Source organism: Rhizobium sp. AQ_MP (assembly GCF_014237835.1).
Taxonomy (GTDB): domain Bacteria; phylum Pseudomonadota; class Alphaproteobacteria; order Rhizobiales; family Rhizobiaceae; genus Allorhizobium.
The window spans coordinates 1-55,755 of record NZ_JACJVI010000010.1 but is presented as its reverse complement, the minus strand read 5'-3'; the positions used below and the strand labels follow the sequence as shown (position 1 = coordinate 55,755).

The 55,755-nt window shown below is 62.0% G+C and carries 53 protein-coding genes and 1 tRNA gene (1 of these 54 only partly in view); 25 read left to right on the top strand and 29 right to left on the bottom strand.

What is annotated here, in order from left to right:
* Positions 1-150, bottom strand: partial view of a transcription elongation factor GreA gene (gene greA, locus H6M51_RS15430; RefSeq protein ID WP_185810707.1) — the 5' end (the start) only. Its footprint begins 327 nt before the window's first position; only the first 150 of its 477 coding nucleotides appear in the window; the start codon lies at positions 148-150; the stop codon falls past the left edge of the window.
* Positions 151-417: 267 nt separating this feature from the next.
* Here greA and H6M51_RS15425 point away from each other — a divergent pair, with 267 nt between their 5' ends.
* Entirely contained in the window at positions 418-1,647 is a 1,230-nt protein-coding gene (locus H6M51_RS15425) for a putative DNA modification/repair radical SAM protein (protein WP_185810706.1), read from the top strand.
* Entirely contained in the window at positions 1,647-3,107 is a 1,461-nt protein-coding gene (locus tag H6M51_RS15420; protein ID WP_185810705.1) for a UdgX family uracil-DNA binding protein, read from the top strand. The genes H6M51_RS15425 and H6M51_RS15420 overlap by 1 nt, the downstream gene beginning before the upstream one ends.
* Positions 3,108-3,128: 21 nt before the next feature.
* Here H6M51_RS15420 and H6M51_RS15415 read toward each other — a convergent pair whose 3' ends face one another.
* Both H6M51_RS15415 and H6M51_RS15410 read right to left on the bottom strand, forming a co-directional pair.
* Positions 3,129-4,673: an MFS transporter gene (locus H6M51_RS15415; protein WP_185810704.1), complete on the bottom strand. Its 1,545-nt coding sequence runs from the start codon at positions 4,671-4,673 to the stop codon at positions 3,129-3,131.
* Between the two features lie 100 nt (positions 4,674-4,773).
* Positions 4,774-5,202 carry an SRPBCC domain-containing protein gene (locus tag H6M51_RS15410; protein ID WP_185810703.1) on the bottom strand — a complete coding sequence of 143 codons (429 nt, stop codon included), beginning with the start codon at positions 5,200-5,202 and terminating at the stop codon, positions 4,774-4,776.
* Between the two features lie 112 nt (positions 5,203-5,314).
* Here H6M51_RS15410 and H6M51_RS15405 point away from each other — a divergent pair, with 112 nt between their 5' ends.
* Complete coding sequence (locus H6M51_RS15405; protein ID WP_185810702.1) at positions 5,315-6,172, top strand: DMT family transporter; 858 nt, start codon at positions 5,315-5,317, stop codon at positions 6,170-6,172.
* A 2-nt stretch (positions 6,173-6,174) separates the two neighbouring features.
* On the opposite strand, the gene H6M51_RS15400 is transcribed toward H6M51_RS15405, so the two are convergent.
* The 4 genes from H6M51_RS15400 to H6M51_RS15385 form a co-directional block, all read right to left on the bottom strand.
* Positions 6,175-6,360: a hypothetical protein gene (locus H6M51_RS15400; protein ID WP_185810701.1), complete on the bottom strand. Its 186-nt coding sequence runs from the start codon at positions 6,358-6,360 to the stop codon at positions 6,175-6,177.
* 124 nt (positions 6,361-6,484) lie between these two features.
* Positions 6,485-6,679, bottom strand: a complete 195-nt coding sequence (locus H6M51_RS15395) for a DUF2283 domain-containing protein (protein WP_185810700.1) — start codon at positions 6,677-6,679, stop codon at positions 6,485-6,487.
* A 169-nt stretch (positions 6,680-6,848) separates the two neighbouring features.
* On the bottom strand, positions 6,849-10,331 hold the full coding sequence (carB, locus tag H6M51_RS15390) for a carbamoyl-phosphate synthase large subunit (RefSeq protein WP_185810699.1): 3,483 nt from the start codon (positions 10,329-10,331) through the stop codon (positions 6,849-6,851).
* A gap of 214 nt (positions 10,332-10,545) precedes the next feature.
* Positions 10,546-11,493, bottom strand: coding sequence for a phosphatase PAP2 family protein (locus tag H6M51_RS15385; protein WP_185810698.1), 948 nt, complete (start codon positions 11,491-11,493; stop codon positions 10,546-10,548).
* A 156-nt stretch (positions 11,494-11,649) separates the two neighbouring features.
* Here H6M51_RS15385 and H6M51_RS15380 point away from each other — a divergent pair, with 156 nt between their 5' ends.
* On the top strand, positions 11,650-12,375 hold the full coding sequence (locus tag H6M51_RS15380; RefSeq protein WP_185810697.1) for a DUF1868 domain-containing protein: 726 nt from the start codon (positions 11,650-11,652) through the stop codon (positions 12,373-12,375).
* Between the two features lie 68 nt (positions 12,376-12,443).
* Here the strand turns inward: H6M51_RS15380 and H6M51_RS15375 are convergent, their stop codons facing one another.
* On the bottom strand, positions 12,444-14,819 hold the full coding sequence (locus tag H6M51_RS15375) for a methyl-accepting chemotaxis protein (RefSeq protein ID WP_185810696.1): 2,376 nt from the start codon (positions 14,817-14,819) through the stop codon (positions 12,444-12,446).
* A 207-nt stretch (positions 14,820-15,026) separates the two neighbouring features.
* Between H6M51_RS15375 and H6M51_RS15370 the strand changes: the two genes are divergently transcribed.
* On the top strand, positions 15,027-16,511 hold the full coding sequence (locus tag H6M51_RS15370; RefSeq protein WP_185810695.1) for an amidase: 1,485 nt from the start codon (positions 15,027-15,029) through the stop codon (positions 16,509-16,511).
* Positions 16,512-16,521: 10 nt separating this feature from the next.
* Here the strand turns inward: H6M51_RS15370 and H6M51_RS15365 are convergent, their stop codons facing one another.
* Positions 16,522-17,547: a zinc-dependent alcohol dehydrogenase family protein gene (locus H6M51_RS15365; protein WP_185810694.1), complete on the bottom strand. Its 1,026-nt coding sequence runs from the start codon at positions 17,545-17,547 to the stop codon at positions 16,522-16,524.
* A 174-nt stretch (positions 17,548-17,721) separates the two neighbouring features.
* Between H6M51_RS15365 and H6M51_RS15360 the strand changes: the two genes are divergently transcribed.
* The gene (locus H6M51_RS15360) at positions 17,722-18,390 is read left to right on the top strand and encodes a glutathione S-transferase family protein (protein WP_185810693.1); all 669 of its coding nucleotides are present in this window, start codon (positions 17,722-17,724) and stop codon (positions 18,388-18,390) included.
* 6 nt (positions 18,391-18,396) lie between these two features.
* Here the strand turns inward: H6M51_RS15360 and H6M51_RS24965 are convergent, their stop codons facing one another.
* On the bottom strand, positions 18,397-19,209 hold the full coding sequence (locus H6M51_RS24965) for a LytTR family DNA-binding domain-containing protein (RefSeq protein ID WP_185810692.1): 813 nt from the start codon (positions 19,207-19,209) through the stop codon (positions 18,397-18,399).
* Positions 19,210-19,314: 105 nt separating this feature from the next.
* On the opposite strand from H6M51_RS24965, the gene H6M51_RS15350 reads away from it, so the two are divergent.
* Both H6M51_RS15350 and H6M51_RS15345 read left to right on the top strand, forming a co-directional pair.
* The gene (locus tag H6M51_RS15350; RefSeq protein ID WP_185810691.1) at positions 19,315-19,812 is read left to right on the top strand and encodes a DUF2306 domain-containing protein; all 498 of its coding nucleotides are present in this window, start codon (positions 19,315-19,317) and stop codon (positions 19,810-19,812) included.
* An 89-nt stretch (positions 19,813-19,901) separates the two neighbouring features.
* Positions 19,902-20,828 carry a neutral zinc metallopeptidase gene (locus H6M51_RS15345; protein ID WP_185810690.1) on the top strand — a complete coding sequence of 309 codons (927 nt, stop codon included), beginning with the start codon at positions 19,902-19,904 and terminating at the stop codon, positions 20,826-20,828.
* A gap of 13 nt (positions 20,829-20,841) precedes the next feature.
* Here H6M51_RS15345 and H6M51_RS15340 read toward each other — a convergent pair whose 3' ends face one another.
* Positions 20,842-21,321, bottom strand: coding sequence for a DUF2938 domain-containing protein (locus H6M51_RS15340; RefSeq protein WP_185810689.1), 480 nt, complete (start codon positions 21,319-21,321; stop codon positions 20,842-20,844).
* 243 nt (positions 21,322-21,564) lie between these two features.
* Between H6M51_RS15340 and H6M51_RS15335 the strand changes: the two genes are divergently transcribed.
* A complete protein-coding gene (locus H6M51_RS15335) occupies positions 21,565-22,977 on the top strand; it encodes an MATE family efflux transporter (RefSeq protein ID WP_185810688.1) in 1,413 nt (470 codons plus the stop codon).
* Between the two features lie 38 nt (positions 22,978-23,015).
* Here H6M51_RS15335 and carA read toward each other — a convergent pair whose 3' ends face one another.
* Complete coding sequence (carA, locus tag H6M51_RS15330; protein ID WP_185810687.1) at positions 23,016-24,221, bottom strand: glutamine-hydrolyzing carbamoyl-phosphate synthase small subunit; 1,206 nt, start codon at positions 24,219-24,221, stop codon at positions 23,016-23,018.
* A 316-nt stretch (positions 24,222-24,537) separates the two neighbouring features.
* Between carA and H6M51_RS15325 the strand changes: the two genes are divergently transcribed.
* Positions 24,538-24,990 (top strand): GatB/YqeY domain-containing protein, encoded by a 453-nt coding sequence (locus H6M51_RS15325; RefSeq protein WP_185810686.1) that lies wholly within the window; start codon positions 24,538-24,540, stop codon positions 24,988-24,990.
* Positions 24,991-25,046: 56 nt separating this feature from the next.
* On the opposite strand, the gene H6M51_RS15320 is transcribed toward H6M51_RS15325, so the two are convergent.
* Positions 25,047-25,376, bottom strand: coding sequence for a BrnA antitoxin family protein (locus tag H6M51_RS15320; protein WP_185810685.1), 330 nt, complete (start codon positions 25,374-25,376; stop codon positions 25,047-25,049).
* A complete protein-coding gene (locus H6M51_RS15315) occupies positions 25,342-25,632 on the bottom strand; it encodes a BrnT family toxin (protein WP_185810684.1) in 291 nt (96 codons plus the stop codon). The genes H6M51_RS15320 and H6M51_RS15315 overlap by 35 nt, the downstream gene beginning before the upstream one ends.
* 222 nt (positions 25,633-25,854) lie before the next feature.
* Here H6M51_RS15315 and dnaG point away from each other — a divergent pair, with 222 nt between their 5' ends.
* The 3 genes from dnaG (at position 25,855) to rpoD (ending at position 31,686) form a co-directional block, all read left to right on the top strand.
* Positions 25,855-27,852 (top strand): DNA primase, encoded by a 1,998-nt coding sequence (gene dnaG / locus H6M51_RS15310; protein ID WP_185810683.1) that lies wholly within the window; start codon positions 25,855-25,857, stop codon positions 27,850-27,852.
* Positions 27,853-27,930: 78 nt separating this feature from the next.
* Positions 27,931-29,280: an adenylate/guanylate cyclase domain-containing protein gene (locus tag H6M51_RS15305; RefSeq protein ID WP_185810682.1), complete on the top strand. Its 1,350-nt coding sequence runs from the start codon at positions 27,931-27,933 to the stop codon at positions 29,278-29,280.
* Between the two features lie 342 nt (positions 29,281-29,622).
* Positions 29,623-31,686, top strand: coding sequence for an RNA polymerase sigma factor RpoD (gene rpoD, locus H6M51_RS15300; RefSeq protein WP_185810681.1), 2,064 nt, complete (start codon positions 29,623-29,625; stop codon positions 31,684-31,686).
* A 60-nt stretch (positions 31,687-31,746) separates the two neighbouring features.
* On the opposite strand, the gene H6M51_RS15295 is transcribed toward rpoD, so the two are convergent.
* Complete coding sequence (locus tag H6M51_RS15295) at positions 31,747-32,172, bottom strand: type II toxin-antitoxin system VapC family toxin (protein ID WP_210314841.1); 426 nt, start codon at positions 32,170-32,172, stop codon at positions 31,747-31,749.
* Positions 32,172-32,405, bottom strand: coding sequence for a type II toxin-antitoxin system Phd/YefM family antitoxin (locus H6M51_RS15290; RefSeq protein ID WP_185810679.1), 234 nt, complete (start codon positions 32,403-32,405; stop codon positions 32,172-32,174). Before H6M51_RS15290 ends, H6M51_RS15295 begins: the two co-directional genes overlap by 1 nt.
* Before the next feature lie 149 nt (positions 32,406-32,554).
* On the opposite strand from H6M51_RS15290, the gene H6M51_RS15285 reads away from it, so the two are divergent.
* On the top strand, positions 32,555-33,592 hold the full coding sequence (locus tag H6M51_RS15285) for a DUF930 domain-containing protein (RefSeq protein ID WP_185810678.1): 1,038 nt from the start codon (positions 32,555-32,557) through the stop codon (positions 33,590-33,592).
* Positions 33,593-33,604: 12 nt separating this feature from the next.
* Here the strand turns inward: H6M51_RS15285 and H6M51_RS15280 are convergent, their stop codons facing one another.
* Both H6M51_RS15280 and H6M51_RS15275 read right to left on the bottom strand, forming a co-directional pair.
* Positions 33,605-34,753 carry an amidohydrolase gene (locus tag H6M51_RS15280; protein ID WP_185810677.1) on the bottom strand — a complete coding sequence of 383 codons (1,149 nt, stop codon included), beginning with the start codon at positions 34,751-34,753 and terminating at the stop codon, positions 33,605-33,607.
* 90 nt (positions 34,754-34,843) lie between these two features.
* The gene (locus tag H6M51_RS15275) at positions 34,844-35,443 is read right to left on the bottom strand and encodes a LysE/ArgO family amino acid transporter (RefSeq protein WP_185810676.1); all 600 of its coding nucleotides are present in this window, start codon (positions 35,441-35,443) and stop codon (positions 34,844-34,846) included.
* Between the two features lie 89 nt (positions 35,444-35,532).
* On the opposite strand from H6M51_RS15275, the gene H6M51_RS15270 reads away from it, so the two are divergent.
* The gene (locus H6M51_RS15270) at positions 35,533-36,435 is read left to right on the top strand and encodes a LysR family transcriptional regulator ArgP (protein WP_185810675.1); all 903 of its coding nucleotides are present in this window, start codon (positions 35,533-35,535) and stop codon (positions 36,433-36,435) included.
* 75 nt (positions 36,436-36,510) lie between these two features.
* On the top strand, positions 36,511-36,891 hold the full coding sequence (locus tag H6M51_RS15265; protein WP_185810674.1) for a nuclear transport factor 2 family protein: 381 nt from the start codon (positions 36,511-36,513) through the stop codon (positions 36,889-36,891).
* An 11-nt stretch (positions 36,892-36,902) separates the two neighbouring features.
* On the opposite strand, the gene H6M51_RS15260 is transcribed toward H6M51_RS15265, so the two are convergent.
* Entirely contained in the window at positions 36,903-37,364 is a 462-nt protein-coding gene (locus H6M51_RS15260; protein ID WP_185810673.1) for a heme-degrading domain-containing protein, read from the bottom strand.
* A 103-nt stretch (positions 37,365-37,467) separates the two neighbouring features.
* On the opposite strand from H6M51_RS15260, the gene H6M51_RS15255 reads away from it, so the two are divergent.
* The 6 genes from H6M51_RS15255 to H6M51_RS15230 all read left to right on the top strand — a co-directional run bounded on the left by H6M51_RS15255 (position 37,468) and on the right by H6M51_RS15230 (position 39,951).
* Complete coding sequence (locus tag H6M51_RS15255) at positions 37,468-37,884, top strand: secondary thiamine-phosphate synthase enzyme YjbQ (RefSeq protein WP_185810672.1); 417 nt, start codon at positions 37,468-37,470, stop codon at positions 37,882-37,884.
* A gap of 154 nt (positions 37,885-38,038) precedes the next feature.
* On the top strand, positions 38,039-38,407 hold the full coding sequence (locus H6M51_RS15250; RefSeq protein WP_407073591.1) for a hypothetical protein: 369 nt from the start codon (positions 38,039-38,041) through the stop codon (positions 38,405-38,407).
* Between the two features lie 265 nt (positions 38,408-38,672).
* Entirely contained in the window at positions 38,673-38,819 is a 147-nt protein-coding gene (locus tag H6M51_RS15245; protein ID WP_185810671.1) for a hypothetical protein, read from the top strand.
* Positions 38,816-39,118, top strand: coding sequence for a hypothetical protein (locus H6M51_RS15240; RefSeq protein ID WP_185810670.1), 303 nt, complete (start codon positions 38,816-38,818; stop codon positions 39,116-39,118). Before H6M51_RS15245 ends, H6M51_RS15240 begins: the two co-directional genes overlap by 4 nt.
* A 27-nt stretch (positions 39,119-39,145) precedes the next feature.
* Positions 39,146-39,466 carry an ATPase inhibitor subunit zeta gene (locus tag H6M51_RS15235; protein ID WP_185810669.1) on the top strand — a complete coding sequence of 107 codons (321 nt, stop codon included), beginning with the start codon at positions 39,146-39,148 and terminating at the stop codon, positions 39,464-39,466.
* Between the two features lie 113 nt (positions 39,467-39,579).
* Positions 39,580-39,951, top strand: coding sequence for a hypothetical protein (locus H6M51_RS15230; protein ID WP_185810668.1), 372 nt, complete (start codon positions 39,580-39,582; stop codon positions 39,949-39,951).
* Positions 39,952-39,971: 20 nt separating this feature from the next.
* On the opposite strand, the gene H6M51_RS15225 is transcribed toward H6M51_RS15230, so the two are convergent.
* Positions 39,972-40,047 (bottom strand) — tRNA-Ile (locus H6M51_RS15225).
* 193 nt (positions 40,048-40,240) lie between these two features.
* Here H6M51_RS15225 and H6M51_RS15220 point away from each other — a divergent pair.
* Positions 40,241-40,984 (top strand): SIMPL domain-containing protein, encoded by a 744-nt coding sequence (locus tag H6M51_RS15220; protein WP_185810667.1) that lies wholly within the window; start codon positions 40,241-40,243, stop codon positions 40,982-40,984.
* A 74-nt stretch (positions 40,985-41,058) separates the two neighbouring features.
* Here the strand turns inward: H6M51_RS15220 and H6M51_RS15215 are convergent, their stop codons facing one another.
* Positions 41,059-42,315, bottom strand: coding sequence for an AGE family epimerase/isomerase (locus H6M51_RS15215; RefSeq protein ID WP_185810666.1), 1,257 nt, complete (start codon positions 42,313-42,315; stop codon positions 41,059-41,061).
* A gap of 158 nt (positions 42,316-42,473) precedes the next feature.
* On the opposite strand from H6M51_RS15215, the gene metH reads away from it, so the two are divergent.
* Positions 42,474-46,229, top strand: a complete 3,756-nt coding sequence (metH, locus tag H6M51_RS15210; RefSeq protein WP_185810665.1) for a methionine synthase — start codon at positions 42,474-42,476, stop codon at positions 46,227-46,229.
* Between the two features lie 249 nt (positions 46,230-46,478).
* Here the strand turns inward: metH and H6M51_RS15205 are convergent, their stop codons facing one another.
* The 8 genes from H6M51_RS15205 to H6M51_RS15170 form a co-directional block, all read right to left on the bottom strand.
* A complete protein-coding gene (locus H6M51_RS15205; RefSeq protein WP_185810664.1) occupies positions 46,479-47,348 on the bottom strand; it encodes a hypothetical protein in 870 nt (289 codons plus the stop codon).
* Positions 47,349-47,414: 66 nt separating this feature from the next.
* Positions 47,415-48,572 carry a PotD/PotF family extracellular solute-binding protein gene (locus H6M51_RS15200; RefSeq protein ID WP_185810663.1) on the bottom strand — a complete coding sequence of 386 codons (1,158 nt, stop codon included), beginning with the start codon at positions 48,570-48,572 and terminating at the stop codon, positions 47,415-47,417.
* 101 nt (positions 48,573-48,673) lie between these two features.
* On the bottom strand, positions 48,674-49,717 hold the full coding sequence (locus H6M51_RS15195; RefSeq protein ID WP_185810662.1) for a zinc-dependent alcohol dehydrogenase family protein: 1,044 nt from the start codon (positions 49,715-49,717) through the stop codon (positions 48,674-48,676).
* A 73-nt stretch (positions 49,718-49,790) separates the two neighbouring features.
* On the bottom strand, positions 49,791-50,843 hold the full coding sequence (locus H6M51_RS15190; protein ID WP_185810661.1) for an ABC transporter ATP-binding protein: 1,053 nt from the start codon (positions 50,841-50,843) through the stop codon (positions 49,791-49,793).
* A 12-nt stretch (positions 50,844-50,855) separates the two neighbouring features.
* On the bottom strand, positions 50,856-51,638 hold the full coding sequence (locus H6M51_RS15185) for an iron ABC transporter permease (protein WP_185810660.1): 783 nt from the start codon (positions 51,636-51,638) through the stop codon (positions 50,856-50,858).
* The gene (locus H6M51_RS15180) at positions 51,635-52,525 is read right to left on the bottom strand and encodes an ABC transporter permease subunit (protein ID WP_185810659.1); all 891 of its coding nucleotides are present in this window, start codon (positions 52,523-52,525) and stop codon (positions 51,635-51,637) included. The genes H6M51_RS15185 and H6M51_RS15180 overlap by 4 nt, the downstream gene beginning before the upstream one ends.
* A gap of 98 nt (positions 52,526-52,623) precedes the next feature.
* Entirely contained in the window at positions 52,624-53,700 is a 1,077-nt protein-coding gene (locus tag H6M51_RS15175; RefSeq protein ID WP_185810842.1) for an ABC transporter substrate-binding protein, read from the bottom strand.
* A gap of 174 nt (positions 53,701-53,874) precedes the next feature.
* Complete coding sequence (locus tag H6M51_RS15170; protein ID WP_407073590.1) at positions 53,875-54,744, bottom strand: MurR/RpiR family transcriptional regulator; 870 nt, start codon at positions 54,742-54,744, stop codon at positions 53,875-53,877.
* Between the two features lie 183 nt (positions 54,745-54,927).
* On the opposite strand from H6M51_RS15170, the gene H6M51_RS15165 reads away from it, so the two are divergent.
* Complete coding sequence (locus tag H6M51_RS15165) at positions 54,928-55,698, top strand: N-formylglutamate amidohydrolase (RefSeq protein ID WP_185810657.1); 771 nt, start codon at positions 54,928-54,930, stop codon at positions 55,696-55,698.
* Positions 55,699-55,755 lie beyond the last annotated feature (57 nt).

Genomic DNA, 55,755 nt, shown 5'->3' with positions numbered 1-55,755 from the left:
GTGATATTCCGCATTTTCGGAAAGGTCGCCATGAGCGCGCGCCTCGGCAATCGCCTCGATGATGCGCGGACGCTCTTCCTGCTGACGCCAGCGCAGCTCTTCGCTGAGCTTCTCGAAACCGTTCTGCGTCATCGGTACCTTGTCTACCATTTCCTCTTCCTTCGTCTTCATGGCCGCGAGCGCGGGCACAAAAGAAAACAGGTTCCGAAGCAAAGCTGCGGAACCAGTCACAAATCAAGCTGATGAGGACTATAGCAGAATGGTCGGCGAAATTTCCAGAGTTTTCGTCAGCCACTCCCCAGGCTGCGTTTCAGCGGGAAAAATTCCAGTAAAAACAATGAAGCGCGGACCTGATGGACGGAATGCCGCAGTCGATTTCCTTGACGATCGTCATGAGAACGTTTAGAGAACATTCTCATGAAGAAGTCGCTCAAAGAACGCCTCGCCATTCTCTCGGATGCTGCCAAATATGATGCGTCCTGTGCATCCAGCGGTACGACCAAGCGGGACTCGTCGGCCTCCGGTGGCCTTGGCTCGACAGAGGGATCGGGCATCTGTCATGCCTATGCGCCGGATGGTCGCTGCATCTCGCTTCTGAAGATCCTGCTTACCAATTTCTGCATCTATGACTGTGCCTATTGCATCAACCGCTCCTCCAGCAATGTCGAGCGGGCCCGGTTCACGCCGGACGAGGTGGTGTGGCTGACGATCGAATTCTACCGACGCAATTATATCGAGGGCCTGTTCCTCTCGTCCGGGATCATCAAGTCCTCGGATGATACGATGGCCGAGATGGTCAAGATCGCCCGTGATCTCAGGACCAAGCATGATTTTCGCGGCTATATTCATCTGAAGACGATCCCCGAGGCGTCCGCGCATCTGGTGGAGGAGGCGGGGCTTTATGCCGACCGCCTGTCCATCAATATCGAGCTGCCGACCGACCACGGGCTGGAGCGTTATGCGCCGGAGAAACGGCCGGTCAACATTCGCCGCTCGATGGCTGATCTAAGGCTCAAGATCGACGAGGCCCGCGAGCCGACGCTGACCGGCCGGCGCAAGAAGTTCGTCCCCGGCGGGCAGAGCACCCAGATGATCGTCGGCGCCGATGGCGCTGACGACGCGACGATCCTGGGTTCCAGCGCGCGGCTCTACAGCAGCTATGGGCTGAAGCGCGTCTACTACTCGGCTTTCAGCCCGATCCCGGACAGTTCGCGCAATCTGCCGCTGATCAAGCCGCCGCTGATGCGCGAGCACCGCCTCTATCAGGCCGACTGGCTCTACCGCTTCTATGGCTTCTCGGTGGAAGAAATCGCCTCGATCGGGCAGGACGGCATGCTCGATCTTGAACTTGATCCGAAGCTTGCCTGGGCACTTGCCAATCGCGACCGCTTTCCCGTCGATATCAACAAGGCGGATCGCGAGACCTTGCTGCGCGTGCCGGGCTTTGGAACCAAGACCGTCAACGGGCTTCTCTCGGCTCGCCGTCATCGCCGTGTGCGGCTGGAGGATCTGACCCGCATCGGCGTGTCGCTCAAGAAGGTGCGGCCCTTTATCGTTGCCGAGGGCTGGTCGCCCAACCGCAGCCTGGACCGGTCGGATCTGCGGGCGGTGTTTGCGCCGCCGGCCGAGCAGCTGTCCTTGTTCTGATGCGGACCGTCACGCTGGAAGGGCGAGGAGCGTTCGACGAGTGGCGCGATGCCGCGCGGGCGCTTCTGGGGGATGGGGTCGTACCGGAGCAGGTGCGCTGGCAGCTCTCGGGCGCGGCGGGCGATCTCTTCGGGTCGGACGCCGGGGCGCCGGTGCCTCGTGAGCGGGCCCTGGAGATCGCCGTGTCCAAGGCATTCATCGAGGCAGCTGAGGCGGCGATCTGTCATTCCGAGCCGGACCGTTTTTCGCTGCTCTACCGTATTCTCTGGCGGCTGCAGACGGAGCGCAGCCTTCTGCAGGTGCGATCGGATCCCGATGTCGCCGACCTCGTTCGCCTGATCAAGAATGTGCGCCGCGATAGCCACAAGATGAAGGCCTTTGTACGGTTTCGCGAAGTCGCGGCCATGCAGACAAAACGGCGGCGTTTCGTGGCCTGGTTCGAGCCCGAGCATTTCATCGTCGCGCGCACCGCCGGCTTCTTCCAGCGGCGCTTCACCGACATGGACTGGCTGATCGCGACGCCAAAGGGCTCGGCCGCCTGGAATGGGCAGGAGTTGAAGACCTCCCGCGAGCCCGCGGCCAGGCCGGAAGCGGAAGACGAGACCGACGAGCTGTGGCGGACCTATTTTGCCAATATCTTCAACCCGGCGCGCGTGAAGATCCGGGCGATGCAGTCGGAAATGCCGAAGAAGTATTGGAAGAACATGCCGGAGGCCTCGCTCATTCCGGACCTGATTGCCGGTGCCGAGCGACGGGTGCAGGAGATGGCCGCGCGCGAGGCAAGCCAGCCGCCGGCGTTTCACGAGCGGCTACAGGCGCAGTGGCGCGGGCGGGAGGAGGAAGGCTCGTCGACCGACTTGCCGCCGCTTGTACGGCTTCGACAGGAGGCCGCCAGTTGCACACGCTGTCCGCTGCATTGCCATGCGACGCAGACGGTGTTCGGCGAGGGACCTGATGATGCCGAGATCATGTTCGTCGGCGAGCAGCCCGGTGATACCGAGGATCTTGCGGGACGGCCGTTTATCGGTCCGGCGGGGCAGGTGTTCGACGAGGCTGTTGAGGCTGCTGGAATCGACCGGTCGCAGGTCTATGTCACCAATGCGGTCAAGCATTTCAAATATGAGCGGCGCGGCAAGCGGCGCATCCATATGCGTCCGGACGCCGGTGAGGTCGCCCGTTGCCGCTGGTGGGTTTCAAAGGAAATCGAGGTCGTCCAGCCGCGGATCGTCGTTGCGCTCGGGGCGACCGCCTATCTGTCGCTCACCGGTGAGAGCCGACCGATCGCCGAGGTGCGCGGCATGCCGATCCCCATGCAGGACAACCGCATGCTGCTCGTCACGACGCATCCCTCGGCGATCCTCAGGATGCCGGACCCGGATCTGAAGGCGCGCAGCCTGGCGGCGTTCCGGTCAGACCTCGGGGACGCAAAGCGGTTGTTCGACACGCTGCACTTGCGCTGATCCGCTTTCCATTCCTGACAGTCAATGGCCGCCGATGCGGCTTTCGTCCAGATCCGTCCGCTCGTAGACCCGCGCGGCAACGGCGGCGAGCAGGAGCAGGGTCACGGTGGCCAGTGCACAGCAGAGGGCAAAGCCAGAGGCGTAGCTGGCCTTGGCCACCTCGATCCATGGCGCAGCTTCATTGCCAGTGTTGCGCGCGACTTCGAGGGCGGTTCCGAGTGCCGAGGTGACGGACGTCTGGTCGGTGGCGGAAAGGCCGGTCAGGTCGGCATCCTGCATGCCGAACCGGTAGAAGAGCGTGCCAAGGCTGCCGAGGACCGCGACGCCAAGCGCACCGCCGAACTCGGCGCTGGTTTCGGAGATGGCGGACGCCGAGCCCGCGCGTTCCGGCGGCGCCGTGCCGACGATGAGGCCTGTGGTCGTCAGGATCACCGGCACGAAGCCGAGGCCCATGACCATGCTGGCGCCAAGCACGCCGATCAGGCTCTCGTTCCAGGCGGCAATCGCCATCAGGCCGGTGCCGAGTGCGTTGACGACCAGTCCCAGCAGCACGGTGCGGACAGGGCCGAGACGGTTCGTCACGCGCCAGGCCTGGAAGGACATGACGGTGAAGACGAGCGAGGAGGGGATGGACCAGAGGGCGGCCTTCAGCGGCGTCAGGCCGATCACCAGCTGCAGGAAGAGGTTCTGGAACAGGAAAAGGCCGAAGATGAAGAAAACGCCGGCCAGGTTGACCATCAGTGAGGCGGTGAAGGCCGGGATCCTGAACAGGGCGAGATCGATCATCGGGTGTTCGAGCACCTTCTGGCGCCGGACGAAGACGGTGCCCACGGCAAGGCCGAAGAGGATCGGTACAAGCTGCATCAATTCGAAGCCTTCGGCGGCCATTTTCTTGAAGCCGTAGACAATCGGCAGCACGGTGAGCAGGGACAGCGCGACGCTCAGGAGATCGAGGCGGCCGGCGTTTTCATCCTTGTATTCGGGGAGCAGGAAAGGCGCGCTGGCAAGAAGGCCTGCCATGATCGGGACATTGATCAGGAAGACCGATCCCCAATGGAAGTATTGCAGCAACAGCCCGCCGATGAGTGGGCCGATCAGGCCGCCCAGCGCAAAGGCGGTGCCCCAGATGCTGATTGCGCGGTTGCGTTCGCTTTCGTCACGGAAGAGGTTGACGACGAGCGAGAGCGTCGAAGGCGCGATCGTGGCACCTGCAATGCCGAGCAGGGCTCGGGCGACGATCAGCATCGAGGCGGTGTTGGCAAAGGCGGCAAAGACGGAAGCCGCACCGAAGAAGAACGCGCCGATCAGGAGTACCTTGCGACGGCCGATCCGGTCGCCCAGCGTTCCCATGGTGACCAGGAAGCCTGCGACCATGAAGCCATAGATGTCGTTGATCCACAGAAGCTGGGTGGCCGACGGATCAAGATCCGCGACGATCGCCGGCATGGCCAGAAACAGGACCGAAAGGTCCATGGAATAGATCAGACAGGCAATCGACAGGATCAGAAGACCGATCCACTCGCGGCGGGTGGCCTTGCCGGAAACGGCCTCAACAGTCACGGACATCTGGAAATCTCTCAAATCAAACCGCCGCAGAGTGCCGTAGCCCCGGGCTTTCGACAAATGTCAAATATTGATGGAACATTTCAGTCCCGTTGATTGACGATTAGACGCCCAGTTCCGCCGCGAGTCGATCGAAGTTCTGCTCGTTGGCCAGCGCGATGAAGCGCTCGATCTCACGGTTTTCCGGCGTGTCGTCAAACTGCATGTGCCAGGTCATGCGGGTTCCTTCGCGCTGCGTAGCCAGCGTCACCTCTAGCGTGAACATATGCATCGGCTCGTGGTGCAGGGCGAGGATGCGGGACGGCGGTTCGATCGCCTGAAAGGTCCAGCGATTGAAGAAATCGGCGCCGTCGGAATTTGTCATGGTCACGAGCCAGTCGCCGCCTGGCTGAAAATTGAAATGGGTGATGTCGTTGGTGAAGCCCTGCGGTCCCCACCAGCGGGCAAGGGTCGCCGGATTGGCAAAGGCGGCGAAGAGTGTTTCTGCCGGTGCGTTGAAGACGCGTTCGGTCACGATGTGCAGCTTTTCCATGGAAACCTCCGGAGTTTCGCGGCTTGCCAAGCCAAGAGGCTTCGCGTTTAACACGCGTCAGACCCCGCCGGATAGTCTTGCGACACGGCGCCGTCCGGGAGGTTTTTTGAGGTTGCATTCGACATTTGTACTCACTGGCGTCGCCATGCTGGCCTTTGCCGCCAATTCGCTTCTGGCACGTGAAGCGCTGGGTGCGGTATCGATCGAGGCTGCGGGCTATACCGCAGTGCGGATCGTATCCGGCGCGCTGGTCCTCTATGCCCTGATGCGGCGTGGGCAGCTTCAGTCTGCATCAGCCGCCAAACGGCTGCCGGGCGATTGGTGGGCCGCTGCGGCGCTGTTTGTCTATGCGATCGCGTTCTCGGCGGCCTATCTTTCGCTTGGCGCGGCCACGGGAGCGCTGATCCTCTTTTCTTCGGTCCAGGCGAGTATGCTGGCCTTCGGACTTCTCAAAGGTGATCGGCCGAGCCTGCGGGAGGTGATCGGTTTTGCGATCGCTTTTGGCGCCTTCGTCTATCTCATCCTGCCCGGCGTGGGACGACCGGATCTCGTCGGCAGCCTGCTGATGATCGGATCGGGCGCCGCCTGGGCCGCTTATACGCTGCGCGGTCGAGGGTCGCGGGACCCGATCGGCGAGACGGCAGGCAATTTTGTCCGGGCTTCCGTCTTCTGCCTGCCGCTGGCGATTTTCGCGCTCCTTTACGAGTCGGCGACGTTTGCTGGCGTTCTCCTGGCGCTAGGCTCAGGTATCGTGGCTTCCGGCCTTGGATATTCCGTCTGGTATAGAGCCCTGCGCGGGCTTAGCACCTTCCAGGCAGCCCTCATTCAGCTCTCCGTCCCGGTGATTGCGGCACTGGGTGCCATCCTCTTCCTCAATGAGAGGCTGACCCTGCATTTTGTGGTCGCGGCGACCTGCGTCATCGGCGGTATAGCGTTTGCTATTCTCGCCAAGCAGAAGCGCCAGGTTTGAATTCACCCGAAGAGCTCAATGAGCCCGGATATGATCGTGGCTCCACCGATCGGGGCGATCAGAAGCAGGATGATGTTCAAACCGACGATCCAGGCCAGCGCCTTTTGCTGGCGCGGCGTCAACTGCTCTGGCCCCCGGTTCGCCGGCGGCTCTGGCGGTGGCGTGTAGTTCTTGAGATCGAGAAACATGACGGGAAGCCTGCCTCCGGTGCCTGACCACTAGCATCGACCGGATGATAGATAGGCAGCGGCCAAGCTTTTCCAGCGCTGACTTTGTCCTTGAAGAAGAGATTACCCGGGCGTTGTCATTCGCTCAGGCAGCATCATCGAGTGCCGCCGCTGGCAGATTGGTGCGTGCATTGAGCACTTCAAGACCAACGATTCGACCATCGCGGTCATAATCAAACACGATGCCTTCAGAGACCTCTTTGCTCTCCAGGACCGGCTCCGTGGAAAAACGAATATAGGCAGCATTGGCAGCTGCATCATATTCCAGTCTGGGCTTCATCTCGGCATCCGTGCGCTGCGATTGATAGAAGCCGCCAGGATAGGCGATCTTTGCCTAAGTCACAAAAAACTCCGCGCAAAACGCAAGATCGCCGCATCCACGAATGCGGCGATCTTGTCGTTTCAATGCTTCGTCAAGCTGCTCAGAAAGCGGCTTACCTATCTCCGCCTCAGAAGTAGCTCTGAAGCGGGCGAACTTCCAGCTGGCCGCCCTTCAGCGCCCGGATGGCTTCGGCAGCGGCAAGCGCTCCGGCCATGGTCGTGTAATAGGGTACCTTCTGCATCAGGGCAGCGCGGCGGAGCGATTTGGAGTCCGAGATCGCCTTGTTGCCGTCGGTCGTGTTGATGACCAGCTGGACCTGACGGTTGCGGATCGCGTCTTCGATATGCGGACGGCCTTCCAGAACCTTGTTGATCTTCACGGCCGGAATGTCGTTTTCGGCGAGGAAGCGCTGGGTGCCGCCGGTTGCCAGAACCTTGAAGCCGATCTGGGTGAGGATCAGGATTGCCGGCAGGACGCGGGCCTTGTCCTCGTCGCGGACGGAGACGAAGACCGTTCCGTCACGCGGCAGTTCGACGCCAGCGCCAAGCTGGCTCTTGGCAAAGGCCAGCGCAAAGTCTGTGTCGAGGCCGATGACTTCGCCGGTCGAGCGCATTTCCGGACCGAGCAGCGTGTCGACGCCGGGGAAGCGGGCAAACGGGAAGACGGCTTCCTTGACGGCGATGTGGTTCAGGTTGCGCGGGTCCGGCTTCTTGCCATAGGCAGCGATCGCTTGGTCGAGCTTCTCGCCGGTCATGACGCGGGCTGCGATCTTGGCGATCGGCGCGCCGATGGTCTTGGCGACAAAGGGCACCGTGCGCGAGGCGCGCGGGTTGACTTCGAGCACGTAGATCACGTCATCCTTGATAGCATACTGGACGTTCATCAGGCCGCCGACATTGAGCGCCTTGGCAAGCGCCGTCGTCTGGCGTTCCAGTTCGTCGACGATGTCCTTGGAGAGCGAACGGGTCGGTAGCGAGCAGGCACTATCGCCCGAGTGAATGCCGGCTTCCTCGATATGCTCCATGATGCCGGAGACGAAGACGTTTTCGCCGTCGCAGAGTGCGTCGACATCGACTTCGATGGCGTTGGTCAGGTAGCTGTCGAAAAGCAGCGGGTTCTTGCCGAGCAGCGTGTTGATCTGGCCGGTCTTGTCGTTCGGGTAGCGCTGCTTGATGTCCTCGGGCACGAGTTCCGGCACGGTGTCGAGCAGGTAATTCTGCAGCATGCCCTCGTTGTGGATGATCTGCATGGCGCGGCCACCCAGGACATAGGACGGGCGCACGACCAGCGGGAAGCCGATTTCGCCGGCAACAAGGCGGGCCTGCTCGACCGAATAGGCGATGCCGTTGTTCGGCTGCGTCAGGTCGAGCTTCATCAGGAGCTTCTGGAACCGGTCGCGGTCTTCGGCCAGGTCGATCATGTCGGGGGCGGTGCCGAGGATCGGGATGCCGTTCTTCTCGAGCGCTTCGGCGAGCTTCAGCGGGGTCTGGCCGCCGAACTGGACGATGACGCCGACGACTTCACCCTTTTCCTGCTCCGCGCGCAGGATTTCGATCACGTCTTCGGCCGTCAGCGGCTCGAAATAGAGACGGTCGGAGGTGTCGTAGTCGGTCGAGACGGTTTCCGGGTTGCAGTTGACCATGATCGCCTCATAGCCGGCATCCTTCAGCGCGAAGGCGGCATGGCAGCAGCAATAGTCGAACTCGATGCCCTGGCCGATCCGGTTCGGACCGCCACCGAGGATCACGACCTTCTTGCGGTCGGAGACCTGTGCTTCCGAACGCTGCGCACCGACGAAGGGCGTCTCATAGGTCGAGTACATGTAGGCCGTCGGAGAGGCGAATTCGGCCGCGCAGGTGTCGATGCGCTTGAAGACCGGGCGCACGCCGAGACCGTTGCGAAGTTCCGCGACTTCCTTCGGGCGCTTGCCGGAGAGCGAGGCCAGACGTGCGTCGGAGAAACCCATGGCCTTCAGCATGCGCAGGTTTGCGGCGTCGGCGGGCAGACCGTGCTCGCGGATGCGGGCTTCCATGTCGATGATCGCCTTGAACTGGGCGATGAACCACGGATCGATCTTGCAGCCTTCGTGGACTTCTTCCGGCGACATGCCGAGGCGCAGGGCCTGGGCAACCATGCGCAGGCGGTCCGGGGTCGGGGTGCCGATGGCCGCACGGATCGCGTTCTTGTCGTCGCCCTGGCCGAGGCCGGGGATCTCGATCTCGTCGAGGCCGGTGAGGCCGGTTTCGAGACCACGCAGCGCCTTCTGCAGCGATTCTGCAAATGTGCGGCCGATCGCCATGACTTCGCCGACCGACTTCATGGCGGTGGTCAGTGTCGGCTCGGCGCCGGGGAACTTTTCGAAGGCAAAACGCGGGATCTTGGTGACGACGTAGTCGATCGACGGTTCGAACGAGGCAGGCGTCGCGCCGCCGGTGATGTCGTTTTCGAGTTCGTCGAGCGTGTAGCCGATGGCGAGCTTGGCGGCGATCTTGGCGATCGGGAAGCCGGTGGCCTTCGATGCCAGAGCGGAAGAGCGCGAGACGCGCGGGTTCATCTCGATGACGACGAGGCGTCCGTCCTTCGGATTGACGGCGAACTGCACGTTCGAGCCGCCGGTCTCAACGCCGATCTCGCGCAGAACCGCGATCGAGGCGTTGCGCATGATCTGGTATTCCTTGTCCGTCAGCGTCAGCGCCGGGGCAACCGTGATGCTATCACCGGTATGGACGCCCATCGGATCGATGTTTTCGATCGAGCAGACGATGATGCAGTTGTCCGCCTTGTCGCGGACGACCTCCATTTCATACTCCTTCCAGCCGAGCACCGATTCTTCGATCAGGACTTCGGTGGTGGGCGAAGCGTCGAGGCCGGAATTGATGATTTCGTAGAATTCCGAGCGGTTGTAGGCAATGCCGCCGCCGGTGCCGCCGAGCGTAAAGGACGGGCGGATGATGGCAGGCAGGCCGACATGGTCAAGCGCCTGGGCGGCAATCGCCATGGCGTGGGCCATGTAACGCTGCTTGCGGTCGGTCTCGCCGAGGTTCCACTGGTTTTCCAGCTCGTCGAGCGCCTTGTCGAGCGCGTCGCCGGAGAGCTTGGCGCGCAGTTCCGCGCGGGCGGCCTCATGCGTCTTGCGGTCGGCGTCCTTGATTTCGGTCGCATTGGCGAGCATCGACTTCGGGGTCTCGAGGCCGATACGGGCCATGGCTTCGCGGAAGAGGGCGCGGTCTTCGGCCATGTCGATGGCAGCCGGCTTCGCGCCGATCATCTCGACATTGTAGCGGTCGAGCACGCCCATTCGTTTCAGGGAGAGCGCGGTGTTCAGCGCCGTCTGGCCGCCCATGGTGGGGAGCAGCGCGTCGGGGCGTTCCTTGGCGATGATCTTGGCAACGACTTCCGGCGTAATCGGCTCGACGTAAGTGGCGTCGGCCAGGCCCGGATCGGTCATGATCGTGGCCGGGTTGGAATTGACCAGGATGACCCGGTAGCCTTCTTCCTTCAGCGCCTTACAGGCCTGGGTGCCTGAATAGTCGAATTCGCATGCCTGACCGATGACGATCGGCCCCGCGCCGATGATGAGGATGGACTTGATATCTTGGCGCTTGGGCATGGCTCTATCCGTTCTTGCGCCTGCGCGAAAAACCGGCCTGGGTGAGGGAGGTCACCGGCCGGGCGCAGGAAGATGGTCTTTTCAGGCTAGAAGCGGCTTATAGGGAAATGTTGGCCGGGAAGGAACCCCATAATTGCACCGTCCGACAGGAAAGTTGGGGAGGGTTCTAAGAGGGCTTGGCGGTCCGGTGACAAGCACCTTCATTGCCAGATCGTCATGTGACCTGATCTGCCGGTTGGACCCTGCTCTGCTGTTGCATGATCGGCGCGCTGATCCCGGCCAGTCTTCTTGCCAGCCAGAGTGCCGCGACTGCAAGGATCGCTCCGGCGATCACATCGACGAGGTAGTGGCCGCCATGCGTCAGCGTCGAAACCGCCATGCCTATGTTCAGGACGACCATCGGATACCGCAACCAGGGTATGGTCAACATGCTGACGGCGCAGATGACTGCCGTTGCCGTGTGGACAGATGGAAACGTCAGAATGCCCTGGGCATTGTCCAGCGAGAATAGGAAGCGGGTTTCGTCTCGGACGGCGTGGAACTGTTCAAGAAATGCGAAACCAAACTGCGGGTTGATTGCCTGCAAGGTCGTTCCATCGATCCCATAGGTCACATTGGCGGCGACCGCGGGGAACCAGATCGATATCAAGCATGCAGCGAAACAGACCAGCGCGTAGCTGAGCACCAGGCCGTACGCTCTTGCTGCCTGCCCGCACAGGACGAGGACAAGGGGCAGCAGGACCAGCTGAAACGCGAAGGACGCATAAGACTGCATGAGGAGCCATGCGAGCCAAGGATGACTGTCGACCCACCGGATGAATGCAGCACCATTGAAACCCAAAGCCTGGTCTGCGGCGACCAGGAGTTCATCCGCGAGCGGCAGACTGAGTGACGTTGCCAGATAAGACGCAATCAGTCCGATGACCGAGAGTACTACGCCGATGGACAGGATTTCCATGACCAGGGACCACCGGGTGAAGCCACGCTTTGCGCATATGATCGCGGTGAGGATCAGGATGCCGAGGCTCGTTGCGGTCGGGCGGACCGAGCCATGATCCAACGTGATCTTGGATAGGGATAAGAGCACCGCAATCGCAAGGCTGCTCGTCAACATGACGAGCAGCAGCCATCCACGAAGGTTCGCTGTCTCGCGCGTTAACATCCCCTGCCTCCGTGGCTCCAACTGCATACAGTGTGTGCGGAGAAAATCTTAAGATTGCGTTGGTGGCCTCTCGTGTGTCAGCGGAACGATGCCGTCGTCACATCAGGTTCATGACCGATTGGTACCTGACGGCGCGATCAATCGAGGTTACCGAATTTGCGCGCCGATCTTTCCTCGCTTCCCGCCTACCTTCATTTTGCTTCACTTCGCCACAACCCTGGCCCGATCCCGCATCTTGGTCAGCGCTACGACCGCACAGGTGCGTTCCTGAGGGAGCACGGCAACACTGTGGTCTGCCATCTTGTGGAAGGCTCGGAGACGGAGGCGGTGATCCGTGATGCGCGGGATCGCTTCCGGGGGATGGTTGGCGCTGAGAAGCTTGCGTTTACCGCCGAGAGCAGCCTGCATATGACCCTCTTTCAGGGGATCATCGAGACGCGGCGGGCGCTGCCGTATTGGCCGGCGGATGTGCCGGTGGAAACGCCGGTCGATGACATGACGGCGATCTTCATGGATCGGCTGGCGGGTTTTGCGCCGGGCGAAATCTTCGCAGTGGAGGTAACGCATGCGACGCCCAACGGGTTGACGCTCGCCGGTGTCAGCGAGCGTGATCGGGCGGTCCTCAGGGATTGGCGTGATCGGCTGGCCGATCTGCTCGGCTACCGGCATCCGGATCACGAAACCTACGTCTTCCACATCACCTTTGCCTATATGATCGAACGATTCGACGACGCGACCATGTCCGAATGGGTGCCGTTCCTTAAAGACATCGTCGATACCATCCGTCGCCGTCAGCCTGTGATCGAGCTCAGGGCGCCTGCCTTCTGCAGCTTCGAGGATATGAACCATTTCGAGGAACTGCTGATCTTCCAGAAGGCGTGACGCAGGTCTGAGAAAACGAAATGGCGGGCCAAGGCCCGCCATAGTTTTTTCGTGCAGAGCTGCGCTGATCAGAACTCTTCCCATTCGGCGCCGCTTGGCGCGGGCTTGGCGCCCATGGCGGAAGCGAGCTTGCCTGCCAATGCGCGGGCCGGAGATGCGACCGGACGCTGGACGTCGCTGACCGGTGCGGGACGTGCAGGTGTTGCGGGACGAGCCGAAGTCTGGGTCGCGCTTGCGGTGGAACGTGCCGAGTGAACGGGCGCTGCAGCATGAGGTCTTCCGCCGAGATTGAACTGGGCGAGGCGGGCCGATAGCGCCTGGACTTCCGAGACGAGGGTGTGGGAAGCGGCGTTGGTTTCTTCGACCATGGCGGCGTTCTTCTGCGTGCCCTGATCCATGATGTTCACGGCCGCATTGATTTCATGCAGGCCGGTCGATTGCTCGCGCGCCGCGTCGACGATCGCGTGGACGTTAGTATTGATCTGCTGCACCTCGGCGACGATCGCCGACAGCGCTTCGCCGGTCTGGTCGACGAGTGAAACACCATGTTTGACCTGTTCGCCGGACGCGGTGATCAGCGCCTTGATTTCCTTGGCGGCATTGGCGGAACGCTGGGCAAGTTCCCGGACTTCCTGAGCGACCACGGCAAAGCCCTTGCCGGCTTCGCCGGCACGCGCGGCTTCGACGCCGGCATTGAGTGCCAGCAGGTTTGTCTGGAAGGCGATCTCGTCGATCACGCCGATGATGTTGGAGATCGACTGCGAGGACTGCTCGATCGCGCTCATCGCATCGATGGCCGAGCGCACGACTTCGCCGGAACGCTCAGCGCTTTCCTTGGTGCGGCTGACCTGCTGGCCGGCTTCTTCGGCGCGCTGGGTCGATTCCTTGACGGAGCGGGTGATCTGCGAGAGGGCGGCGGATGTCTGTTCGACCGACGCGGCCTGCTGTTCGGTGCGGCGGGCGAGATCATCGGCAGCCGAGCGGATCTCGTTCGAGCCGTTCTCGATCGTCGTGGCGTTGTCGCGGAAAGAGATCATCGCAGCGCGGAGCTTCTCGATCGAGTCGTTGAAGTTGCCGCGAATTTCGTCGAGCTGGGGCGAGAAGGGCTTTTCGAGCCGGACCGTCATGTCGCCGTCCGACAGGCGGGCAAGGCCAGCGCGCAATTCGTCGACGACGAAGCGGATCTCTTCTTCCCGCGCCTTGTGGCCCTTCGAGCGCTCGACGCGATCGATCTCTTCCTGTTCGTAGCGGGCTTCGGCTGCCTTTTCGAGTTCGACCTTCTTGCGGTTGCTGTCGAGCAGCACGGCGAGCGAGCGGGAGAGGTCACCGAGTTCGTCGGATCGGTTCTGGTCGGTCAGCTCGACATCCAGGCGACCGGAGGCGATCTCGGTGGTCTGGCCGATCACGCGGCTGATGCGGCCGATGAAGCGGCGTGCGAGAAGCCAGCCAACCACGATCAGAATGACAGTTGCGCCAGCAATGACCAGGGCCGACGTCCAGACGGTCTCGGACACAGCGCCAAGCACGGTGGCACTCGGCACGGCCACCACGACATTCCAGACGGCACCCGGGAAGGGTTCGATCGGCACGGCAATCGCCATGCGCTCGATGCCGTCCTTGTCGATCATGGTGCCGACGGAGCGGGGTGACTTGATGAGGCCCTCCCATGCGGCCGCGTCGAGGCCGCTGTCCTTCAGGCCCTTGCCCATGACCGCCTTGTCGGGATGGCTGACAAAGGCATTGGCAGAGGAGAGAAGCGCCACATAGCCATCTCCAAGCGGTCGCTTGGCGGCGAGGTCGGCTGCGGTTTTGTCGAGCTCGATGTCGGCCCCTGCGTCACCGACAACCTTGTCGCCAATCCGGATCGGAACCGAGATCGTCGTCATCAGGACGTCCTTGCCATCGACAGGATAGACATAGGGCTCAACGAGGACGGGTTTGCCCGTCTGAACAGGCAAAAGATAATAGTCGCCGGCGCCGGGCTTGTCGTAGTCGACAAGTACATCAACGGAGATCGAACCGCCGGCTCGGTAAACGTAGGGCATGAAGCGGCCCGTCGCATCGTGGGCTGGCTTGCCCACGAATTCTGCATCCTTTCCGTCGAAGGCGTTCGGCTCCCAACCGGTGTGCAGTCCGATCGACGATGGATAGCTTTCCAGTGTCTGTTTGAGGAGCGCGATGACGTTGTCGCGGTTGGCGATTTCGCTTTCTTTCATCGACTTGATTGCCACGCCAAGGCTCGCGACCATCTGGTAGGCGCTGCGCAGATCCTGCTCTATGTCCGCGGCTGCGTCCGAGGCTGCCGTCTGCATCTTGTCAATGCCGGCGCCGCGGATCGTGCCGTGGCTGATGCCAACCACCGTGGCAGCAACGCCGATGGTCGTCACGACGCCGAGAGCGACTGTCGCGAAGATGTTTCGGCTGGTTGCAGATTTGAAGATCATGGGCCGTTCCCTCATTAGCCTATGGATGCGAAGCGGCGAGCAAGCGCCAGCATGCCGGAGACACTCCGGCGTTTGGGATCGACTTTAGAGCCCTATGGTTAAGTAGGTGTTTATATTCAGGTGAGCTGTTCTTTCCGCAGCTGCTTGATCGACCGGCCGATTGACCGGAAGGTTGGGGAAGACGAGCGAGTCGATCGGGGGAATTGGATGTTCATGGATTACGCGGAGCATGACGGATTGGCGCTGGCTGACCTCATCCGGCGCAGGGAGGTTTCGGCCTCCGAAGTGCTGGAGGCAGCTGTTGCCCGGATCGAAGCGGTCAATCCGCAGATCAATGCGGTCATCCGCCCGCTCTTCGATCGGGCGCGCCAAAAGATAGGCAAGGGGCTGCCTGAAGGCCCTTTTTCCGGCGTTCCCTTCCTGATCAAGGATCTTCTGGCGCAGATCGACGGTGTGCCGACCGGGAATGGCAACCGCCTCTGGGCGACACGCGTGGCGCATGGCAACAGCGAATTGGTGAGCCGATGGGAGCGGGCGGGCCTTGTGATTGCCGGTCGGACCAATACGCCCGAGTTCGGACTGACGCCCTATACCGAGCCGGAGGCCAACGGGCCGACGCGCAATCCCTGGGATCGCACGCGTACGCCGGGCGGCTCGTCTGGAGGTTCTGCGGCAGCGGTCGCGGCGGGCATGGTGCCGATTGCATCCGGTGGAGATGGCGGCGGCTCGATCCGCATTCCGGCTTCGGCCTGCGGCGTCTTCGGGATGAAGCCGACGCGCGGGCGCACGCCGGCCGGTCCCTTTATCGGGGAGGCCTGGTCGGGGTTTGCGGGCGAGCATGTGCTGACACGGTCGGTGCGCGACAGCGCGGCTGTTCTGGACGCCACGCATGGAGCCGATCGTGGCTCGCCGCATCCGCTGCCGCCGCACGAGGGCAGCTTTCTGGCGGCTGTCCACCGAGCGCCCGGGCGGTTGAGGATCGCGGTATCGCGACAGCCGATGCTCGGGAAGGCCGTCGCGCCCGAGGTCGCGGCAGCCTTCGATACAACGGTAAAGCTGCTTGCCGAACTGGGACATGAGGTGATCGAGGCCGCTCCGCCGGTCGAGCGTGAGGCGTTTTCCATGGCCTTCCTCACGGCGCTGGCGGGAGAACTCAGGGCCGATATCGACTTCACAGCGAAGACCTTCGGCGTGAAGATCAGGCCCGGCGATTACGATGCCTCGTCTTTCGGCATGGGTCTTTTGGGCGAGGGTTTCACCGCAGCTGATCTGGTCACGGCGCATCGCTACCTGACGCTCTCTGCCCGCTCGATCCTCGGCTTCTTCGAGGAAATCGACGTGCTGATGACACCCGTGCTCTCGACCTTGCCGGTCAAGATCGGGGCCTTGCAGCCGAGTGCCGTCGAGAAGAAACTGCTGACGGTTCTGGGCTATGTCGGCGGCGGCAGGCTGCTCAAGAAACTCGGCATTGCCGAGCAGCTTGCCGCGCAGACGTTCGAATTCATTCCGTGGACACCTGTCTTCAACGTCACCGGCCAGCCGGCCATGTCGGTGCCGATCGGCTGGTCGACCGAGGGCATGCCGATCGGCATGCAGTTCGTCGGCCGATTTGCCGATGAAGACACGCTGTTTTCATTGGCGGGCCAGCTTGAACAGGCGCGCCCGTGGAAGGACAGGCGCCCGCCGCTCTGACAGGTCTTGCTCAGAGGCCGGGGACGACGAGCACCTTCACTTCGCCCGGCTGCGGCGGGTTGCGCACGACGTCTGGGGCCTCGTCCAGCGAGACCCGGCGCGAGATCAGTTTGCCGACTTCGATCTTTCCCGAGGCGATCAGGTCGGCTGCGCGGCGATGGGTAAAGGGATTGAGGAAGGAAGTGACCAGCTTGACCTCGCGGAAGAGCAGGTCGAAGGGCTCGATTGCGACCTTTTCGCCTTGAGCCATAACGCCGAGAATGACGGCGGTCCCGCCCGGACGGACGAGCTTGGTTGCCTGAACCACGGTTTCCCCGACGCCGGCGCATTCGAGCACGACGTCCACACCGCCTGGAACCAGACCTGTCTCTCCCGATATCTGCGCAAGCACGTCTCCAAGGGCTGGATCGACACTGTGTGTCGCGCCAAGGTCTTCCGCAAGCCTGCGGCGTGCGGCCTGGCGTGTGACGAGGATGACCGTCGTTGCGCCGGCAAGCCTGGCAAGCTGCACGGTCAACAAACCGATCACGCCGCCGCCAAGCACGACCACGGATGAACCCGTCTTGATGTCGGCGAGATCGATGCCGTGGATACAGCAGGCGAGCGGTTCACAGAATGCGCCATGCATCGGGTCGAGATTGGCCGGCAGAAGGAAGGCCTGTTTGTGGGGAATGACCACATAATCGGCGAACCCGCCATCCCGATGGATGCCGATGGCCCTCAGATTCCTGCAGAGATTGACCCGCCCGTTGACACATTGGCTGCAGCGGCCGCAGGCGATGTTCGGGTCTCCGGTGACGCGGTCACCGACGTTGAAACCCGTCACTGCGCTGCCGACCTGTTCGACGATCCCGCTGAATTCGTGGCCGAGCGTGACGGGCGGGGTGCAGGGAAACTCGCCGTGGTAGAGATGTCTGTCGGTACCGCAGACGCCGCAGGCCTCGACGCGCACCAGGAGATCATCTGTTCCGGCCGCCGGTTTCTCAACCTCCCGGGTGAACAGTTTGCCCGTCGCCTCCAGCCGCATTGCCTTCATCTGTTACTCCTCCCAAAGTATTGCGGTCAAACTTGCATGCAGGCGCTGGGCTGCCAAGTGGTTCGCGCGTGCAGACCACCGCTTTCCCCGTCGATTAAGTTGCAGGGCGCGGGTCGACGGCGGTGCGTGCTGCCGCTAGACAGTTCCAGCAACGACAATGGAAGGCAGTCTCCAATGATCACCGTGCACTATCTCGACAACTCGCGCGCCCATCGCATTCTCTGGCTGCTTGAGGAGCTCGGGCTGGACTACCAGGTGAAGATCTATCATCGCACCAAGGACTATCAGGCGCCGAAGGAACTGAAGGCGGTGCATCGGCTCGGCAAATCCCCCGTCATCGAGGATGGGGGACGTGTCGTGGCCGAAAGCGGCGCGATCATGGAATATCTCATCGAAACCTATGGCGGGGAGGGCTTGAGGCCTGCCGCAGGGACCGAGGAGCGGCTGCGCTATCGCTACTGGATGCATTATGCGGAGGGCTCGGCCATGCCGCTCCTGGTGATGAAGCTGATCTTTTCGCGCATCCCGGGGCAGGTGCCGTTCTTCATCCGGCCGGTGGCCCAGATGATCAGTCAGGGTGTCTCGCGCAAACTGCTCGATCCGCAGCTTTCGGACCATCTCGACATGTGGATCGATGAGGTCGCCAAGGACGGCTGGTTCGCGGGCCGGGATTTCTCGGCGGCCGATATTGCCATGAGTTTTCCGGTCGAAGCCGGCATGACGCGCATTGCCCAAGGCAAGGATCTGAGCGTTCTGCGGGCCTGGACGGAGCGGATCCGCGCGCGGCCGGCCTATCAGCGGGCGCTGACGCGTGGCGGGGACTACGGTTACGCCAAGACCTAAGAGGCTTCAGCGGTTGCCAAAGCGGCGGCGGACGGCCTCGGCAAAGCTGCGGCTGACGGGGATCTCGGCACCGGACTTAAGGCGCAGGATCATGCGGCTGCCGCTCTTTTCGAGCTTTGCCACATGGTCCGCTGCCACCCAATGGGAGCGGTGGGTCTGCAGGCCATCGGTCGCGCCGATTTCGCGCAAAGCATCGGAAAAGCGAAGCAGAATGAGCTGCCGGCCCCGCGAGGTGGTGACGACGGTGTAGTGATCCTCCACGCTCAAGTGGAGCAAAGCACCGCGTATCTCGGGCTTGAGGCGGGCGATCAACGGCGGCTGTCCCGAGAGGTTGATTGCTGGTTTCGGATCCGTCGACACGGCTTGGCCATCTTGAGGTTCAGCCACTCCGTTCGACATCGTCAGATGGGTGAGCAGGCTGAAGAGAACCGAAAGCGGCAGGCAGACAAGCAGCTGCTGACCATAGGACGCGAGGGTCGGCGTCGCGCCGATCCACGACCAGCGGACCAGTTCCACCACTGACGCGACGAAGGGCGCGGCGATCAGGGCGTTGATCGTCAGGAGCAGCGGCGTGCTCACCAGGCGCCCTGCGAGCCAGATCTCCGCGAGCGTGATGATCAGGATCGCGACGGTCCAGGCCGCACCATGCAGCAGCGTCCAGAAGGCCGCCCGCTCGGCAAGGCCCATGTCGTGCATTGTGCCCGAGGGGCCGACGGCGACAAAGACCGCAACCACGATGGCGAATGTTGCCCAGAGACGCGGCGAGCGCATCAGCGATGTCCATTCACGAAGCGCAGACTGCAAGACGGTGCTGTTCACGTATTTCTCTCGACATCGACGGCAAGGCGTTTGCCATGCGGACCGCCTGGCGCGATCAGCACGACATCATCCATTGAAACCGTGCACCCGTTCAAGGCAAGTCCCATGTCGTTTTCTCTCCTCCTGAAGGCCGCACCCGCCATCCAGATTCATGTCGCCACCGCTTTCCTCGCCCTGTTGCTTGGAGCCTATCTGCTGATCGCGCCCAAGGGGACGAAGACCCACAGGATGCTTGGGCGGATCTGGATCGGCGTCATGGTGGTGACGTCACTCTCAAGCTTCTTCATTCATTCGCTGCGCCTCTACTTTGGTTTCAGTCCCATCCACATCCTTTCGGTGATGACGCTGATCGGCAGCTGGCAGGCGGTGGTTGCCGCGCGGGCCGGTCGTATTGCCGAGCATCGACGGCATGTTGGCAATCTCTATTCGCTGGCGCTGCTGACGGCCGGCGCCTTCACGCTTCTGCCCGGTCGGCTGATGCACAAGCTGCTGTTTGGCGAAGGGCAGGGGCAGGTCCACCTTCTGGCGATCGGAATGCTGCTCGTCGTCGTCGCGCTGTTTCAGTGGTGGTTGAGGCAGGGAGGCCAACGGCACAAGGCATGATGGCTTGTGAATATGCATCATTGCTGGTGTTGCGGAACAGTTCGGCTATCTTCTCATTGTCAGGGGCAGATGTGAGAGGGAACAACAGCATGGAATGGCGAGGTCGTCGACAATCCGACAATATCGAGGATCGGCGTGGGCAATCCTCTGGAGGGGGCCTGGGCCGCAATCCCTTCGGCCGTTCCGGCATCCAGATCCCGATGGGTGGACGGCGTGGTGGGGGCTTAAGCTTCGGAACGATCATCTTCCTCGTCGTCATCTATTTCGTGCTCAAGGCCATGGGCATCGACATGCTGCAGGTCTTGGGTGAGGGAAATGTCGGCGGCGCCGGCTCGAGCTATGAGCAGCAGATCGGCGAGCGACCGTCGGGCCAGGCTAGCGATGAGACCACGGCCTTTGTCCGCACCGTGCTCGCCGAAACGGAGACCACTTGGAACGCGATCTTCTCGGCGTCCGGCGAACGATACCGGGAGCCGACGCTGGTGCTTTTCGCGGGCTCGACCTCTTCGCCCTGCGGGCAGGCTTCCTCCGCCACAGGCCCGTTCTATTGCCCCGCCGACAGCAAGGTCTATCTCGACACCGAGTTCTTCGATCAGCTTGAGCGGCAATTCGATGCGGCCGGTGACTTCGCTCAGGCCTATGTGATTGCCCACGAGGTCGGGCATCACGTCCAGAATCTGACGGGCGTGCTCCCGGAGTTCAACCGGCAGCGTCGTTCCATGGGGCAGAGGGAAGCAAACCAGTTGTCGGTGCGCGTCGAATTGCAGGCGGATTGTTATGCCGGCATCTGGGCCAAGTCGGCGGACAAGGAGGGCATCCTCTCCGACGGCGATCTCGAGGAGGCGCTGAATGCCAAGCAGCAGATCGGCGATGACACGCTGCAAAAGCGCAGCCAGGGCTATGTCGTGCCCGATGCCTTCAATCACGGAACGTCGGCGCAGCGGATGAAATGGTTCAAGCGTGGCTATGAAAGCGGCGATGTCGGCGCCTGCGATACGTTCTCGGGCGCCATCTGACGGGGTGCTTCGGTTATGCGATGAGGAGCGCCGTGGCCCAGAGGCCGAGGCCGAAGACGGTATGTGCCGCAAGATTGAGGGCCCGGACCTTGTTCGGGTTTGGCGTTTTTGACGCTGCCCAGCCGAGCCCAAGCCCCGGCTGCAGCAGGAACCAGCCCGCGGCGACGGTGACGAGCCCCCAGACCCAGGCCGGGAGCAGGGTGGGGGACGCCAACCAGGCCGGGCCGACCATCAGGGTGAGCATGATGCCATAGGCGATCCCGACGGCGTAATGGGCGATCCAGCCGAGCGCAAGTTCCTGGCCGTAGGGTTCGGCATCGGCGATGCTTTGGTGAAAGATCCGCCCGTTCTTCAGGTGATAGAACCAGCGGCCGACGGGTGCCCAATTGGGCTTGGGCTGCCTGAAGACGGCTGTCAGCACGACGGCCCAGAGGTCCATGGCAAGCGTTGCGCCGGCGCCGATCAGCGCCCCCTTCCACATCAAGTCCAGCATCCGTTTCTCGTCTCCTGCGGTATGAGGCCTGACCTTAGACCGGGAGCAACAACCGCGAAAAGGACTGTTCGGCCCCGTAGCGACTTCTCCCTGCCACTTATTTCATCAATTTTGGTGAAGTTTCGACCAAAAATTCTGCACTTTGGTGATTTCGTCTTGTCTGATGGCTCGTCCGCACTTATCCATCTGCGACATGCCGCTTGCCAGTTCTTGGAAGCGGCTTTTTTCGTTGAGATTTAAGTCATGCATGCTGATGCTGTTACGTTTGAGACCCGCACAGCCGCCCCCCAGGGCGCCGGAAGCTGGTCGTGGCATATTCGCGCGACGCTGTCGCTTGGCATACCGCTGATCGGCGCGCAGCTCGCACAGCTCGGCATCCACACGACGGATGTGATCATCGTAGGTCAGCTTGGTGCGGTTTCGCTCGCGGCGATGGTGCTCGCGGGGAATTTTTTCTTTACGATCTTCATCTTCGGATCCGGGTTCTCGATGGCCGTGATGCCGATGGTGGCCCAGGCCTATGGCAGAGGCGACGTGGTTTCCGTGCGCCGGTCTATCCGAATGGGTATGTGGGTCGCGATCCTCTACCTGCTCCTGACCATGCCGCTTTTCTTTAATGCCGAGGCCATCCTGCTTGCTTTCGGTCAGAAGCCCGAAGTGGCAAAGCTTGCGGCAGATTATGTCTTCATCACTCAGCTCGGTCTTCTGCCGGCACTGCTGTTTGCCGTTCTGCGTGCGCTTGTCAGCGCAACCGGCAGGGCACGGATCGTGCTTTGGATCACGGTTGGGATCCTGATCCTCAACGCCATTCTGGCCTATGCTCTGGTGCTGGGGCATTTCGGATTGCCGGCACTTGGCATGACGGGTGCCGCGATCGTCGCCGTCATCGTCCAGTGGGTCAGCCTGATTGCGATGGTGATCTATATCCAGACGCGCGAGGAGACGCGTCGCTACGAGCTCTTCGTCCGGTTCTGGCGTCCCGACTGGCATGCTTTCCGTGAGGTGGTCATGCTCGGCCTGCCGATCAGCGTTACGGTTCTGGCGGAGGTGAGCCTCTTCAGTGCGGCTGCCCTGCTGATGGGACGGCTCGGAACGATTGAGCTCGCCGCGCATGGCATCGCGATGCAGCTGTCGTCGATTGCGTTCATGCTGCCGCTTGGCCTATCCCAGGCAGCGACCGTGAGAGTTGGCTTGGCCCATGGGAGCAAGAACTATCCGCAACTGGTGCGGGCCTCGATCACGGTTGTTTCGATCGCCGCACTGATTTCATTTGCCGGCGGCCTCCTGTTCCTGATCATGCCAGGGCCGCTCGCCTCGCTGTTCCTGAACGAGAACACGCCGGATGCCGCAGCTGTGCTTGCCTATGCCGGGCCGCTTGTCATCATCGCGGGTTTGTTCCAGCTCGTTGACGGGCTGCAGGCGATCGTTGCCGGGCTTCTGCGCGGGCTGAAGGATGCACGGGTGCCGATGATTCTGGCGCTCGTTTCCTACTGGCCGATCGGCTTTTTCCTCGCCTGGCTGATGGCGTTCCCGCTCGGCGTCGGCGGCATCGGTATCTGGTATGGCTTCTGCGTGGGATTGGTCAGTGCGGCCGTCATGCTGAGCCTTCGGTTTTACCTGAAAGTCAGGCGGGAAATGCAAACGGCCCGGGTTTGATCCCGGGCCGTGTCATTCCATCATTTGTCTGACTGATTTCAGCGCTCGGCCAATGCCGGCTCGCCCTTGGTCTCGCGCACCATGTTGATGAAGCGACGGAAGAGGTAGTGGCTGTCCTGCGGACCGGGCGAGGCCTCCGGATGGTGCTGGACAGAGAAGACCGGCTTGCCCTTGAGGCGCAGGCCGCAGTTGGTGCCGTCGAACAGGGAAACGTGAGTCTCTTCAACGCTTTCCGGCAGCGACTTGGAGTCGACTGCGAAGCCGTGGTTCATCGAGACGATCTCCACCTTGCCGGTGGTGAAGTCCTTCACCGGGTGGTTTGCGCCGTGATGGCCCTGATGCATCTTCTCGGTCTTGCCGCCAAGCGCGAGGCCCAGCATCTGGTGACCGAGGCAGATGCCGAAGACCGGCTTGTCGCTCTTGACCAGGTTCTGGATGACGGGAACGGCATATTCGCCCGTTGCTGCCGGGTCTCCCGGGCCGTTCGACAGGAAGACGCCGTCAGGGTTGAGTGCGAGGATGTCCTCGGCCGAGGTGGTCGCGGGAACGACTGTCACCTTGCAGTCGAGGCCGGCGAAGAGGCGCAGGATGTTGCGCTTCACGCCGAAGTCGACGCAGACGATGTGGTACTTGGCGTCCGCCGGGCCGAGCGTCGTGTGGCCTCCGGTCCAGGACCAGGCCTTCTCGCTCCACACGGATGACTGGCCCGAGGTTGCGACCTTGGCGAGGTCGAGGCCGACGAGGCCGCTCCAGGCCTTGGCTTCCGCCTTCAGCGCTTCGATATCGAACACGCCGTTCGGGTCATGGGCGATCACTGCGTTCGGCGCGCCGTTTTCGCGGATCCAGGCGGTCAGCGCCCGGGTGTCGACGCCGGAGAGGCCGATGATGCCGCGGCTCTTCAGCCAGGCGTCGAGATGGCTTGCGGCACGATAATTTGAAGGCTCCGTGATGTCCGCCTTGAAGATGGTGCCGACGGCTCCGTGGCGGGCGGCAGGCGTCAGATCTTCAATGTCTTCATCATTGGTGCCGACATTGCCGATATGGGGGAAGGTGAAGGTGACGATCTGGCCGAGATAGGACGGATCGGTCAGGATTTCCTCGTATCCGGTGAGCGCCGTGTTGAAACAGACCTCGGCCTGCACCTTGCCGGTCGCGCCAATGCCGTGGCCCTCGATGACTGTGCCGTCGGCGAGAACGAGGAGGGCAGTTGGCTTGCGGGTCGTCCAGGGGGCTGTCGCGGTCATGGTCGTTCCTTGTTCGCCCGCATGCCCGCCCCTTGTCGGACCGGTTTTGCGGGACCATCTATGTTGCAGATCGGGGACGCGCGAAGTCGCGCGTTTTCAGCCCTGATGACAATTTGCGTGCAGGTGCCGAGCAATAGACGGATCGTTGTGAGAGGTCAATTGCCGAGTTGTTTACGCGCCGGATTTCTCCCAAGCCATTTCAATGGTTTGCTCAATTCGTTTGCACTGCAGCAGATGTCTGGCTATGAGAACCACTCAACGAACACGGAAAAGCCACAATCGTTCACGGTGAACGGGCTCTTCCACGGAGAAGAAAATGATACGCGACACGCTCGCCAACTCGCTGAAAGAGGCCCTGAAGGCCAAGGATGTCCGCCGGACATCGACCGTTCGTCTAATCCAGACGGCGATCAAAGACCGTGACATTGCCCATCGCGGCGCTGGCAAAGATCCCGTCACCGATGACGAAATCATGCAGATCCTGATGAAGATGATCAAGCAGCGGGACGAGTCGGCCAAGATCTACGCCGACAATGATCGTCCGGAGCTTGCGGCTCAGGAGCGCGAGGAAATCGTCATCATCAAGTCCTTCATGCCCGAGCAGCTCTCGGACGAGAAGGTGCGCGAGCTCTGCGCTGCGGTGATCAACGAAACCGGGGCACAGGGTCTGCGCGACATGGGCAAATGCATCAATGCTCTCAAGGAGCGTTATGCGGGCCAGATGGACTTCGCCAAGGCCTCGGGCGTGGTCAAGGACCTGTTGAAGTAACGGCCTGTTCCGGCGCCCCGCTCATTCGACGCCGCCTCCGGGCGGCGTCTTGCGTTTCAGGGCTTGGAGCGCTTCTGCTCATCGACGAAATGGCGCAGGACCGCATTGATGCGCGTCTGGTAGCCTTTGCCGGTCGCCTGAAAGAAGTCGATGATATCAGGGTCCAGACGGATCGAGATCGCCTTCTTCCGGTCGGGGATCACCATCTTCGCTTTGGACCAGTCGATGTCCATGAAGTCCTTCCAGTCGGGATCGTCGCGCATGGCGCGCTCGATATCCTTGTCCGTCATTGCATCGACGCGGGCCCAGTCAGTCTGACTCTCGCCCCGGGCGATCATCTCTTCGATTTCTTTAATCGTATAACTGACGATATTTTCTTTGCTCATCGTCTCGTGCCGCCCTCGCGGAAATTATTCGGCAGATCTCGCCGCGCATTGTGAACACTACGGCGATTAGTTTGGCGTTCATGGGGCAGATCGCAAGAGTGCGAAACTCACCACCTCTGTTTGACGCCAAGTCAAGCCTGGGTCCCTCTTTGAGACACCGTGCTGCGTCAATGAAGTCTATCCCGTGCTTTTGAACGTTGGAACGACGCTTTTCGGCGTCCCAGTCAAATCGATCCAGTTCGTTTCCGGTGTTCATGAAGACCAATCCATGTGTTCGTGCGTATCGCGTAGTTCATCGGCTCTCCATCACGACCGCATTTGGTCTTCCCACTGATCAGTTTGCTCTGATCGGATTACAGATGTATATACAGACAGGCCATCTAGGTCAACCGCTGTGAATAACGGGCACTCCGCGCGAAAGCCTTGGCGCTCTTCGAGCGCGGCGCCTATATGAGGGGTCAGCTTCCCAGGGATACAGATGCGTTTTTCCAGCGACTTCCTCGACGAGATCCGTGACCGCGTGCCGATTTCGGCCGTTGTCGGTCGACGCGTGACCTGGGATCGCAAGAAGACGAACGTGTCACGCCAGGACTATTGGGCCTGCTGCCCGTTCCATGGCGAGAAAAGCCCGAGCTTTCATTGCGAGGACCGCAAGGGGCGATATCACTGCTTCGGTTGCGGCGTTTCCGGTGATCATTTCCGCTTCCTGACGGATCTCGAGGGGCTGAGCTTCATGGAGGCGGTGCAGCAGGTGGCCGATATGGCCGGTATCGCCATGCCGCAGCCTGACCCTCAGGCGGAGCGGCGCGAGAAGGAGCGCACCAGTCTGCAGGACGTCATGGAAATGGCGACGCAGTTCTTTCAGGACCAGTTGCAGACGGCCAATGGCGCGCGGGCCCGGGCTTACCTGCGCGAGCGCGGGCTTTCGGGCCGCACGATCGAGACCTTCCGGCTGGGCTATGCGCCCGAGAGCCGCAACGCGCTGAAGGAGTATCTCGCCTCTAAAGGGGTGCCGAAGGAGCAGATCGAGGCCTGCGGGCTTGTGGTGCACGGGCCGGACATTCCCGTCTCCTATGACCGCTTTCGCGATCGCATCATGTTCCCGATCCTCTCGTCACGCGACAAGGTGATCGCCTTTGGCGGGCGCGCCATGGCGGCGGATGCGATGGCGAAGTATCTCAATTCCAACGAGACGGAGCTCTTTCACAAGGGCAATGTGCTCTATAATTTCTCCCGTGCTCGCCGCGCGATGCAGGGCGCCGATGGCGCCGACACGCTGATTGCGGTCGAAGGTTACATGGACGTGATCGCACTGTATCAGGCGGGGATCGAGAACGCGGTGGCGCCGCTTGGTACGGCGCTGACCGAAAACCAGCTGCAACTGATGTGGAAGACGACGCCGGTGCCGGTGTTGTGCTTCGACGGTGATGGAGCGGGGCAGCGGGCGGCGTTTCGCGCGGTCGATCTCGCTCTGCCGCACATCAAGCCGGGACAGTCGCTCCGGTTCGCGATGCTGCCCGATGGCAAGGATCCGGATGATCTTGTGAAGCGTGACGGCCGCCAGCCCTTCGACCGTTTGCTGTCTGAGGCCAGACCGCTTGCCGAGATGGTCTGGATGCGCGAGACGCAAGCCGGCGGCTTCGACACGCCGGAAAAGCGCGCCGAGCTCGAGGCGAAGCTCAAGCAGGTCGTCAACGTGATTGCCGACGAGAACGTGCGCCGCCACTATCAGCAGGATGTACGCGACAGGCTTTATGCATTTTTTCAGGGCAGCCAGCCGGGGCGCGGGGAGCGTGGCAGCTTCCAGGGCGGTGGCCGGAGTGCGGGGCAGGGAGCGCGCAATGGCGGGCGTCCACCGGGGCCTGTGGCGTCGAGCCGCGGCGCCATCTCGGACCGGCTCGCGCGGTCAGGTCTCGTCCGCGGTGCGCTCGACCAGCCAACGTTGCGGGAAAGCGTGCTGGCGCTGACGATCGTCAATCATCCGCAATTGCTCGAAGACGAGTATGACGAGATTGCTGCGATCGATTACGAGCATGCCGGACTGCAGAAACTCTGGTCGTCGCTTCTGACCGCCGTTGCCGAGGCCGGACCGACGCTGAGCCGCGAGATCCTCATCCAGAAGCTGGAAGCCCATGGTCATGGCACGCTGTTGCGGGGTCTCGACCAGCAGATCCGCAATGCCAGGCTCTGGATCGCCACAGAGATTGCCGCGCCTGAGGATGCCCGCGAAGGTTATCGGCAGGCGCTGGCCCTCTACAAGCGGGCAAGGGCGCTCAAGCGCCAGCGCATGGAGCTGGAGCGGGAGATCGCCGAGGCGACGGAGACCGACGATGCCAGCCGGATCGAGCAGGTGATCAGCGCCCTGCACGAGGTTCAGCTTGAAGTAGCCCGTATGGAGAACCAGGAAGCGATCATCGACGGCTTCGGTGTGATGTCCGGCCGGGTCAAGGGACCGGCTACCGGGCATGGCCAGTGAAATCGTTTGCATAAATCTGTTGCGCTGACGCGACAAATAGGGGATTCAGCTGTTATTGCACTGTTAGCGGAAGCAAGAGTGTCGCAGCACGAATTCGACTTCATAGCCCGCAACGGGCGTAGACTGCGATCATTCTGGCGTCTGCCGAATGCAGTCTGGTGGGTGGCCCGGATCGGGACTGCCGGCTATCCGCCGCGAATTCGGCGAAGGCTCGCGGTGACCAATGTCATCGCGGCCATGGTCAGTCTGATGACGATCCCCTACATCGTCATGTTCATTGCCTATGACGGGTATGGCTTGCTGCCGGCCATTATCGCGTTCGCGCCCCAGGTGATCTTCTATGCTCTGACCCCTTATTTTCATCGCTACGGAGAGATCTCGGCGGGGCTCTATCTCTGTGCGATCTGGCTGATTTTCGGCATCAGCTTCTGCATGTTCTTCGGGCGAGACTCCGGGCTGCAGTTTTATTTCCTGCCTGGAGCGGCCGCTTCGTTGCTGGTCTTCGGTGCGGAGCGGCTGCTTCTTTCGGCCTTCGTGACGGTCGTGGGTCTGATCGCATTTCTCGCGACCGAGATTCTCTTCGTGGCCCCGCTCGACTTCATCAAGGTGGATCAGGTCTTTCTGAACACACTCTACTACCTCACCGTGCCATTTGCATTCCTGCTGATCTTCACCACCTCCTTCTTCGCCTTCAAGGAAGCTGCGCAGGCGGAAATGGCACTGGAGTCGGAGCACGAGTTTTCGGAGCGCCTGTTGCAGAACATCCTGCCAAAGGCGGTTGCGAGCCGGCTTCGCGATCATCGCACACAGCTTGTTGCCGACCAGATCCCGTCTGCAACGATCCTCTTTGCCGATATCGTCGACTTCACACCACGGGCGGCGCGCTGGCAGCCGCAGCAGGTGATTGCCTTCCTGGGACGCGTTTTCATGCAGTTTGATGCGCTCGCCAGCGCTCATGGGCTGGAAAAGATCAAGACGATCGGCGACGCCTATATGGTGGCTGGAGGTTTGCCGGAGCCCAAACCGGATCACGAGGCGTCCGTTGCACTGATGGCGCTCGATCTGCTTGCCTGCTGCCGCCGCATTTCGGAACAGGTGGGCGAGGCGGTCGAGGTGCGCATTGGCCTCGATACCGGCCCGGTCGTCGCGGGTGTCATCGGGCCAAACAAGCTTCTCTACGATGTCTGGGGTGACACGGTGAATACCGCCGCCCATATGGAATCGCATGGTGTCGCTGGTCGCATACAGGTCGCAGACTGCCTCAAGCAACGGCTTGAAAACCGTTTCGAGTTCGAGCTTCGCGGCGAGATCGAGGTTAAGGGCAAGGGCCGCATGCGAACCTGGTTCTTGACGGGTGTCAAGCCGGAGGCCGCTGCGGCCCCGTCGGAGATGGAGAGCAAGCCTTTGCCTCTTGTTTCCCAGTCGTGATGACCTACATCTGCGAAGATCGGTGATAAAGACGCCGCAGAACGGCTTGTTTTGTTGATTTTCCCTGTCCGGCCCGCAGAAAGGCTTGACGTCAGGAAAAATTGTGGGAATCACCAATCTAAGCACACAAGGGTGAAGTGGGTTCGGACGGATCTCTGGTATGATGACCGGTCATGCAGACAAACGAATTTTCGGCGCTGCGACCGCAATGCCCATAGTTAATCAGGAATTAAGCAACACTCCGTTAGGTCAGTGACAGCTATCCGCCCGGATGAGTGGTCCGTCTCCCATTCCTCCGGCGGCAAGCAGCATGATCAGACGTCAGGGAAAGCGACAAGATAAATGGCATCGAAAGTCAAAGAAAACGAAGAAGCCGACGGCGAACGCGACGGCGCGACGGACGGTCCGCTTCTCGATCTTTCCGATGACGCGGTCAAAAAGATGATCAAAGCCGCCAAGAAGCGCGGCTATGTGACCATGGATGAGCTGAACTCGGTTCTTCCCTCTGAGGAGGTGACCTCCGAGCAGATCGAAGACACCATGGCCATGCTTTCCGACATGGGCATCAACGTCATCGAAGACGAAGACGTGGATGAGGCCCAGGGCGGGGACGACGAGGCCGAAGACGACGGCGACAGCGAGGGCGGCGAACTGGCCCCGACCGCGGGTACCGCCGTTGCGACTGCCAAGAAGAAAGAGCCGACGGACCGTACCGACGATCCGGTGCGCATGTATCTGCGCGAAATGGGCTCCGTCGAGCTTCTGTCGCGCGAAGGCGAAATTGCCATCGCCAAGCGAATCGAGGCTGGCCGCGAGACGATGATCTCGGGCCTCTGTGAGAGCCCGCTCACCTTCCAGGCGCTGATCATCTGGCGCGACGAGCTGAACGAAGGCACGACGCTTCTGCGCGAGATCATCGATCTCGAAACGACCTATTCCGGTCCGGAAGCCAAGGCTGCCCCGCAGTTCCAGAGCCCTGAAAAGATCGAGGCCGACCGCAAGGCAGCCGAAGAGAAGGAAAAGGAGCGCGCCAAGCGCCGTCCGCAGGCCGCCTCCGGCGACGATGACGACATCACCGCCATTGGCGGCGAGGGCATGCCGCCGGAAGAAGAGGAAGAGGACGAGGACGAATCGAACCTGTCGCTGGCCGCGATGGAATCCGAACTGCGTCCGCAGGTCATGGAGACCCTCGACCTCATCGCCGACACTTACAAGAAGCTGCGCAAGCTGCAGGACCAGCAGGTGGAGGCCCGTCTCGCCTGTGCCGGCACGCTGTCGTCCGGCCAGGAGCGTCGCTACAAGGAGCTCAAGGATCAGCTGATCACGGCGGTCAAGTCGCTGTCGCTCAACCAGAACCGCATCGACAGCCTTGTCGAGCAGCTCTACGACATCTCCAAGCGCCTGATGCAGAACGAGGGCCGCCTGCTGCGTCTCGCCGAAAGCTACGGCGTGAAGCGCGAGGCCTTCCTCGAGCAGTATCAGGGTGCCGAACTTGATCCGAACTGGATGAAGTCGATCGCCAATCTTTCCGGCCGTGGCTGGAAGGAGTTTGCGAAGGAAGAGAACCAGACGATTCGCGATATCCGTGGCGAAATCCAGAATCTCGCCACCGAAACCGGTATCTCGATCGCCGAATTCCGTCGCATCGTGTCGATGGTGCAGAAGGGCGAACGCGAAGCGCGCATCGCGAAGAAGGAAATGGTCGAGGCGAACCTGCGTCTCGTCATCTCGATCGCCAAGAAGTACACGAACCGTGGCCTGCAGTTCCTCGACCTCATCCAGGAAGGCAATATCGGCCTGATGAAGGCGGTCGACAAGTTCGAGTATCGCCGCGGCTACAAGTTCTCGACCTATGCGACCTGGTGGATTCGGCAGGCGATCACCCGCTCGATCGCCGACCAGGCCCGCACGATCCGTATTCCGGTGCACATGATCGAGACGATCAACAAGATCGTCCGCACATCGCGCCAGATGCTGCACGAAATCGGTCGCGAGCCGACGCCGGAAGAACTGGCCGAAAAGCTCGCCATGCCGCTCGAAAAGGTCCGCAAGGTCCTGAAGATCGCCAAGGAGCCGATCTCGCTCGAAACCCCCGTGGGTGACGAAGAGGATTCGCATCTCGGCGACTTCATCGAAGACAAGAACGCGCTGCTGCCGATCGACGCTGCCATCCAGGCCAACCTTCGCGAGACGACCACCCGCGTTCTCGCCTCGCTGACACCGCGTGAAGAGCGCGTGCTGCGCATGCGCTTCGGCATCGGCATGAACACCGACCACACGCTCGAAGAAGTCGGCCAGCAGTTCTCGGTCACCCGCGAGCGTATCCGCCAGATCGAGGCCAAGGCACTGCGCAAGCTGAAGCATCCGAGCCGCAGCCGCAAGCTGCGCTCGTTCCTCGACAGCTGATCAGGCGAGAGAGTTCTGAAATGCCAAACCCGTCGGAGCCATCCGGCGGGTTTTTTCGTTTCATTCGATGGAGGTTACGGGATGGACGATTGTGCTGCAGGCCTGAGACATCGTCTTGTCCAGGGTGGCGATTGGCAGGCCGGCGTTCACGGAAATTGCGATGTGCAGACTGTCGCCGGCCCGCAAGCCGAGTTCGGTTCGGTCGCATAGACGGGCGGCGGTTTGATAATCCGAAGGTGTCACGTTGAGCGTCACCAGAGACCGCGAGACGAGCCGATTGAAGGCAGCCAGGATCTGGGCTTTCTCATCTAGATTGATCTGCCCGGTGCGTTGTTTCAGCGACAAGGCTGAGGAGAATTCCGTGATGGTCCACCCACTGATATGCAGCGAGCCTGTTTCCTGCGTTCGCAGCCACAATGATACTCGATCTGCCGATGGTTCTCGCGTCAGCCATGCGACAAGCAGAGAAGTATCCAGATAGACCATCAATAGCGGACTTCTTCACGCAGGCGGCGTGTGCCATCCGGTTCTGTCGCCGGCACTTGGCGGAGCACACTCTCCAGCCAGTCGAAATCGATGGGATCGCGGGGCTCCTCTGCAGGAACGAGCCGGGCCACCGGTTTGCCGTGACGCTCGATGTCGATGGTTTCGCCCTGTTCCGCCTTGGCGACCAGTTCACTCAGGTGGGCCTTTGCGGTCGCAATGTTGACGGTGGTCATTCAGTGTCTTCCGACTGACGGCTATGACTAGAATTATGGTCATCTTAGTCCTATCTGGATTGAAGGAAAAGGTGCGTCTTTGCAATTGCCGGGTCATTAGGCGCGCTAGTGCCTCCCTTTTTGCCGCAATCGTCGCTATGGATCACACCATGACGGATACGAGGAAGACTGGCTGGCGGCGCTTCGGTGGAGGGCTCGCCCTCTCGCTGTTGCTGCATGGGCTTGCAGTGGCCCTCTTTCTGCTGAGTTTCGACAGCCCAGGTGAGCTGTCGCCAGAAGATCAGGCCGTCGAGGTAACACTGGTCGCTCCGCCACCCAAACCTGAACCTGAACCTGAAGCTGAACCGCAGCCGCCCGAACCGCCGGAGCCGCCGGCAAAGCCGGCCGAGGCGGAGCCACCACCACCGCCGACATCGGAGCAGCCGGCGGAGCCGCCCCCGGTCCCGGAACCGGAGGCGCCCGCGCCTGCGGAACAGGCCACCGAGCCGGAGTTGCCGGATGCTGCCTCGGCACCGATTCCCGTGCTGCGACCGGTGGTCCGCTTTGGCGAGCGGGACAGCGGGCCGGAGATTGCGCGGGGGACGGAAGCCGAGCGTCCTGCCGAGGAAAAGCCGCGCCCCGCCCAGGAGGCCGAACAGGTAGCCGAGGCTGCCCCGACGCTCGCTCAGCCGGACATCGACCTGCCCGAAGCACCGCCGAACCAGGGTGCGTTGCCGGAGGCGGCCAAAGAAACCCAGGCGGGGAAGGCAGAGGCAGAGGCTCCTGCCGTGGATGGGCCGACGGACCCGGCGGTTGTCACGGCGATTGCCGAGGCACGGCTCGAACCGCGTGAGGTTCGGGAACTGTTTTCAGCGGCCATATCGGGCGATCAGGCGGCCATGACCGCGATGGCCGGTCTGACACGTCAAGAACGCGGCGACCAGCTTTGCGGAACCGAACTCAGCCAGCAGTTGCGGAACGGAACGCCCGGATACATCCCCTATCTGCTGCCGATTCTCAGGCTCAAAGAGGGCAATGTCGTGGATGTCCCGCTTGCGGCCTTTCGAGACGTCAACGGATCGTGGATCAACATCGCCGTCCGCTGCGAAGTGAATGATGATGCGACCGTGGTGGTGTCCTTCTCGCTTTCGGTCGGCAAGGCGGTTCCAAAGTCCGAATGGGCCGAGCGCGGCTTCCCGGACAGCTGATCGCTCAGCCCGTCATCCCAGGGCCTGACGAATCACCGCCATGAACACCCGCGCACCGATGGCGGTCAGGTCATCAGGATAGTCGTAGTCGGGATTGTGCAGGGCAGGGTGCGTCTCGCCGGCGCCGAGAAAGAACATCGCCGAGGGGCAGATGGCGCGCAGGCGGCCGAAATCCTCCGAGGCCCTCATCGGCAGATTTCCCTCGCTGAACCGCAGCCCTTCGACGGTCAGGGCCTGTTCCAGGTGAGCGACGGCTTCGGCTGCATTCTCGCAATGAAAAAAGACGTCGTGATAGCTGATGGACTGTTTCAGGCCGGCCTGAGACGCGGCGCCGGTCACCAGGCGTTCCGCCCTTTCGCAGAGTTCGGCCATCCTGTCGTCGATCAGCGTACGCAGGGTCACCCAGATCTCGGCATCGCCGGGGGCAATGCCGAAGGCCGGTTCTCCGAGCCAGGCATGCGTGACGGTTGCCAGGGTGAAGTCGGTCGAAGGCGGAGCGCCATGGGAGAGCGCAGTCAGCGATGGCATCAGCGTCGACATGGCTGCCATGGGCGAGTTCCCGGTTTCGGGCTGAGAGGCATGCGCCGTCTTGCCGGATAGCCTGATCTTCATGCCGCGCGACGCGCAGTTCACCGGGCCGCTCTTCAGTGCGACGGTGCCGAAGGCAAGGCCCGGCATGTTGTGTAGCGAATAGGCAAAATCCGGCCTGATCTCGGAAAAGCGCGGGTCCGCGAGCACGGCTTCTGCCCCACTGCCGTCTTCCTCTGCCGGCTGCCAGAGCAAGACGACTCGGCCCCTGGTCACAGGCTCTCGGGATAGTCCCGTCGCGAGAGCGAGGAGGATGGTCGAGTGGCCGTCATGGCCGCAGAGATGGCCCTTGCCGGAGATGGTCGAGCGGTGGGGCGATTCTGACTTTTCCTCGATCGGCAGGGCATCCAGTTCGGCGCGGAAGAGGAGGGTCGGCCCCGGTTCCTTTGCTTCGAAGATGGCCGCAACACCGTGGCCGCCAAGGTCTGTCAGAATTTTCGAGGGACCAAGAGAACGCAGCGCCTCGACGACGCGACGTGCCGTCTCCCGTTCCTCGCCCGAGACCTCGGGATGGCGATGCAGTTCATGGCGGAAGGCCTGCAGCTCGATGATGTCGCGGTTGGTCAGAAACATGCATTTCTCCTCATCTCCCCAAGATGGCATATATCACGGCGGCCCCAGACCCAAGGGCTGCAGGCCGTAGAGGTGTAGGCGGGGTGTGAGTCAGACCAGCAGCTTGATGGCGATCGCGGCCATGACGACGGCAATCACCCCATCGAGCACGCGCCAGGCGATCGCCCTGGCAAACAGGGGGGCGAGCAGACGGGCGCCGTAGCCCAGGGCAAAGAAGAAACAGAAGGATGCGGTCATGGCGCCGAGGGCAAAGGCGATCTCGTGACCGGCATAGCGGGTCGATATGGATCCCAGCAGCACGACGGTGTCGAGATAGACATGCGGGTTGAGCCAGGTGAAGGCGAGACATGTCAGGAAGGCAACACGCAGGCTCCCGGTATCCGCACCGTCTGCCCTGAGACTGTTGCCGCCGGTCCAGGCCGAGTGGAGGCTGCGTAGTGCATAGGCCATCAGAAAGGCCGCGCCCCCGTAGCGCATGACCGGTTCGAGCCAGTCGAGGCGCGAAAGGACCGTGGCAAAGCCGGCGACCCCGAGCGCAATCAGGATTGCATCTGAAATGGCGCAGGTCAGCACCAGCGGCAGAACATGCTCGCGCCTGAGGCCCTGGCGCAGGATGAAGGCGTTCTGTGCGCCGATGGCGACGATCAGGCTCAGTCCGAGAAGAAATCCGGCGGTGGCGGCGGTGTACATATGGGGCACTCCAGGTGAATGCCGCTTTGACTAAGTCCAGAACGTTAATTAGGAAAGGTAATAAATCTGATTGGAGATAAGCCACTCTAATGTTTGATCCTGCCCAGCTTGCCGCCCTTTCGGCTGTTCTCAGAACCGGCAGCTTTGATCGGGCTGCGCAACTCCTGCATGTCACACAATCGGCGGTTTCCCAGCGTTTGCGGCAGCTCGAGGAGCAGGTCGGCACATCGCTTGTCGTCCGGTCGCAGCCGTGCCGGGCCACCGAGGCGGGGGAACGGCTCTTCCGTCATGCGGAGGAGGTACGGCTGCTGGAGCAGGGCGTGCGCCGGGATCTCGGGTTGACGTCGACGGGCGTCGAGGAAAGCGGCGGCTGGCCAAGCCTGAGGATTGCCGTCAATGCCGACAGTCTGGCGACGTGGTTCCTGCCGGCCATGGCTGAGGTCGGCGGCGTCTTGTTCGACCTTGTGATCGACGATCAGGATCATAGTGCGGACTGGCTGAAGCGCGGCGAGGTCCGGGCGGCCGTCAGCGGGTCGGCCAAGCCGGTCCAGGGATGTGATTGCCGCCCGCTCGGTGCGCTCCGCTATCTGGCAACCGCGAGTCCCGACTTCATCCTCCGCTGGTTCGGCGACGAACCGGTGACGGCCGGGCGCCTGGCACAGGTGCCGGTCATCACCTTCAATGCCAAGGATCGTCTGCAGACTCGCTGGGCCGAGCAGACGCTCGGTGTCCCGACGACCGGCCCGTCCCATTGGCTGCCCTCAAGCCATGCCTTTGTCGACGCGGCCGTCGCCGGTCTCGGTTGGGGCATGAACCCGGAAAAGCTTGCGGAAGCTGCGCTCGCCGATGGGCGGCTGCAGGAGCTGGTTGCGGGAAAACCGCTCGATGTGCCCCTCTACTGGCATGTCAGCCGCTCGGTGGTGGATGCGTTGAGGCCCTTGACCGATGCCGTCATCAAGGCCGCCCGTGACGCACTTCGCCCCCTTGGATGATCCACCCTCTGCGATGGCCGCATCTTGTCGCGGACGATTGCTTGCCTATGTTGAAAACAAAGAGGGAGAAGATCCATGTCTTTGGAAGATCAGACACTTGCCGCACTCGACGCCTTCAACCGTCATGACTTCGACGCTCTGCTGCCGATGTTCGAGGACGAGGCGGTGCTGGATCTGCCGGACGGTATCCGGGTGATCGGCCATGCCTCCTTCCGGGATACGCTCGCCGCCTATGTGCTGCGACACGGCATCTCGATATCCGACCACGTCGTGATGATCGACAAGGCTGGTTTTCGCGTGGCGGTCGAATGCACGCTCAATGGCTCAGATCGTCGTGATGCCGATGGTGGGGATGCGGGAGACGAGGGGCCTTACGCGCTGCCCGCAGTCATCGTGTTCGAGCGCGAGGAGGCGCTTTTCTCGCGCCTTAGCCTCTATGCCGGAACGCGCCCCTGAGCGGCAGCGAATCAGTGCGTGCCGAGATAGGCTTCGAGAACCGTGACGATCATCGCGTGGTCTTCCTCCGATTTCAGACCGGAGACGGTGATTGCGGCGATGACGCCGGTGCCTTCGACCCGCACGGGGAAGCTGCCGCCATGATCGGCATAGTCCAGCGGGTCGAGACCGATTTCCGGCGAGACGCTGCGGCCACGGGCGCGATTGAGTTCTCCGACCCTCAGTGAGGCCTTGTGCATGCGCAGGGTGACATTGCTCTTGCGGCGTGCCCAATGATCATTGTCGGGCGAGGCGCCGGGCAGGGCGACGTGAAAGAGCGTACGGTCCGAGGTCCTGATATCGATGACCACGGGTGCCTTCTGCGAGAGTGCCAGATCAACCAGCCGCTGGCCGACCTCGAGCGCGACGCGTTCATCGAAGCTCTTGAAGACGAGCAGGGTTTCCTGTCTCTCGATGGTTTCGATCAGGCTCATCGCTTGTGGTCCTCCCTTGGCTGGCCGGAGACTACAGAGGCCTGTCCGGATAGGCTAGGGCTATGGAGGCGTTCTCCCCGGCGAAGCATGAAAGGTGTTGTTGATGGCGATGCTGCGACTGACGATCTCCACCCGGGGGCAGGGGCTCTACGAGTTTACCGAGGCCGTCCGCTCATTTATACGGAATGGGAGCGTCGAAGAGGGCGTGATGACGGTCTTCGTGCGTCATACCTCCTGCTCTCTCCTCATCCAGGAAAATGCCGATCCCTCTGTGCAGGCAGACCTGAAGGCCTTCTTCCATCGCCTCGTGCCGCCGACCTCGGATCCCTCCATGCAGTGGATCAGCCATCGTGACGAGGGACCGGACGACATGCCCGCCCACATCAAGGCAGCGCTGTTGCCCGTATCCCTGTCGGTTCCCTTTACCGGGCGCCGGCTCCTGCTCGGAACCTGGCAGGGAATTTATCTCTTCGAGCACCGCGACAGCCCGCATCACCGGGAAGTCGTCCTGCATGTCTGAGTCATGACCGCGGTTTATTCGGCAAAGTGAATATTGCCTGAATGGTCGATTCGGCCTGCATTCAGCCGGAGGATCCTAGTCTCTTCTCAATCGCCGGTGACGGCGGGATGGAAACAAAGGCGCCAGGAAACGCGCCGGTTCGAGGAGAGAGACAATGATCGGCATGCTTCGCAAAATCGGTCTTGCAGCCATGGTTTCGGTTATGGCGACGGCCGGCCTTGCCGGCAGCGCATCCGCCGACAGCTTCGGTTGGGGTGTCTATATCGAAGGTCCGCGCCATGGCGGTGCTGGGTGGGATCGGCCCGGCCATCGTCCCGGTTGGGATCGCCCCGGTGGGGATCGGCCGCATCGCGGTGAATGCCGTCCGCACCACGCCGTGGAAAAGGCGCGCTGGAACGGCTTGCGCCGTGCCTTCGTCGCGGACGTGACGCCGCGTCGTGTGGTTGTAGCCGGCGTCCGCCATGGCGGTCGCGACCGGATGGTCTTTGCCAATGTTCGCGGCTGCCCGGTCATCCGCTACTGACACCTTGGCTGCGGCGCTGACCGGCTTTCGTCCGCACGCTTGAGCCTTGATCGCCCGTCGCCCGGGCCATGCAACACGGGGCCAAACAAGACCCCGGCTGCATGGCCCGCATTTTTCATATCGCTCTTTGCCGATGCCTTGAAGCCGCCAGAATCGCTCCCCATATGGCGATCAACCCGCTGGTCCGGGCCCCTCTGGCAAGAGCCGCCGGCGCTCTTGCGATGTCGGACCGTTTCGACACCGCTGCCGGTCCAAGGACCAGTTGATGAAACGCCACCATTCCATCCTGATATCGCCCGGTCGCTTCCCGGGCCATGACGCTGCGGGCTTTGCGCCCGGAATGCCCAAGCCCCGCATCAACATTCGACGCAGCGACGCGGTCGATCGCGCGCGGCAGGAGGTGATCCGATGATCGGGGAGTGGATCGCAGCGCTGTTCGCCGCCTTTGTCGTCGAGCCCATCGAAGCCGATGTTCGACAGCGACTGGAAGAGATGCAGGCTCCCGTGCAGGTCGTCTCGCAGGCAGGAGATTGCCTTGGCACCACCGGACCTGCGCTGCTCGACAGGGCGAGTGGTGATCTCTGGTGGGCTGGAACCACAGCCATATCCGTCGCGACCGGCCTGACAAGCCCGGCCGAACTGCTCGATGCGAACAACCCCGCCTGTGCGCCGATTGCGAGCTACCTTGTTTCGGCAGAAACGGAAGCCTGATTGATGATCAACGAGGAAGATCAACCCATGCCCCTGACCATTGTCCAGACCGGAGCCTCTTCGCCCCATCCGCATGAGGAGGACGGGCTCGGCAGCATCCGTGCGCGCCGCAACCTTCTCGCCGGCTACTGGGCAGGCTCGCTGATCGGCTTTGCCGGCGATGATCTCGGCCGCTACGCCCGCGACCTGCATGCCGTCGACCATGTGGTTGCCGGTGACGGCGATGTGATCGCCCGTCTGTCGCGCGATCTTGCCACGGCCGGCCACAAGTTTACCAAGGCGGATATCGAGGCGGCGCTTCGCCGTTTCCATGCCCAGGCGCTGAAGGACACTGGCTGCACCGAATAAGCAGCCGGAACTCTTCCTCCATTTAGTCAGAGCTCCGATCTTGCGTTGTGTCTGGCGCAAGACGCGCTACACTCCATGGGTCACCATGGACAGGCTTTGGGAGGAGCAAATCGATGAGACGCATGTGGCCGGAGGAGTTCAACTCGTTGCTCGATGGTGCAGAGGAGGTCACTCTGACCAGTCCCGCACGCACCCGTGAAGACGGCTCGCCCAGCGAAGCCATCCGTCGCCAAGCCCTGAAGGTACGCCTGACCCAGGCCGATTTCGAGCGCATCTGGCCCCTTGCCGAAGCACGCTACCGCCTGCAGGGCGCCCATGCCGGCAAGGCGATTACGCTGATCGTCAACAATCCGCATTACAGCCCCTGGCACCCGGCCGACGGCGGCACGGAGGAGAGCGTTGCCGACAGCGGCCGCAGCTATTCCACCCGCTATGTGGTTGCGCATTTCCTGCTCGACGATGTCCGCGAGACGGTGGATGCGTGAACGCGGATTGATATGGGGAGTGGTGGGCCCGGAGGGACTCGAACCCCCAACCAAGCGGTTATGAGCCGCCGGCTCTAACCATTGAGCTACAGGCCCAGCCCGGCGCGATGCCGTCGGGCGGGCAATGGTTTCCCCGCACCGGTCACGGGCTCTAACGCAATTTCCGATAGGGGACAAGTCTCTGCCGCATTGGCTTCACAATCACACGTCATCACAGAAGCCGGAAGGGCATTGCGCCGGGTGAGACGAAGAGGTCCGCCGGCGCTGCGGGACACAAGGAAACACTTTCATGCTGAAATTCACACGCGGCCTCCTCGTTGCAACGGCGCTTTCGGGTTCCGTGCTCACGGCCGGTTTTATTGCGCCGGCGCTGGCTGCCGAGACGGAGCGCCGCGAGGCGACGATCATCGTGTCGGGCGAGGGCGAGGCGACCGTTGCGCCCGATATGGCCGTCATTTCGCTGGCCGTTGTTCGTGATGCCGAGACGGCTGCCGAGGCACTGTCTGCCAACAGTGCGGCCATGAGCGAGGTGCTCGCTGCTCTCAAGGAACAGGGGATTGCCGAGAAGGACCTGCAGACCACGGATTTCTCCATCCAGCCGAAATACAAGCAGGAAACCCGAACCGATGGCACCTATGAGGCGCCCGTGATCGTCGGCTATACGGTGAGCAACGGGCTGACCGTCCGGGTCCGCGACCTTTCCCAGCTCGGCTCGATCATCGACCAGTCGGTCAAGCTCGGCGTCAACCAGGGTGGTGGAATCTCGTTCACCAACGACGATCCGGAAGCGACTATCGAGGCTGCGCGCAAGCAGGCCGTGGAAAAGGCCGCTGCCAAGGCCAAGACGCTGACGGACGCCGCCGGCGTCAAGCTCGGCCGGGTGGTCGAGATCTCCGAGAATTTCGCCCGTCCGATGCCGCAAGTCTATGCGGCAGCGCCGATGGCGAAGATGGCGGATGAGTCGGTGCCGATCGCATCCGGCGAAAACCTCTATTCGGTGACCGTCAACATCACCTATGCGATCGAGCAGTAAGCGCCGATTGCAATCCTGAAATAGAGAAAGGGCCGGTCTTCCGGCCCTTTTGCATTTGCTGATTTTGTCGATGCTTAGACGTCGAGCGGGTGCTCCGCGATCATCTTCGTCAGGCTGCCATTGGCCGGGAAGAGCGGGATGAGGCAGGCCTGGAGCGCGTGGTAGATATCGCCCTTGCCGGGGAAGAGGCTGTTCGACGGCTTGCCGTCCTCGGTCAGTTCCTCGAACCAGCCGCCGTGTTCCCGGTCGAGATTGTTGTTCGCGATATAGTTCCAGATCTTGCGGTAGCTTTCCTCGTGGAAGTCGCTTTCCTGGTGCTGGTTGAGGAAATGGGCGGCGGCTGCGCCTTCGCAAAGCGGCCACCAGAGTTTCGAGCGCTTGTCGGGGGCGTTTGCCCAGTCGAGCGTGTAGAAGAAGCCGCCCTTGTGCTTGTCCCAGCCGAGCGCCATCGACTGGAAGAAGAGGCCGCGCGCGGCTTCCGGCATCCAGTCGTGGCTCTTTCCGCCGAGCACCCAGAGCTGCAGGATGAGGCGGGCCCATTCAAGCCAGTGGCCGGGCGTGGTGCCGGCCGGGCGGAACATTTCGTTCGGATGGTAGTAATTCCGGTCTACGCCCCAATTCTCATCGAAATGCTCGGCGACACGGAAGGCTTCTTCGCGGGCGCGGCGGTTGATGATCAGGTCGGCGATGCGCTCGGCCTTGGTGAGGTAATGCCGCTCGCCTGATACCTCGAAAGCGGCCATCAGGCTTTCGGTCAGGTGCATGTTGGAGTTCTGGCCGCGATAGCCGGGGACCGGCTGCCATTCGGCAGAGAATTCCTCGGCGATCGCGCCGTGGCTCTCTTCCCAGAACTTCTCTTCGATCACCTCTGTGATGTCGGCCAGCATGGCGTCTGCCAGCGGATGGCCGGCGCATTTGGCCGAAGAGGCTGCCAGCAGGACGAAGGCGTGGCCATAACCTTGTTTCGAGTCGTCGGCAGCGCCGGTATCATTCGCCTGCCAGAAATAGCCGCCGTTTTTCTCATCGCGATGGCGCTCCCAGAGGTAACGCATGCCGTGATCGACGATATCGGCAGAGCCCGGGCGGCCGAGCAGGTGGCCGATGGCATAGCAATGCACCATGCGGGCGCTGGCATGAATGCCGCGGGCGGGGTTGTCGAGGCTGAGCGGCTTGCCGTCGCGCGACAGATCGTAGAAGCCGCCCTTCGGGTTTATCGCCGGGCCTTGGAAGAAATCGAACAGGTCGTCGGCCTGTGCCAGCAGCCATTTGCGATGATAGGGGCGGGTGCTCCAGGGGCTTAATGGCGATTGCTGTGATTGATTTTCCGACATTTCTTCCTCCCTGGCTGCATCGTTGCAGCTTCTATAGCCGATCGGCTTCCTCGCTGCCACCGCCTGTCTCCGGCGACGCACAGCTGCATCGCATGTTGACATAAACATGTCTTTATGTGATTTGGCGGATGTCGCAGACACAATAGGAGACTTCGCAGATGCTCGATTCACTGTTCGGCCGTGACGGTGCTGCCCGGGACGGAGCGGAGATCCTGAAAGCGCTGCAACAGGCGGCGCGCGAACGTATCCTGATCCTCGACGGCGCCATGGGCACCGAAATCCAGGGGCTCGGGCTTACCGAAGAGGATTTCCGCGGCGAGCGTTTCCTCGGCTGCGCCTGTCATCAGCAGGGCAATAACGACCTTCTGATCCTCACCCAGCCCAACGCCATCGAGGACATCCATTTCCGCTATGCGATGGCGGGGGCGGATATTCTCGAGACCAATACCTTTTCGTCGACCCGCATCGCCCAGGCGGATTACGAGATGGAAGGGGCGGTCTATGACCTCAACCGCCATGGCGCCGAACTCGTGCGCCGGGCAGCCTGGCGGGCGGAGCGCGAGGATGGCAAGCGCCGTTTCGTGGCGGGTGCCATCGGACCGACCAACCGAACGGCCTCCATCTCGCCAGATGTCAACAATCCGGGCTACCGCGCCGTCTCCTTCGACGATCTGCGTCTTGCCTATGGCGAGCAGATCGACGGCTTGATCGATGGCGGCGCCGACATCATCCTGATCGAGACGATCTTCGATACGCTGAATGCCAAGGCGGCGATCTTGGCCTGCGAAGAGCGTTTCCTCGCCAAGGGTATTCGCCTGCCGGTGATGATCTCTGGCACCATCACCGACCTTTCCGGCCGTACGCTGTCGGGCCAGACGCCGACGGCGTTCTGGAATTCCGTCCGCCATGCCAAGCCCTTTGCGGTGGGCCTCAACTGCGCGCTCGGGGCAGATGCCATGCGCCCGCATCTGCAGGAATTGTCCGGTGTCGCCGACACCTTCATCTCGGCCTATCCGAATGCCGGCCTGCCGAACGAATTCGGTCGCTATGACCAGAGCCCGGAAGAGATGGCATCACTTGTTGCCGGTTTTGCCGAAGAGGGGATCGTCAACGTTGTCGGCGGCTGCTGCGGCTCGACGCCCGCGCATATCGCGGCCATTGCCGAGGCCGTGAAGGGCAAAGCGTCGCGTCAGCCTGTGGAGCATCGGCCCTTCATGTCCCTGTCGGGGCTCGAGCCGTTCGAACTCACCAAGGACATTCCCTTCGTCAATGTCGGCGAACGCACCAATGTCACCGGCTCGGCCAAGTTCCGCAAGCTGATCACGGCGGGCGATTACACGGCAGCACTCGCCGTTGCCCGCGACCAGGTGGAGAACGGCGCGCAGATCATCGACATCAACATGGACGAGGGCCTGATCGATTCCGAAAAGGCCATGGTCGAATTTCTGAACCTGATCGCTGCCGAGCCCGACATCGCCAAGGTGCCGGTCATGATCGACTCGTCGAAGTTTCCGATCATCGAAGCCGGCCTCAAATGCGTGCAGGGCAAGGCCGTGGTGAACTCGATCTCGCTGAAGGAAGGCGAGGAGAATTTCATCGCGCAGGCGAAGCTCATCCGCAATTATGGTGCAGCAGTCGTCGTCATGGCCTTTGACGAGAAGGGCCAGGCGGATACCTATGAGCGCAAGGTGGAGATCTGCCGCCGTGCCTATCGCATCCTGACGGAAGAGGCGGGCTTTGCGCCTGAAGACATCATCTTCGATCCCAATATCTTTGCGGTCGCGACGGGCATCGAGGAACACGACAATTACGGCGTCGACTTCATCGAGGCGACACGGACGATCCGGCAAGAAATGCCCCTGGTGCATGTCTCCGGCGGTGTCTCGAACCTCTCCTTCTCCTTCCGCGGCAACGAGCCGGTGCGGGAAGCCATGCACGCGGTCTTCCTCTACCACGCCATCCAGGCAGGCATGGACATGGGCATCGTCAATGCGGGGCAGTTGGCGGTCTATGAGAGCATCGATCCGGATCTGCGCGAGGCCTGCGAAGACGTGGTGCTGAACCGCCGCAAGGACGGTACCGAGCGGCTGCTGGAGATCGCCGAGCGCTATCGCGGCACCGGCGAGGCCAAGACCCGGACGCAGGACATGAGCTGGCGCGAATGGCCGGTCGAAAAGCGGCTCGAACATGCGCTGGTCAATGGGATCACCGAATTCATCGATGTTGATACGGAAGAGGCGCGGCAACAGGCCGAGCGGCCTCTGCATGTCATCGAGGGGCCGCTGATGGCCGGGATGAATGTCGTCGGCGACCTCTTCGGGGCGGGCAAGATGTTCCTGCCGCAGGTGGTGAAATCGGCGCGGGTGATGAAGCAGGCGGTGGCCGTGCTGCTGCCCTATATGGAAGAGGAAAAGCGGGCGAACGGCGGCACCGGCGAGCGGCAGGCGGCTGGCAAGGTGCTGATGGCGACCGTCAAGGGCGATGTGCACGACATCGGCAAGAACATCGTCGGTGTCGTGCTGGCCTGCAACAATTACGAGATCATCGATCTCGGCGTCATGGTGCCGGCCACCAAGATCCTCGAAGTGGCGAAAGCGGAGAATGTCGATGTCATCGGCCTGTCCGGCCTGATCACGCCGTCATTGGACGAGATGGTGCATGTGGCCTCCGAAATGCAGCGTCAGGGTTTTAACATTCCGCTCCTGATCGGCGGCGCGACGACGAGCCGGGTGCATACCGCTGTGAAGATCCATCCGCAGTACAGAGCGGGGCAGGCTGTCTATGTCACCGATGCCAGCCGCGCCGTCGGCGTCGTCTCGTCCTTGCTCGCGGAGGATGGCAACGAGACCTATGTCGATGGCATCCGCGCCGAATATGCCAAGGTCGCCGAAGCCCATGCGCGGGCGGAAGCAGAGAAGCAGCGCCTGCCGCTAGCATCGGCGCGGGAGAATGCCGTCAAGCTCGACTGGAGGAGCTATAAGCCGACGAAGCCTGCTTTCACCGGTACGAAGGTGTTCGAGGAATATGATCTGGCCGAGCTTGCCCGCTATATCGACTGGACGCCCTTCTTCCAGACCTGGGAGCTGAAGGGGCGTTTTCCGGCTATTCTGGACGACGAGAAGCAGGGCGAGGCGGCCCGGCAGCTTTATGCCGATGCGCAGGCCATGCTCAAGAAGATCATCACGGAGAACTGGTTCCGTCCACGTGCCGTGATCGGCTTCTGGCCGGCCAATGCCGTGGGTGACGACATCCGGCTGTTCACGGACGACAGCCGCCGTGAAGAACTCGCGACCTTCTTCACGCTGCGCCAGCAGATCGCCAAGCGTGAGGGAAGGGCCAATGTCGCGCTCAGCGATTTCGTAGCGCCTCTGGAGACCGGTGTTCCGGATTATGTCGGCGGCTTCGTCGTAACAGCGGGTATCGAAGAGGTGGCGATTGCCGAGCGCTTCGAGCGGGCCAATGACGACTACTCGTCGATCCTGGTCAAGGCGCTGGCCGACCGTTTCGCCGAAGCCTTTGCCGAGCGCATGCATGAGCGGGTGCGCCGGGAATTCTGGGGCTATGCGCCGGACGAGGCCTTCACGCCCGAGGAGCTGATCGCGGAAACCTATGGCGGTATCCGTCCGGCGCCCGGCTATCCGGCGCAACCCGACCATACGGAAAAGGTCACGCTGTTCTCGCTGCTCGACGCCACCAAGGCGACCGGCGTGACGCTGACGGAAAGCTATGCCATGTGGCCGGGCTCGTCCGTGTCCGGTCTCTATATCGGCCACCCCGACAGCTACTATTTCGGCGTGGCCAAGGTCGAGCGAGACCAGGTCGAGGACTATGCAGCGCGCAAGGGCATGGATGTGCGGGAGGTCGAGCGCTGGCTGGGGCCGGTGTTGAATTATGTTCCGAAGGCTGACGTCTAAAGATTGGATTGCCCCTCATCCCCCTGCCGGGACCTTCTCCCCGTGAACGGGGAGAAGGGGGCAAAACGCCGGCCGCACTGGCCTTCCCCCCGCCTGCGGGGAGAAGGTGTCGGCAGGCGGATGAGGGGCTGCCGCTAGGGTAGCCGCTGGTGCCGAGAACCCGGCGTTTGCCTCATCCAGCGCGCGAACACGCTCACAAACCGATTCCAAATTCGGCGATAATGTATTGAGGCGGATTCCTAATTGCCTTTACGCCTCAAGCCTCAGCAGGATGGCTGTCGTGTCGTCGCTCTGTTTGTAGCGCGGATATTTCAACCCATCCGGGTCGACCTCTCGCTCCATGTGGCGAAGCTCCGTGACCAGTGACTTCAGCCCGGCGGTTGCTGCCCGCTGGATCAGCACCGCTGCGTCGTAGAGCTTGTAGAGGGCGACTAGGTCGGCCAGCCCGTCGGAGCAGAGGATGGCGGTTGCGCCGCCGCCGTATATGGCCACGTCGACCATGGCGAGGTGATCGGCGGCTTCGGGGACAACGCCGAAGGTCCAGGTGGCGCCCCCGGGCGTGTTCTGTCGCGCGCGTCCCTCTCGCAGGTTTGCCAGGGTTTCCGGATCACTGGTTGCTATGTTGGCCGCTCCTATGCCGCCGAGGCGGGCAATGTGCTTGGCAGCCTGATGCTGTTCCCATTCATAGGCGCCGGGGATCGGGATGACGAAGTCGGCGCGTCCGTCGTCATGCAGGATATACATGCAGCTGTCGCCAAGGCCGAACCAGCGGAAGCCGGATGCCGTTGTCTGGAGGGCCGTCAGGCTGCAGAGCGGCCAGGCGTAGCGCGGCTGGTCGCCGGCTGTGGCGATGAAGGTGTTGCGGGCCTCTTGCGAGACCGTTCTCAGGACCGTTTTCGGGTCAGCGGTTCTGTCCAGACGTTCGGCAAAGCGGATCGCAGCGAATTCGGCGATCCAGGCGGCGTCGGAGCCGTAGCCGTCCATGAACTGGCGGTCGCCGAGGCCCGTTGCTCCGTCAATCACGAAGGCCGCGTTTCGATTGTAGCCGAGGCGATCCTCGTTGGGGCGGTCCGGCTTGCCAGGATCGGAAATGGTGTCGATGATGGAAATCTGCGGCATGGGAAACCTTGCTGAGGAGCGCGACAGAGGGGCGCAGTCCGTGCCTAGCACTTCCCATCGGATGCGTCAGCCGCGGGCCGCGCGAAAGCGGTTCATAATCGCCGCGCGAGTCGGATCGATCATCATCGCAGCCAGACCGAATTCGAGCGGCCCGAGGCTGGCTTCGTCCGGGTAGGCGATTTCGTTGCTTAGGATTTCCTCGGGCAACAGCGCCCGGACGCGGCTGTCAGTTGCTGTGCCCCCATGGACGAGGTGCTCGCGGGCGGCGATCTTGGGGTCGAGCAGATGGTTGACGAGCGCGTAGGCGCCCGACTTGTTGTGGGCCTTGGCGGAAATCGCGTAGTAGTCGGTCCAGATCTCGCCGCCATCGGTCGCGATCCGGTAGGTGATTTCCGGCATGTCCCGCTGCATCTGCAGTGCATCGTTGCTCCAGCACATCGTCATCCATGCCTCGCCCGTGCGCATAGCCGGCTGATAATCGCTGTCGACGGCCAGCAGATGTGGTCGAACCTGCATCAATAGCTCTTCCGCCTTGGTCAGTTCGCCGGGGTCGAGCGAGTTGAAGTCGAAGCCGAGAGCGACCAGTGCGCTGCCGATTGCGGTGAGCTGGTAGTCATGCACGATCGCCCGTCCCGAGGCTTCGTCCATCGCCCGGTCGAAGAAATCCCGCCAGGTCTCGACCGGGTCCAGTTCTCTGGTATTGCAGGCGATCCCGCTTGTGCCGGCATTCTTCGGGACCGCATAGGTGGCGCTTCCCATCATGCCGGGTTTCACGTAGCGGTCAGTCTGGACTGAAAGATCGAAATTCGGAATGCGTCCGAGGTCGAGTGGCTCCAGCATGCCTCGATCAACATAGGTGGCGATGGCATACTGCGTCGGAATGATGATGTCCCATGTGCGGCCGCTTTCCAGCGCCTTCAGCGTCCCCTCATTCGAGCCGATGATGGACACCTCGACCTCTACGCCGTGTTTCGCAGTGAAGTCCTCAAAGGTCTGGGGATCATGATAGTTCGGCCAGGTCGCGAGCGAAACCTTCTTGCCCAGCGTCGATTGGGATGCAGCCGCAAAACTGGGCCGACCCGCTCCGCCAAGAAGCAGGCCGGCGGCGGCAAGGCCGGTGACCGCCAGGAAATGCCTCCGCGTCACCGATCCGCGCTTCAGCCGCATGAACTCGGCCATGAAGCCCTCGGCGTCCATTTCCGCTGGTTTCGTCTGCTTGCCCATCGCGGTTCCCGATCCGTTTCCGGTTTCGTGCAGACGAATTTCAGCACAGGAGCGTTAACGCTATCCCACCAGCGAGCGGAATTCGGCGGGATCGGCGTCCATCAGACCATCCTGTCGATAATGCTGATGCCGTTCTCCCGGAAACTATCCATCGTGGCGAGCGCCGGAGCTGCTTCCGTCAGCGTGATGCGGCGGCCGATCAGGCGGTCGGGCGAGAGCTTGCCGGAGAGGATCATGCGCAGCATGGCGTCGTAGCGCCAGGACTGCATGCCGTGGCTGCCATAAATTTCGAGCTCATGGGCAATCACACGGGCCATCGGTATCGCCGGGGTCGCGTGATCGGCCAGCATCAGGCCGACCTGGACGTGGCGGCCCCGACGGCGCAGGTTGAGGATCGAGTTGCAGCAGGTCTGCGGATGACCAAGCGCATCGACGGAGACGTGGGCGCCGCCGCTCGTCACCTCGCGCACGGCTTCCGAGACATCGGCGACCGAGCGGCTGTCGATGGTGACGGACGCGCCGAGCGCCTTTGCAAGTGCGAGTTTGTCTTCAGCGATGTCGATGGCCACGACATTCGCGCCAAGGGCCGCGCCGATCATGATGGCCGAGAGGCCGACGCCGCCACAGCCATGGACGGCGAGCCACTCACCACCCTGGAGACGGCCTTGGTCGACGACGGCGCGGAAGGAGGTGGCGAAGCGGCAACCAAGGCTCGCCGCCGTCTCGTAGCTGATTTCTTCCGGGAGATGCACGAGGTTCTGGTCGGCATAGTCGATCGCGACATATTCGGCGAAAGAGCCCCAATGGGTGAAGCCGGGCTGGAACTGTTCTTCGCAGACCTGCTGGTTGCCGGAGCGGCATTCCATGCAATGGCCGCAGCCGGAGACGAAGGGGACGGTGACGCGGTCGCCGACCTTGAAGCGGCGGACATCGCGGCCAACGGCCGCAATCGTGCCAGCCAATTCGTGGCCGGGAACGTGGGGGAGGCGGATGTCGGGGTCGTGGCCCATCCAGCCATGCCAGTCGCTGCGGCAAAGACCGGTCGCCTGGACGGAGATGATGACGCCACCATTGGTCGGCGTCGGATCGGGCAGGGTCCGGATTTCCGGTGCCGCTCCGAACTGCTCGTAATACATGGCGCGCATGGGGCCTCCTCCTGAAGAAAATGCCGCCCTCACGGACGGCATTCGATAGTCTTGTCCGGTGATGTGGTGTGCCTCAGTTGGCCAGCACGATCAAGGCCGAGGGGTCGATCTTGACGCCGACAGTGTCGCCGACGACAGGCGGCCTGCTACCCGGGTCGTTGAAGGTGTCGAAGGAGAGTGTCTTGCCGCCGACATCGATGCGGGTGCGGATGACCGAGCCCAAGAACTGGCTGGAGGTGACATTGCCCTCAACCGTCGCCTCATCCGCAGCTGCAAGCGTTCCTGCTTCCGGGCGCATCGCAAGCTGGATAGTCGAGCCATTGGCCGCCGGGATCGTCTCCTTGATCGCCAGCGTTTTGCCGCCGATCTTCACGATGCCGGCGCCCTGATCGGTCACGACGGCGTCGAGCACGTTGAGCGTGCCGACGAATGAGGCGACGAAGCGGGTGGTCGGGCGGTTGTAGATCTCGAATGGCGTGCCGATCTGATCGGCCTTGCCGGCATTCATGACGACGATGCGGTCGGAGATCGACAGCGCCTCTTCCTGGTCATGGGTGACAAAGACCGTGGTGATGCCGAGCTGCTGCTGGATGTGGCGAATCTCTTCGCGCAAGGAGACGCGGATCTTGGCGTCAAGCGCCGAGAGCGGCTCGTCGAGTAGAAGGACCTGCGGCTTCGGTGCCAGCGCGCGGGCAAGTGCGACGCGCTGCTGCTGGCCGCCCGACAGCTGGTAAGGGTAGCGCTCCGCAAGATGATCGAGATGGATCAGCGCCAGCATTTCCTTCACGCGCTTGTCGATGTCGGCCTTGGGCTGGCCTGCGATCTTCAGGCCGAAGGCCACATTGTCGAAGACGTTCATGTTGGGAAACAGCGCGTAGGCCTGGAAGACCATGCCGATGTTGCGCTGGTTCGGCTTCAGGTTCGTCTGGTCCTTGCCGGCAATTTCGATCGTGCCGCCGGACGGCGTCTCGAAGCCTGCGATCATGCGCAGTACCGTGGTCTTGCCGCAGCCGGAGGGCCCGAGGAAGGAGATGAATTCGCCCTTTTCGATCGCCATGTTGAAGTCGTGAACGACCTGGGTGGCGCCGAAGGATTTCTTGAGATGAGAGAGGGTCAGGAAGGTCATGAAAAGAATTCCTCAGGCCTGGCGAGGGGCTGTTTTCTGGAGGCGGGAGACAAGCTGGATCAGACCGAGGCAGCCCCAGGTGATGCCGAAGGCAATGACCGCAAGGGCGGCGGGTTCATAGGCCCTGTTGGCGCCGAGCAGCTGCATGAAGGGTCCGAATGCCGGCTTGTTGAGCAGGGCCGCCATGGTGAATTCACCGATGACGATCGCAAAGGTCAGGAAGGCGCCCGAGAGCACGGCCACCAGTACGTTTGGCAGGATGATCTTGGAGATGATCGTGAACCAGCCGGCACCGAGGCTCTGGGCAGCCTCCGTCAGCGTGCCGATGTCGATGGTGCGAAGGCCCGTGTCGACAGCGCGATACATATAGGGCAGAGCAAGCGTCGCATAGCCGAACATCAGCAGAATATCCGTGCCGAAGGCCGAACCCGTCAGCGGCAGCCAGCTCGATGTGTTGTAGAGCCGGATATAGCCGAAGACGATGACGATCGCGGGAATGACCAGCGGCAGGAGCGTGACGAATTCGATATAGGGCCTGAGCCACGGCAGTTTGAGGCGCACCCAGTAGGCGGTTGGAACGACCAGAAAGATGCCGAAGAGGATGGTGACCAGCGCCATCGTGACCGAATAGGTGAAAGTTTCTTGGAAACGCGGATCGGTCAGCACCTTGGCATAGGCATCGAAGGAGTATTCCCCACGCCGCATTTTCAGGGAGAAGTTGGTCATGCCGATCAGCGGCAAGAAGAAATAGAGGAGGCCGAAGATCAGGGCCCCCCAGGCCCAAAAGCGCTTCATTTCAGCCACCTTTCGCTGCGGGCGCGCAGCCAGATATAGAGAGCATTGGCCACACCGGTGACGACGATCATGCCGAAGGCGAGCGCGTAGCCGAGATGGGGATCACCCAGCACATCGCCGCGGATCTGGGCGAAAAGCAGGATCGGAACGATATTCAGCGACGAGCCCGTCAGGGCGATCGCGGTTGCGACGGCGCCGAAGGCGTTTGCAAAGAGAAGTGCCATGGTGCCGAGGATCGAGGGCAACAGGATCGGGAAGGCGACGAGGCGCCAGTATTGCGCATTGGTCGCACCAAGGATCGATGCCGCTTCACGCCACTCGCGTTTCAGGCCGTCGAGCGCCGGCGTGATGATGAGGATCATCAGCGGGATCTGGAAGAAGAGATAGGTGACCGTGAGCCCCCAGAAGGACAGAAGATTGAAGCCGAGCAGGCGCAGATCGATGCCGAGCTGGGTCTTCAGAAAGACGGTCAGCATGCCGACGGGGCCGAGCGTCGCAAGGAAGGCGAAGGCCAGCGGCACGCCGGCGAAGTTGGAAGCAACGCCCGAGAAGGTGAGGAGCGGGCCGCGGATCCACTGCGGCAGGCCACCGAGGACAACGGCAGCCGCTACGCCAAAACCGATCAGGCAGCCCAGAATGGCCGAGGCGAGGCTGATCTTGATGGAGATCCAGTAGGCCGCCATGATCGAAGGCGTAAAGAGACCGCCGATGTTGTCGAGCGTGAAGGAACCGTCCGGCCGCTGAAAGGCGCCGATGACGATCTTCATGGTCGGCAGGATCAAGAAGAGAATCACAAAGGCTGCGAAAGGCACGACGCCCAGCCAGTGAAGTGGAAGTTTCGTTCGTGGCCGCGCCTGATGGCCCGGACTCACCGCCTCTGTCGACATTCGATCTGCCCCTCTGTCCGCGTTTCGACGGATCTTCTTAAAATGCGAGCGCCGCCCCGACCTTAGAAAAGATCGGGGCGGCACATCAAGGTCTCGACTTACTGAACGTTGGCGCCGACGACGCTGTCCCAGCCGCCGACAACGGCAGCCTTGTTGGCGTCGACTTCTTCGAGCGTCGGGAAGTAGGCCTTTTCGTAGGATTCAGCCGGCGGCAGCTTGTCGATCAGGTCCTGCGGAACCTTGCCGGCCTTGACCATGGCGTTGAAGCGGGCCGGGTGGCAGTAGCCCTTCAGCCAGCCGAGCTGACCTTCGTCCGAGTAGAGGTGCTCCATCCACAGCTTTGCTGCGTTCGGATGCGGGGCGTAAGCGGAGATGCCCTGCACGTAGACGCCGGCCAGGATGCCCTTTTCCGGAACGACGACTTCGACCGGCGGATTGCCGGCAAGCGTGTCACGGGCCGAAAGCGCGTTGTAGTCCCACATGACGACGATCGGGGTCGCGCCCTGGGCGAGCGTGCCGGACTTGCCGATGACCGGAACGAAGTTGCCGGCCTTGTTGAGTTCGGCGAAGTACTTCAGACCGGCTTCGCCAGCGTCCTTGCCAGCGGCTGCACCCGTTGCCATGCCAGCGGCGAGAACGCCGAGGATGGCCTGGTTGGAGGCGCGCGGGTCGCCGGCGAGAGCAACCTGACCGGCATATTCCGGCTTCAGGAGGTCAGCCCAGTCCTTCGGTGTGTTGGCAACCAGGTCCTTGTTCACCAGGAAGGACATGACGCCGTAGTAGTCGCCGTACCAGTAGCCTTCGGCGTCCTTGATGTTATCCGGGATTTCGTCCCAGGTGGAGACCTTGTAGGGCTGCAGCAGGCCTTCGGCCTTCATCTGCGGACCGAAAGCGAGACCAACGTCGACGACGTCAGGAGCCTGCGGGCCCTTGTTGTCCTTGTTTGCCTTGATGGCTTCGACTTCGTCGGCCGAACCGGCATCCGGGTTCAGTTCGTTGACGGTGATTTCCGGATACTTCTTCTTGAAGGCAGCGATGACTTCGCCGTAACCGCACCAGTCGTGGGGGAGGGCGATCGTGGTCAGCATGCCTTCCTTCTTGGCAGCTTCGATGAGCTCGGCACTCGGCTCGGCAACGGCAACGGCCGAGGTCGCCATGACCAGGGCGGTCGTCATCGACAGGATCTTGCGGAAATTGTTCACTGTATTTCTCCTCTGAGGTTGGCAGCGATGCGGTTCACTTAGGTGCGCTGTGTTATCGTTATATGACGGTCGGCGAGTTCGACGGCTTCTGTTTGCAACCGCCGCTCCCTGCTTTCTAATCCTATCCTCCCTATCGGCGTTAAATGCTCATCGGGGTCTCCGGAACAGGCGGGCCTGTTCGAAGAGCCCCTCCAGGGTATTGATGCGCTCGCGCGTCTCGTCCCAGGACGAACTCTGCACGGCTTCGATCAATGCCTCAACGACGAACAACGTCACCACGGAACTATCCCAGGCCGAAGGTGCCTCGATGTGCAGCTTGAAACAATGCCGGGCATATTGTGCCACCGGAGACATCCACTGGTCCGTGAAGACGATGATCTCGACGCCATTGGTGCGCGCGACTTCCGCCAAAGTCGTCAGGTCGGCCTCGTAGCGTCTGATATCGAAGATCACCAGAACATCGCCGGCCTGCATGTTGAGCACGTGTTGCGGCCAGGAACTGGCATTCGAGGACATCAGCGTCGTACGCGGACGTATCACCTGCATATGGGTGAAGAAGTATTCGGCCAGAGCCCCCGTGATGCGACCGCCGACGAAATAAAGGCTGCGGTCACGATCACCCAGCAAACGGGCTGCATCATCGAATGTGGCCGTTCGCAGCTCTCCGAGGGAATTGCGCAGGTTGGCCATGACCGCCTCGGCGAAGCGGTTGAGAATATGGCGGTTGGGCGCGTTGGTGGCCCAACGATCGTGCTTGGCAATCGGGTTCGAGATCGTTGCCTCGAGCTCCTGGTGGAGATGCGCCTGGAATTCGGGATAACCCTTGTAGCCGAGCTTCTGAACCATGCGTGCGACAGTTGGCGTCGACACACCCGCATTTTCGGCAACGGTGGTTATGCTGCCCAATCCGGAGACCGGGTAGTTCTGCAGCAGGCTCTCGGCCAGCTGCCGCTCGGCACGCGTCAGCCCATCGAAATGGGCATGGATCACGTCCGACACCGTCGTGGACGCATTCATCAAGGACCGATTGACTCCCCTCAAGCCGATCTGTCGCCGGCTTTTTCAGGATTAAGCCTCGCTGTCACAATTGAGTCAATCTCTCTTTGAAGAGAAATTTTCAGTGGCGGATTGACAGACGCTTAACCGTGAAGAATTCTCTTCGGAAAGAGCAGGGGCAAACGAGCCCGGGGGAATTTCAGCATGCTTTTGAGGTCGGGGATCCTGACAGCATCGGATGGTGAAGCTGTTGCATTGGAGAATGCAACAGGGGCCAGCGGCGTTGTGCTTGTATGCGAGCATGCCTCCGCCGTGCTGCCGGCCGCTGCCGGAGATCTGGGCCTCTCGGCGGAAGCGCTTTCCAGCCACATCGCATGGGATCCCGGTGCTCTGGCCATCGCCCGCCGCCTCTCGGCTGCGCTGGACGGGGTGCTGGTTCACCAGCGCTTTTCCCGGCTGATCTACGACTGCAACCGTCCCCCGGAATCGCCTGCCGCCATGCCGGAGAAGAGCGAGATCTACGACATCCCTGGGAACCGGGACCTGGCGCCGGCGGAGCGTTACGCGCGGACGGCTGCCCTTTACATTCCGTTTCACGATCGCGTTTCGGCCGAGGTTTCCAGGATCGCCGGGGAGGGGCGCAAGCCCGTCGTCGTGACCATCCATACCTTCACGCCCGTCTATTTCGGCAAGCCGCGGGAGGTTGAGATCGGCATTCTGCACGACACCGACAGCCGTCTGGCGGATGCGATGCTGGAGGCCGCCGCCGTCGGTCCCTATCGCGTCGACCGAAACTCGCCTTACGGGCCCGAAGATGGCGTGACGCATACGCTGCGCCTCCATGCGCTGCCGCTTGGTCTGGCCAATGTCATGATCGAGGTTCGCAACGACCTCGTGCGCGACGAAGCGGGCGTCGAGGCTGTCTCCGGCTATCTCGCGGACTTGATTTCAGGAGCGCTCGAAAGGGTCGCATAACTATTCGAAACGCTGGGCAAACCACATATCAAAGAGGGAACGGATGCCGGCATACGA

Bases quoted from the DNA above. Each gene is read 5' to 3' on its own strand.
- carB (WP_185810699.1), bottom strand. From the start codon at position 10,331: ATGCCCAAGCGCCAAGATATCAAGTCCATCCTCATCATCGGCGCGGGG.
- H6M51_RS15325 (WP_185810686.1), top strand. From the start codon at position 24,538: ATGATACGCGACACGCTCGCCAACTCGCTGAAAGAGGCCCTGAAGGCC.
- H6M51_RS15190 (WP_185810661.1), bottom strand. From the start codon at position 50,843: ATGACCTTCCTGACCCTCTCTCATCTCAAGAAATCCTTCGGCGCCACC.
- H6M51_RS15275 (WP_185810676.1), bottom strand. From the start codon at position 35,443: ATGTACACCGCCGCCACCGCCGGATTTCTTCTCGGACTGAGCCTGATC.
- H6M51_RS15350 (WP_185810691.1), top strand. From the start codon at position 19,315: ATGTCGTTTTCTCTCCTCCTGAAGGCCGCACCCGCCATCCAGATTCAT.
- H6M51_RS15370 (WP_185810695.1), top strand. From the start codon at position 15,027: ATGTTCATGGATTACGCGGAGCATGACGGATTGGCGCTGGCTGACCTC.
- H6M51_RS15320 (WP_185810685.1), bottom strand. From the start codon at position 25,376: ATGAGCAAAGAAAATATCGTCAGTTATACGATTAAAGAAATCGAAGAG.
- rpoD (WP_185810681.1), top strand. From the start codon at position 29,623: ATGGCATCGAAAGTCAAAGAAAACGAAGAAGCCGACGGCGAACGCGAC.
- H6M51_RS15375 (WP_185810696.1), bottom strand. From the start codon at position 14,819: ATGATCTTCAAATCTGCAACCAGCCGAAACATCTTCGCGACAGTCGCT.
- H6M51_RS15365 (WP_185810694.1), bottom strand. From the start codon at position 17,547: ATGAAGGCAATGCGGCTGGAGGCGACGGGCAAACTGTTCACCCGGGAG.
- H6M51_RS15420 (WP_185810705.1), top strand. From the start codon at position 1,647: ATGCGGACCGTCACGCTGGAAGGGCGAGGAGCGTTCGACGAGTGGCGC.
- H6M51_RS15240 (WP_185810670.1), top strand. From the start codon at position 38,816: ATGATCGGGGAGTGGATCGCAGCGCTGTTCGCCGCCTTTGTCGTCGAG.
- H6M51_RS15395 (WP_185810700.1), bottom strand. From the start codon at position 6,679: ATGAAGCCCAGACTGGAATATGATGCAGCTGCCAATGCTGCCTATATT.
- H6M51_RS15295 (WP_210314841.1), bottom strand. From the start codon at position 32,172: ATGGTCTATCTGGATACTTCTCTGCTTGTCGCATGGCTGACGCGAGAA.
- H6M51_RS15265 (WP_185810674.1), top strand. From the start codon at position 36,511: ATGTCTTTGGAAGATCAGACACTTGCCGCACTCGACGCCTTCAACCGT.
- H6M51_RS15340 (WP_185810689.1), bottom strand. From the start codon at position 21,321: ATGCTGGACTTGATGTGGAAGGGGGCGCTGATCGGCGCCGGCGCAACG.
- H6M51_RS15170 (WP_407073590.1), bottom strand. From the start codon at position 54,744: ATGAATGCGTCCACGACGGTGTCGGACGTGATCCATGCCCATTTCGAT.
- H6M51_RS15280 (WP_185810677.1), bottom strand. From the start codon at position 34,753: ATGTTTCTGACCAACCGCGACATCATCGAGCTGCAGGCCTTCCGCCAT.
- H6M51_RS15260 (WP_185810673.1), bottom strand. From the start codon at position 37,364: ATGAGCCTGATCGAAACCATCGAGAGACAGGAAACCCTGCTCGTCTTC.
- H6M51_RS15410 (WP_185810703.1), bottom strand. From the start codon at position 5,202: ATGGAAAAGCTGCACATCGTGACCGAACGCGTCTTCAACGCACCGGCA.
- H6M51_RS15200 (WP_185810663.1), bottom strand. From the start codon at position 48,572: ATGGGCAAGCAGACGAAACCAGCGGAAATGGACGCCGAGGGCTTCATG.
- H6M51_RS15235 (WP_185810669.1), top strand. From the start codon at position 39,146: ATGCCCCTGACCATTGTCCAGACCGGAGCCTCTTCGCCCCATCCGCAT.
- H6M51_RS15315 (WP_185810684.1), bottom strand. From the start codon at position 25,632: ATGAACACCGGAAACGAACTGGATCGATTTGACTGGGACGCCGAAAAG.
- H6M51_RS15285 (WP_185810678.1), top strand. From the start codon at position 32,555: ATGACGGATACGAGGAAGACTGGCTGGCGGCGCTTCGGTGGAGGGCTC.
- H6M51_RS15165 (WP_185810657.1), top strand. From the start codon at position 54,928: ATGCTTTTGAGGTCGGGGATCCTGACAGCATCGGATGGTGAAGCTGTT.
- H6M51_RS15215 (WP_185810666.1), bottom strand. From the start codon at position 42,315: ATGTCGGAAAATCAATCACAGCAATCGCCATTAAGCCCCTGGAGCACC.
- H6M51_RS15220 (WP_185810667.1), top strand. From the start codon at position 40,241: ATGCTGAAATTCACACGCGGCCTCCTCGTTGCAACGGCGCTTTCGGGT.
- H6M51_RS15290 (WP_185810679.1), bottom strand. From the start codon at position 32,405: ATGACCACCGTCAACATTGCGACCGCAAAGGCCCACCTGAGTGAACTG.
- H6M51_RS15175 (WP_185810842.1), bottom strand. From the start codon at position 53,700: ATGACGACCGCCCTGGTCATGGCGACCTCGGCCGTTGCCGTTGCCGAG.
- H6M51_RS15195 (WP_185810662.1), bottom strand. From the start codon at position 49,717: ATGCGCGCCATGTATTACGAGCAGTTCGGAGCGGCACCGGAAATCCGG.
- dnaG (WP_185810683.1), top strand. From the start codon at position 25,855: ATGCGTTTTTCCAGCGACTTCCTCGACGAGATCCGTGACCGCGTGCCG.
- H6M51_RS15250 (WP_407073591.1), top strand. From the start codon at position 38,039: ATGATCGGCATGCTTCGCAAAATCGGTCTTGCAGCCATGGTTTCGGTT.
- H6M51_RS15245 (WP_185810671.1), top strand. From the start codon at position 38,673: ATGAAACGCCACCATTCCATCCTGATATCGCCCGGTCGCTTCCCGGGC.
- H6M51_RS15230 (WP_185810668.1), top strand. From the start codon at position 39,580: ATGAGACGCATGTGGCCGGAGGAGTTCAACTCGTTGCTCGATGGTGCA.
- H6M51_RS15415 (WP_185810704.1), bottom strand. From the start codon at position 4,673: ATGTCCGTGACTGTTGAGGCCGTTTCCGGCAAGGCCACCCGCCGCGAG.
- H6M51_RS15345 (WP_185810690.1), top strand. From the start codon at position 19,902: ATGGAATGGCGAGGTCGTCGACAATCCGACAATATCGAGGATCGGCGT.
- H6M51_RS15270 (WP_185810675.1), top strand. From the start codon at position 35,533: ATGTTTGATCCTGCCCAGCTTGCCGCCCTTTCGGCTGTTCTCAGAACC.
- H6M51_RS15360 (WP_185810693.1), top strand. From the start codon at position 17,722: ATGATCACCGTGCACTATCTCGACAACTCGCGCGCCCATCGCATTCTC.
- H6M51_RS15180 (WP_185810659.1), bottom strand. From the start codon at position 52,525: ATGTCGACAGAGGCGGTGAGTCCGGGCCATCAGGCGCGGCCACGAACG.
- H6M51_RS15185 (WP_185810660.1), bottom strand. From the start codon at position 51,638: ATGAAGCGCTTTTGGGCCTGGGGGGCCCTGATCTTCGGCCTCCTCTAT.
- H6M51_RS15425 (WP_185810706.1), top strand. From the start codon at position 418: ATGAAGAAGTCGCTCAAAGAACGCCTCGCCATTCTCTCGGATGCTGCC.
- H6M51_RS15255 (WP_185810672.1), top strand. From the start codon at position 37,468: ATGGCGATGCTGCGACTGACGATCTCCACCCGGGGGCAGGGGCTCTAC.
- H6M51_RS15335 (WP_185810688.1), top strand. From the start codon at position 21,565: ATGCATGCTGATGCTGTTACGTTTGAGACCCGCACAGCCGCCCCCCAG.
- H6M51_RS15205 (WP_185810664.1), bottom strand. From the start codon at position 47,348: ATGCCGCAGATTTCCATCATCGACACCATTTCCGATCCTGGCAAGCCG.
- H6M51_RS15385 (WP_185810698.1), bottom strand. From the start codon at position 11,493: ATGTTAACGCGCGAGACAGCGAACCTTCGTGGATGGCTGCTGCTCGTC.
- H6M51_RS15400 (WP_185810701.1), bottom strand. From the start codon at position 6,360: ATGTTTCTCGATCTCAAGAACTACACGCCACCGCCAGAGCCGCCGGCG.
- carA (WP_185810687.1), bottom strand. From the start codon at position 24,221: ATGACCGCGACAGCCCCCTGGACGACCCGCAAGCCAACTGCCCTCCTC.
- metH (WP_185810665.1), top strand. From the start codon at position 42,474: ATGCTCGATTCACTGTTCGGCCGTGACGGTGCTGCCCGGGACGGAGCG.